The sequence below is a fragment of the Pseudomonas sp. BP6 genome, from assembly GCF_017875935.1.
GTDB classification, from domain to species: Bacteria; Pseudomonadota; Gammaproteobacteria; order Pseudomonadales; family Pseudomonadaceae; genus Aquipseudomonas; species Aquipseudomonas putida_Y.
Genome location: NZ_JAGINI010000001.1, coordinates 626,131 through 681,618 on the forward strand (window position 1 = coordinate 626,131; position 55,488 = coordinate 681,618).

General features: G+C 62.2%; 54 protein-coding genes (2 of these 54 cut by a window edge). 30 read left to right on the top strand and 24 right to left on the bottom strand.

The window, feature by feature from the left end; all coding sequences use genetic code 11:
* A protein-coding gene (locus J3A98_RS02810; protein WP_209963849.1) for a CaiB/BaiF CoA-transferase family protein crosses the window boundary here: on the bottom strand, window positions 1–649 show its 5' portion. The gene continues 551 nt to the left of window position 1, outside the view; only the first 649 of its 1,200 coding nucleotides appear in the window; it begins with the start codon at window positions 647–649; its stop codon lies off the left edge, out of view.
* Between the two features lie 130 nt (window positions 650–779).
* Here J3A98_RS02810 and J3A98_RS02815 point away from each other — a divergent pair, with 130 nt between their 5' ends.
* Together J3A98_RS02815 and recJ are read left to right on the top strand one after the other, a co-directional pair.
* The gene (locus tag J3A98_RS02815) at window positions 780–1,322 is read left to right on the top strand and encodes a YaeQ family protein (RefSeq protein WP_003252169.1); all 543 of its coding nucleotides are present in this window, start codon (window positions 780–782) and stop codon (window positions 1,320–1,322) included.
* Window positions 1,323–1,330: 8 nt separating this feature from the next.
* Window positions 1,331–3,040, top strand: coding sequence for a single-stranded-DNA-specific exonuclease RecJ (gene recJ / locus J3A98_RS02820; protein WP_209963851.1), 1,710 nt, complete (start codon window positions 1,331–1,333; stop codon window positions 3,038–3,040).
* A 92-nt stretch (window positions 3,041–3,132) separates the two neighbouring features.
* On the opposite strand, the gene J3A98_RS02825 is transcribed toward recJ, so the two are convergent.
* The 5 genes from J3A98_RS02825 to J3A98_RS02845 form a co-directional block, all read right to left on the bottom strand.
* Entirely contained in the window at window positions 3,133–3,675 is a 543-nt protein-coding gene (locus J3A98_RS02825; RefSeq protein ID WP_103469423.1) for a hypothetical protein, read from the bottom strand.
* Between the two features lie 259 nt (window positions 3,676–3,934).
* Complete coding sequence (locus J3A98_RS02830; protein ID WP_245354947.1) at window positions 3,935–4,636, bottom strand: hypothetical protein; 702 nt, start codon at window positions 4,634–4,636, stop codon at window positions 3,935–3,937.
* The gene (locus J3A98_RS02835; protein WP_209963854.1) at window positions 4,633–5,226 is read right to left on the bottom strand and encodes a 2OG-Fe(II) oxygenase; all 594 of its coding nucleotides are present in this window, start codon (window positions 5,224–5,226) and stop codon (window positions 4,633–4,635) included. Before J3A98_RS02835 ends, J3A98_RS02830 begins: the two co-directional genes overlap by 4 nt.
* A gap of 296 nt (window positions 5,227–5,522) precedes the next feature.
* Entirely contained in the window at window positions 5,523–5,801 is a 279-nt protein-coding gene (locus J3A98_RS02840; RefSeq protein ID WP_047604476.1) for a DUF3077 domain-containing protein, read from the bottom strand.
* A gap of 173 nt (window positions 5,802–5,974) precedes the next feature.
* Complete coding sequence (locus J3A98_RS02845; protein WP_209963856.1) at window positions 5,975–6,253, bottom strand: hypothetical protein; 279 nt, start codon at window positions 6,251–6,253, stop codon at window positions 5,975–5,977.
* A gap of 785 nt (window positions 6,254–7,038) precedes the next feature.
* Between J3A98_RS02845 and J3A98_RS02850 the strand changes: the two genes are divergently transcribed.
* Window positions 7,039–8,145: an NADH:flavin oxidoreductase/NADH oxidase gene (locus J3A98_RS02850; protein ID WP_209963859.1), complete on the top strand. Its 1,107-nt coding sequence runs from the start codon at window positions 7,039–7,041 to the stop codon at window positions 8,143–8,145.
* 120 nt (window positions 8,146–8,265) lie between these two features.
* On the opposite strand, the gene J3A98_RS02855 is transcribed toward J3A98_RS02850, so the two are convergent.
* The 7 genes from J3A98_RS02855 to ydcS form a co-directional block, all read right to left on the bottom strand.
* Window positions 8,266–8,598: a type II toxin-antitoxin system HicB family antitoxin gene (locus J3A98_RS02855; protein ID WP_209963862.1), complete on the bottom strand. Its 333-nt coding sequence runs from the start codon at window positions 8,596–8,598 to the stop codon at window positions 8,266–8,268.
* Window positions 8,595–8,849, bottom strand: coding sequence for a type II toxin-antitoxin system HicA family toxin (locus J3A98_RS02860; RefSeq protein WP_209963865.1), 255 nt, complete (start codon window positions 8,847–8,849; stop codon window positions 8,595–8,597). Before J3A98_RS02860 ends, J3A98_RS02855 begins: the two co-directional genes overlap by 4 nt.
* A gap of 128 nt (window positions 8,850–8,977) precedes the next feature.
* A complete protein-coding gene (locus J3A98_RS02865; RefSeq protein ID WP_209963867.1) occupies window positions 8,978–10,402 on the bottom strand; it encodes a gamma-aminobutyraldehyde dehydrogenase in 1,425 nt (474 codons plus the stop codon).
* A gap of 17 nt (window positions 10,403–10,419) precedes the next feature.
* Entirely contained in the window at window positions 10,420–11,226 is an 807-nt protein-coding gene (locus J3A98_RS02870) for an ABC transporter permease (RefSeq protein ID WP_021784212.1), read from the bottom strand.
* Window positions 11,216–12,127, bottom strand: coding sequence for an ABC transporter permease (locus J3A98_RS02875; protein WP_209963871.1), 912 nt, complete (start codon window positions 12,125–12,127; stop codon window positions 11,216–11,218). The genes J3A98_RS02870 and J3A98_RS02875 overlap by 11 nt, the downstream gene beginning before the upstream one ends.
* A gap of 1 nt (window position 12,128) precedes the next feature.
* Window positions 12,129–13,160: an ABC transporter ATP-binding protein gene (locus tag J3A98_RS02880; protein ID WP_209963873.1), complete on the bottom strand. Its 1,032-nt coding sequence runs from the start codon at window positions 13,158–13,160 to the stop codon at window positions 12,129–12,131.
* A gap of 149 nt (window positions 13,161–13,309) precedes the next feature.
* The gene (gene ydcS, locus J3A98_RS02885) at window positions 13,310–14,461 is read right to left on the bottom strand and encodes a putative ABC transporter substrate-binding protein YdcS (RefSeq protein WP_209963876.1); all 1,152 of its coding nucleotides are present in this window, start codon (window positions 14,459–14,461) and stop codon (window positions 13,310–13,312) included.
* A 216-nt stretch (window positions 14,462–14,677) separates the two neighbouring features.
* On the opposite strand from ydcS, the gene J3A98_RS02890 reads away from it, so the two are divergent.
* The 16 genes from J3A98_RS02890 (at window position 14,678) to J3A98_RS02965 (ending at window position 32,658) form a co-directional block, all read left to right on the top strand.
* The gene (locus J3A98_RS02890) at window positions 14,678–15,361 is read left to right on the top strand and encodes a tellurite resistance TerB family protein (protein WP_176682721.1); all 684 of its coding nucleotides are present in this window, start codon (window positions 14,678–14,680) and stop codon (window positions 15,359–15,361) included.
* 170 nt (window positions 15,362–15,531) lie between these two features.
* A complete protein-coding gene (locus J3A98_RS02895) occupies window positions 15,532–17,154 on the top strand; it encodes a methyl-accepting chemotaxis protein (RefSeq protein ID WP_209963879.1) in 1,623 nt (540 codons plus the stop codon).
* 5 nt (window positions 17,155–17,159) lie between these two features.
* Entirely contained in the window at window positions 17,160–17,666 is a 507-nt protein-coding gene (locus J3A98_RS02900; protein ID WP_209963883.1) for a chemotaxis protein CheW, read from the top strand.
* The gene (locus tag J3A98_RS02905; RefSeq protein ID WP_176682724.1) at window positions 17,663–18,937 is read left to right on the top strand and encodes a CheR family methyltransferase; all 1,275 of its coding nucleotides are present in this window, start codon (window positions 17,663–17,665) and stop codon (window positions 18,935–18,937) included. Before J3A98_RS02900 ends, J3A98_RS02905 begins: the two co-directional genes overlap by 4 nt.
* Entirely contained in the window at window positions 18,934–19,599 is a 666-nt protein-coding gene (locus J3A98_RS02910; protein ID WP_209963886.1) for a chemotaxis protein CheW, read from the top strand. Before J3A98_RS02905 ends, J3A98_RS02910 begins: the two co-directional genes overlap by 4 nt.
* Window positions 19,596–21,899: a hybrid sensor histidine kinase/response regulator gene (locus J3A98_RS02915; RefSeq protein ID WP_209963890.1), complete on the top strand. Its 2,304-nt coding sequence runs from the start codon at window positions 19,596–19,598 to the stop codon at window positions 21,897–21,899. Before J3A98_RS02910 ends, J3A98_RS02915 begins: the two co-directional genes overlap by 4 nt.
* Window positions 21,896–22,909 (top strand): Wsp signal transduction system protein-glutamate methylesterase WspF, encoded by a 1,014-nt coding sequence (wspF, locus tag J3A98_RS02920; RefSeq protein WP_176682727.1) that lies wholly within the window; start codon window positions 21,896–21,898, stop codon window positions 22,907–22,909. Before J3A98_RS02915 ends, wspF begins: the two co-directional genes overlap by 4 nt.
* A gap of 51 nt (window positions 22,910–22,960) precedes the next feature.
* The gene (wspR, locus tag J3A98_RS02925) at window positions 22,961–23,965 is read left to right on the top strand and encodes a Wsp signal transduction system regulator diguanylate cyclase WspR (RefSeq protein WP_176682728.1); all 1,005 of its coding nucleotides are present in this window, start codon (window positions 22,961–22,963) and stop codon (window positions 23,963–23,965) included.
* 144 nt (window positions 23,966–24,109) lie between these two features.
* A protein-coding gene (gene prfB / locus J3A98_RS02930) for a peptide chain release factor 2 (protein WP_061405587.1) occupies window positions 24,110–25,205 on the top strand; the annotation gives its coding sequence in 2 pieces (ribosomal slippage) (window positions 24,110–24,181 and window positions 24,183–25,205; 1,095 coding nt in all).
* Window positions 25,206–25,298: 93 nt separating this feature from the next.
* Window positions 25,299–26,801 carry a lysine--tRNA ligase gene (gene lysS, locus J3A98_RS02935; protein ID WP_209963893.1) on the top strand — a complete coding sequence of 501 codons (1,503 nt, stop codon included), beginning with the start codon at window positions 25,299–25,301 and terminating at the stop codon, window positions 26,799–26,801.
* 190 nt (window positions 26,802–26,991) lie between these two features.
* A complete protein-coding gene (locus J3A98_RS02940; protein WP_209963896.1) occupies window positions 26,992–27,696 on the top strand; it encodes a TetR family transcriptional regulator in 705 nt (234 codons plus the stop codon).
* A gap of 30 nt (window positions 27,697–27,726) precedes the next feature.
* Window positions 27,727–28,275 (top strand): hypothetical protein, encoded by a 549-nt coding sequence (locus J3A98_RS02945; protein ID WP_014592169.1) that lies wholly within the window; start codon window positions 27,727–27,729, stop codon window positions 28,273–28,275.
* Between the two features lie 135 nt (window positions 28,276–28,410).
* Window positions 28,411–29,688 carry a flavohemoglobin expression-modulating QEGLA motif protein gene (locus J3A98_RS02950; RefSeq protein ID WP_028698370.1) on the top strand — a complete coding sequence of 426 codons (1,278 nt, stop codon included), beginning with the start codon at window positions 28,411–28,413 and terminating at the stop codon, window positions 29,686–29,688.
* Window positions 29,660–30,583 carry an alpha/beta hydrolase gene (locus J3A98_RS02955; RefSeq protein WP_209963899.1) on the top strand — a complete coding sequence of 308 codons (924 nt, stop codon included), beginning with the start codon at window positions 29,660–29,662 and terminating at the stop codon, window positions 30,581–30,583. Before J3A98_RS02950 ends, J3A98_RS02955 begins: the two co-directional genes overlap by 29 nt.
* Window positions 30,580–30,906 (top strand): hypothetical protein, encoded by a 327-nt coding sequence (locus tag J3A98_RS02960; protein WP_003252219.1) that lies wholly within the window; start codon window positions 30,580–30,582, stop codon window positions 30,904–30,906. Before J3A98_RS02955 ends, J3A98_RS02960 begins: the two co-directional genes overlap by 4 nt.
* A gap of 423 nt (window positions 30,907–31,329) precedes the next feature.
* Window positions 31,330–32,658: an IS110-like element ISPpu9 family transposase gene (locus J3A98_RS02965; RefSeq protein WP_209963902.1), complete on the top strand. Its 1,329-nt coding sequence runs from the start codon at window positions 31,330–31,332 to the stop codon at window positions 32,656–32,658.
* 122 nt (window positions 32,659–32,780) lie between these two features.
* On the opposite strand, the gene J3A98_RS02970 is transcribed toward J3A98_RS02965, so the two are convergent.
* The 3 genes from J3A98_RS02970 to J3A98_RS02980 all read right to left on the bottom strand — a co-directional run bounded on the left by J3A98_RS02970 (window position 32,781) and on the right by J3A98_RS02980 (window position 34,657).
* Window positions 32,781–33,572: an OmpA family protein gene (locus J3A98_RS02970; protein WP_176682731.1), complete on the bottom strand. Its 792-nt coding sequence runs from the start codon at window positions 33,570–33,572 to the stop codon at window positions 32,781–32,783.
* A gap of 50 nt (window positions 33,573–33,622) precedes the next feature.
* Window positions 33,623–34,036, bottom strand: coding sequence for a DUF4398 domain-containing protein (locus J3A98_RS02975; RefSeq protein WP_020190164.1), 414 nt, complete (start codon window positions 34,034–34,036; stop codon window positions 33,623–33,625).
* Between the two features lie 276 nt (window positions 34,037–34,312).
* The gene (locus J3A98_RS02980) at window positions 34,313–34,657 is read right to left on the bottom strand and encodes a hypothetical protein (protein ID WP_021785939.1); all 345 of its coding nucleotides are present in this window, start codon (window positions 34,655–34,657) and stop codon (window positions 34,313–34,315) included.
* 261 nt (window positions 34,658–34,918) lie between these two features.
* Between J3A98_RS02980 and ppc the strand changes: the two genes are divergently transcribed.
* From ppc to J3A98_RS03015, 7 genes are all read left to right on the top strand, one after another.
* A complete protein-coding gene (gene ppc, locus J3A98_RS02985) occupies window positions 34,919–37,546 on the top strand; it encodes a phosphoenolpyruvate carboxylase (RefSeq protein ID WP_209963905.1) in 2,628 nt (875 codons plus the stop codon).
* A 257-nt stretch (window positions 37,547–37,803) separates the two neighbouring features.
* Entirely contained in the window at window positions 37,804–38,454 is a 651-nt protein-coding gene (gene adk / locus J3A98_RS02990; RefSeq protein ID WP_004575467.1) for an adenylate kinase, read from the top strand.
* 270 nt (window positions 38,455–38,724) lie between these two features.
* Window positions 38,725–39,399: a tRNA (adenosine(37)-N6)-threonylcarbamoyltransferase complex dimerization subunit type 1 TsaB gene (gene tsaB / locus J3A98_RS02995; RefSeq protein WP_209963907.1), complete on the top strand. Its 675-nt coding sequence runs from the start codon at window positions 38,725–38,727 to the stop codon at window positions 39,397–39,399.
* Between the two features lie 131 nt (window positions 39,400–39,530).
* Window positions 39,531–39,821, top strand: a complete 291-nt coding sequence (locus J3A98_RS03000) for a hypothetical protein (protein ID WP_084850406.1) — start codon at window positions 39,531–39,533, stop codon at window positions 39,819–39,821.
* Window positions 39,822–39,824: 3 nt separating this feature from the next.
* Entirely contained in the window at window positions 39,825–40,694 is an 870-nt protein-coding gene (locus J3A98_RS03005; protein ID WP_209963911.1) for a DUF72 domain-containing protein, read from the top strand.
* A 28-nt stretch (window positions 40,695–40,722) separates the two neighbouring features.
* Window positions 40,723–41,553: an isocitrate lyase/phosphoenolpyruvate mutase family protein gene (locus J3A98_RS03010; RefSeq protein WP_209963914.1), complete on the top strand. Its 831-nt coding sequence runs from the start codon at window positions 40,723–40,725 to the stop codon at window positions 41,551–41,553.
* Window positions 41,553–42,242, top strand: coding sequence for an extensin family protein (locus tag J3A98_RS03015; protein ID WP_176682736.1), 690 nt, complete (start codon window positions 41,553–41,555; stop codon window positions 42,240–42,242). Before J3A98_RS03010 ends, J3A98_RS03015 begins: the two co-directional genes overlap by 1 nt.
* A gap of 2 nt (window positions 42,243–42,244) precedes the next feature.
* Here J3A98_RS03015 and J3A98_RS03020 read toward each other — a convergent pair whose 3' ends face one another.
* Window positions 42,245–42,865 carry an energy transducer TonB gene (locus J3A98_RS03020; protein WP_209963917.1) on the bottom strand — a complete coding sequence of 207 codons (621 nt, stop codon included), beginning with the start codon at window positions 42,863–42,865 and terminating at the stop codon, window positions 42,245–42,247.
* Window positions 42,866–42,969: 104 nt separating this feature from the next.
* Between J3A98_RS03020 and J3A98_RS03025 the strand changes: the two genes are divergently transcribed.
* Window positions 42,970–43,746, top strand: a complete 777-nt coding sequence (locus tag J3A98_RS03025; RefSeq protein ID WP_209963920.1) for a class I SAM-dependent methyltransferase — start codon at window positions 42,970–42,972, stop codon at window positions 43,744–43,746.
* Here the strand turns inward: J3A98_RS03025 and J3A98_RS03030 are convergent.
* Both J3A98_RS03030 and J3A98_RS03035 read right to left on the bottom strand, forming a co-directional pair.
* A complete protein-coding gene (locus tag J3A98_RS03030) occupies window positions 43,743–44,633 on the bottom strand; it encodes an RHS repeat-associated core domain-containing protein (protein WP_209963924.1) in 891 nt (296 codons plus the stop codon). The two genes, J3A98_RS03025 and J3A98_RS03030, sit on opposite strands and share 4 nt — an antisense overlap.
* 288 nt (window positions 44,634–44,921) lie before the next feature.
* Window positions 44,922–45,587 carry a TetR/AcrR family transcriptional regulator gene (locus tag J3A98_RS03035; protein WP_209963928.1) on the bottom strand — a complete coding sequence of 222 codons (666 nt, stop codon included), beginning with the start codon at window positions 45,585–45,587 and terminating at the stop codon, window positions 44,922–44,924.
* A 175-nt stretch (window positions 45,588–45,762) separates the two neighbouring features.
* Between J3A98_RS03035 and J3A98_RS03040 the strand changes: the two genes are divergently transcribed.
* On the top strand, window positions 45,763–46,863 hold the full coding sequence (locus J3A98_RS03040) for an efflux RND transporter periplasmic adaptor subunit (protein ID WP_209963930.1): 1,101 nt from the start codon (window positions 45,763–45,765) through the stop codon (window positions 46,861–46,863).
* A 6-nt stretch (window positions 46,864–46,869) separates the two neighbouring features.
* The gene (locus tag J3A98_RS03045) at window positions 46,870–49,935 is read left to right on the top strand and encodes an efflux RND transporter permease subunit (RefSeq protein WP_209963933.1); all 3,066 of its coding nucleotides are present in this window, start codon (window positions 46,870–46,872) and stop codon (window positions 49,933–49,935) included.
* Window positions 49,936–50,208: 273 nt separating this feature from the next.
* On the opposite strand, the gene J3A98_RS03050 is transcribed toward J3A98_RS03045, so the two are convergent.
* The 3 genes from J3A98_RS03050 to plsB form a co-directional block, all read right to left on the bottom strand.
* Complete coding sequence (locus J3A98_RS03050; RefSeq protein WP_209963937.1) at window positions 50,209–50,895, bottom strand: DUF4197 domain-containing protein; 687 nt, start codon at window positions 50,893–50,895, stop codon at window positions 50,209–50,211.
* A gap of 33 nt (window positions 50,896–50,928) precedes the next feature.
* Entirely contained in the window at window positions 50,929–51,327 is a 399-nt protein-coding gene (locus J3A98_RS03055; protein ID WP_103462968.1) for a YbaY family lipoprotein, read from the bottom strand.
* A gap of 76 nt (window positions 51,328–51,403) precedes the next feature.
* Window positions 51,404–53,890 carry a glycerol-3-phosphate 1-O-acyltransferase PlsB gene (gene plsB, locus J3A98_RS03060; RefSeq protein WP_209963940.1) on the bottom strand — a complete coding sequence of 829 codons (2,487 nt, stop codon included), beginning with the start codon at window positions 53,888–53,890 and terminating at the stop codon, window positions 51,404–51,406.
* A 233-nt stretch (window positions 53,891–54,123) separates the two neighbouring features.
* Between plsB and J3A98_RS03065 the strand changes: the two genes are divergently transcribed.
* Window positions 54,124–54,333, top strand: coding sequence for a cold-shock protein (locus J3A98_RS03065; RefSeq protein ID WP_003252255.1), 210 nt, complete (start codon window positions 54,124–54,126; stop codon window positions 54,331–54,333).
* 122 nt (window positions 54,334–54,455) lie between these two features.
* Here the strand turns inward: J3A98_RS03065 and J3A98_RS03070 are convergent, their stop codons facing one another.
* Entirely contained in the window at window positions 54,456–54,833 is a 378-nt protein-coding gene (locus tag J3A98_RS03070; protein ID WP_176682746.1) for a hypothetical protein, read from the bottom strand.
* Window positions 54,834–54,849: 16 nt separating this feature from the next.
* A protein-coding gene (locus J3A98_RS03075) for a putative RNA methyltransferase (RefSeq protein ID WP_209963944.1) crosses the window boundary here: on the bottom strand, window positions 54,850–55,488 show its 3' portion. The gene runs 174 nt beyond the window's last position; the window shows 639 of its 813 coding nt (coding positions 175–813); its start codon lies beyond the right edge, outside the window — the gene reads right to left on this strand; the stop codon is at window positions 54,850–54,852.

Sequence of the window (55,488 nt, forward strand, 5' to 3'; positions counted from 1 at the left end):
CCGGGACCATGCTCTCCATCATGGCAAAGATCGCTTCGTACAGGGCCACGTCCACCACTTGGCCCTGGCCGCCATTGACCTCCCGGTGGCGCAGCGCCATCAGCGCGCCGATCACCCCCCACAGGGCGGCAATCGAGTCACCGATGGAAATCCCCGTGCGCACCGGCGGGCGGTCATCGAAACCGGTGATGTAGCGCAGGCCGCCCATCGACTCGCCTACGGCACCGAAGCCTGGCTGGTCTTTCATCGGCCCGGTCTGGCCAAAGCCCGACAGGCGCACCATCACCAGGCGCGGGTTCAGCGCATGCAGTACATCCCACCCCAGGCCGAGTTTCTCCAGCACACCCGGGCGGAAGTTTTCGATCAGGATGTCGGCCTCGGCCAGCAGGCGCTTGAGGATATCGCGGCCCTCAGGGTGCTTGAGGTTGAGGGTGAGGGACTGTTTGTTGCGGGCCTGCACGAACCACCACAGCGAGGTGCCCTCGTACAGCTTGCGCCACTTGCGCAGCGGGTCGCCGCCGTCGGGCGATTCGACCTTGACCACTTCGGCACCGAATTCGGCACAGATGCGCGAGGCGAACGGCCCGGCGATCAGGGTACCGAGTTCGACAACTTTAAGGCCGGCGAGGGGTTTGCTGGGCGTCGACATGGGGTATCCGTGGCAGTTGGGCAGAGCCGTGGTTTTATCACACGTCGGTTTCGCCGGGTACTGCTGCGGGGCATGGAAGGTGCGGATGGGTTAGACTGTGCCACTTTCTTTTGCACGAAGCCCGTCGACCATGGCCCAGCCGTCCACCACCTACAAGTTCGAATTGAATCTCACCGACCTTGATCGCAACGTCTACGAAAGCGTCAAACAGACTATCGCTCGGCACCCTTCGGAAACCGAAGAGCGCATGGCCGTTCGTTTGTTGGCGTACGCGCTCTGGTACAACGAGAACTTGTCGTTTGGCCGCGGCCTGTCGGATGTCGATGAACCGGCGCTGTGGGAAAAGAGCCTGGACGATCGCGTGCTGCACTGGATTGAAGTTGGTCAGCCCGATGCCGATCGCCTGACCTGGTGCTCGCGTCGTACCGAACGCACCAGCTTGCTGGCTTACGGCAGCCTGCGAGTGTGGGAGGGTAAAGTGGTGAGCGCGGTAAAGAACCTGAAAAACCTGAGCATTGCCGCTGTGCCGCAGGAGGTGCTGGAAACCCTGGCGACCGACATGCCGCGTAGCATCAAGTGGGACGTGATGATCAGTGAAGGTACGGTATTCGTGACTGACGACCGTGGCCAGCATGAAGTCCAACTGCAGTGGCTGCTCGGCGAGCGTGGTTGAAGCAACCCATGCGTATCGAACCTCGCCCGCTGCCGCCGACCCTGCCATTTCTGGGTAACCTGCCACCCTTGCTGACCCGCCTTTACGCCGCGCGCGGCGTGCAGAGCGAGGCCGAGCTGGACAAAAGCCTGGCACGCCTGCTGCCGTACCAGCAGCTCAAGGGCATCGAGGCCGGTGTGGACCTGCTGGTCGAAGCCATCGACCAGCGCCAGCGCATCCTCATCGTCGGCGACTTCGATGCCGACGGTGCCACCGCCAGCACCGTCGGGGTGCTGGGCCTGCGCCTGCTGGGTGCGACCCATGTCGATTACCTGGTGCCCAACCGCTTCGAGTACGGCTACGGCCTGACCCCGGAAATCGTCGAGGTGGCGCTGCAGCGTCAGCCGCAGTTGCTGATTACCGTGGACAACGGCATTTCCAGTGTCGACGGGGTGGCGGCGGCCAAGGCCGCCGGGCTCAAGGTGCTGGTCACCGACCACCACCTGCCGGGCGAGCAGTTGCCCGACGCCGATGCCATCATCAACCCCAACCAGCCGGGCTGCAGCTTTCCAAGCAAGTCACTGGCCGGAGTAGGGGTGATCTTCTATGTGTTGATGGCCCTGCGCGCTCGCTTGCGCAGCCTTGGGCGCTACGAGGCGCAGCCACAGCCGAACATTGGCGAGCTGCTCGATCTGGTGGCGCTGGGCAGTGTTGCTGACGTGGTGCCGCTGGATGCCAACAACCGCATCCTGGTGCACCAAGGCCTCGAGCGCATCCGCGCCGGCCGCGCCCGGCCCGGCCTCAAGGCCATCCTTGAGGTGGCGCGGCGCGATCACCGGCGCATCACTTCGACTGACCTTGGTTTCATCCTCGGCCCACGGTTGAATGCCGCCGGGCGCCTGGACGACATGAGCCTGGGCATCGAATGCCTGCTGTGCGAGGACGCGGCGCTGGCCCAGGACATGGCCCAGCAGTTGGATGACCTGAACCAGGACCGCAAGTCCATCGAGCAGGGCATGCAGCGCGAAGCCCTGGCCCAACTCAAGGACCTGCCGGTCGAGTCGATGCCGTATGGGTTGTGCCTGTTCGATGCCGACTGGCACCAGGGCGTGATCGGTATTCTGGCTTCGCGCTTGAAGGAGCGTTACCACCGGCCGACCATCGCCTTCGCCGATGCTGGTGATGGCATGCTCAAAGGCTCGGCGCGTTCGGTGCCGGGCTTCCATATTCGCGATGCGCTGGATGCCGTGGCGGCGCGCCATCCGCAGTTGATCAGCAAGTTCGGCGGCCACGCCATGGCGGCAGGGTTATCGTTGCCCGAGGCCAATTTCCCGGCATTTGCCGAGGCGTTCGATGAAGAGGTGCGGCGTCAACTGCGCGAAGAAGACCTGACCGGCCGGCTGTTATCCGACGGTAGCCTGGCGGTCGAGGAATTCCACATCGACCTGGCCAAGGCCCTGCGCCACGCCGGGCCTTGGGGCCAGCACTTCCCGGAGCCGCTGTTCCATGGCGTGTTCCAGTTGGTGGAGCAGCGTGTGGTTGGCGAACGGCACCTGAAAGTGGTGCTCAAGAGCGAATGTGGCTCGGTGCGGCTGGATGGCATTGCCTTCGGCATTGACCGCGAAGTGTGGCCAAACCCGACGGTGCGCTGGGTGGAGTTGGCGTACAAGCTGGATGTGAACGAGTTTCGCGGTAATGAGAGTGTGCAGTTGATGATTGCGCATATGGAGCCGCGCTGAGTTTAGCGTCAGGTGCCTGCCTTGGATCTTGCGCTGGGGCACAAATCGAGCGCAGCCCGCGCGGCGCTCGATCTCCCAGGTGCTGCTCAGGTTCAGTTGCACTCCTTTCTGGGGCGGTAGTAGATCGCCGCTGCCGCAATCAAGATGCTGATGCCGCTAAATGAGAAAATGATAACTGCTAGTGTGGTCTCCCGGTTTCTTACATTGGTGACATGTGCCGCCATTGCAGAATCATAAAGAACCATTCCATTAGGAGCGATTAAGCGCTGAGCCGTTGCAGCGCTTTTAGAGGTTGCTATGTCAACAAAGAGTGGCGTATTTAGGTCCAGGCTCGCTGCATCATAGTATATTTTGTCTGCATAAAGATGAACGTTGTGGTGCTTTCCATTTGAAGTTTTAAACTTGATGCTGAACGTATAAAGAGATTTGTCGCTATCCCAGGTTTCAGGCTTGGAGGTGAGAAAGGCTGGAACTCGCGACCATAACTCTTCATTGGTGTTTTTGTGTTCGCGCCACATGAATGTGAAGCTGGTGCCTAGGGTGAGATTTATAAGTCCGCCTATTAATAGCGCTTTGGCTTGTTTGTGAGGCGGGAGTTCACGTATGAGTTTTAGCGATTGCTGCCAGATATTCATATCGGCTCGTTACGGCGTGGAGGGTTTTACAGGTTGGCTAGAAGTACTGATCCTGCTGCGCGCTGCTACAGCATATGTAGTTATCTTGATTGTCCTGGTTGTCGTCAATAGGTACGGTAATTGATAGTGCTTGGTCGGGTGGCTTTATACCATCTATACTTTCTATGCTTATAGTCAGTGTTGCGTCAGGGGCAGGTATGTCAGGGGTAGATGTCACCGCTACTGAGTTGCTGCTGGAGTTTCCGCTAAGGGGAGGCGGTTACGTTGAATTGAAAGTCTCGCTCCCTGTTGGGGCGGTGTGAGCCTGGCTGCTATCTGGAAAACTTAGTGGTTCGGTGCCTAGGGATATTTCTGAAGAGTCAGGGTTCCAGTTAACGGTTGTGATCATTCCCTGGTGGGTGGAAAGTATCTGGTCAGGTGAAGCGAGTGTGAAGTCAGGCGCAATCCGTGGCGCGGTAAAACCAGTAAGGTCACCTTGACTCAGCAGGCTGGTAAAGAGTGGAGCCATCTTGTCGTAAGCTGCTTTAGCCAGGTCAGAATTGAAGATGCTATAGAGTGTGGCGGTTACGCCCACGACTGTGGCCCCTCCAGCAATTAAAGGTGCTCCGGCCAGAATGGCGAACGAGGCCACGATGCCTGCGACGTTGCTTGCCAAACTTATGACATCTCCGTTCTTAATTTCCGCGCCCTCTTTGAGGTCTGCCGCGACTTTCAGGAAGGTCACGGTGCCAGAAAGGGTATTGGTAACAATGTTAATGAAGGGTACAGCACCTATCGGGAGGTGAGTGACGGAGACTACTGAGGCTATCGCCGTAGTTGTCTGTGCTGTTTGGATGACTAGTGAAAATCCGGTTTTATCTGTGTTGAATTGGTCGTGGATTGCTGCTGCTCCCCCAGTTTGATTGATGGGTTTTGCCGTTTTATCTATTACTGCTACTATCAGTTCGGCGCGTGTGCTCATTGTTTAATATCCTTATTCATGGTCTTAAAAGCGATAGTGGTTCGCAATTTGTCGCAGTCAACGGTGGGCGCTCTGGCTCTGTGCGGTATGTGTCCGTCGAAAATCGCTATGCGTCCCGGCTTTGGTTGTATGGCAGCGATGGTGTCATTCTTCTGCTGATCGAATAGAATCAGTTCGCCGCCCCATGTGGTTTCCCACTGGGCATTGCAGAAGAGGACTGCGGTTTTTCCTGGTTCAATTGATTTGTTATCTCTATGAATAGGACTGTCTTGGCCGAAAGTCTGGCCGTTTGCGTAAACACCCAGCAGCAAACAGTCACGCATGTGAGCAAGCTGCGTGCGCCTCCAAATATCAAGTAGAAAGCCCCAATGGCTGTCGCTGGCCAGTTCATGCTCGCAGCACTCCAGTGAGGTACGTTTGCTACCGGCTATGAAGATGTGCCAGCAAGGACGTGCGAGGGGAATTGTATTAATGGGCCAGCCATATCTCCATATTGCACCCGAAAATGAATTTGTGAGTAAATTTTGCTCGTGTTCAGTAATGAACTTATCTAATACTTTCGGTTTTTCTGTAAAGGGGATATCCGTCATTGACTCAACTCGCGAGCGTGGAGGTCGGGTTTGTGCGAACTGTGTGATTGGCTTCATTGGTCGCCGTGACGTGATGGACAATAGTATTTGAGAGGCAGAACAGCGATAGGAGGAGGGAGATGTTGCTTGAGAAGAATTTCCCAAGAGAACGTAGAACTTTAAGTAATAGGCTGTAGGATTTTTCTAAGATGCCCGGTAGGCCGGGTGGAAAGGGTTGTCGTGGGTGGTACTACCCTAGCGCTTAAAGGGCGGTCGACTTTTGCTGATTACAGTCAGACCGCGGAATGAAGGAGGTTTCAGTCACCCAACGGTTTATGCGTCATGCCCAGCTCGGCATCATCCATCAGTGCCTTGGCCATGGCACTCAGGTAATGGGATGCCCAGATCATCATCGGTTTTTCATCCATCAGACCGATGATGGTCAGCTCTCTTACATAGCCCATCAACTCCGATGCCTGCTCGCGGGCATCCCGGCAGGGAATGCCTGGCTCGATGCGGAACAGGGGATGGGTCTGGTGTTCGCCTTGGAAGAAGGTGGTTTTGCCGACAGTGAATTGGGTGTCGTCTGTGGTCATCGATTCCTCTCCTGAAATTTCCTGATTGCCTGTTCTGGCCTCTTCGCGGAGGTTCGACGCCTCGATGAACCCGCTCCCACAGGTCAGGCGCAAGCCTTGGAGCCTGTGATGACCCTGTGGGAGCGGGTTCATCGAGGCGTCGAACCGCCGCGAAGAGGCCAGCAAATCTAACCTCAATGAAGGCTGGTACTCCGCTCCAAGGCGAGTGACAGCGCATCCGCCTGACCCCAGGCAATCTGCATGGCACGCAGCCCATTCACCAGCGATTCCCGGGTGCGGTCATCTTCGATGGCATCGAGGGTTCGGTGGCAATGGTTATAGGCGAGCATCAGGTAATGGGTGATCTTCACCACATGATCGATGGGCACGATGCCATCGCTGACGGCGTTGGTGAGGGTCTTGTCGGAGGGAAGGTCGAAATGATGGGGTGGGTCGGGGACGATCTTTTTCATAGCAATTCCTTGAAGATTTAAGGAGTTGCCACCGCCGTTTCCACACGAAGGGCGGCAACTGTACACGGGGTGGAAAACCGGTCTTCAAGGAACCCCGGTAGGCCATACGGCCTCCCGTGTACAGCTGCCATTACGACAGGCACTTGAAGATTGACCGGGTTTCCACACCCGCATCGCTGATGCTTTCAGCGACACGAAAAGCCTAAAGGGCGGTGTTTCCAGGAACAATCAGACGCGAGTCGACAGGGTCTGTAGGATATTTTCCTCAGCTAGGCATCGCCAGCTCATATGTGTAGGAAACGTCTGATACATGCGTCGGACCATTCGGAAATCCCGGGGCCGTACTAAGGCCATTAAGTGCCTGCCTTGATTCTTGCAGGAGCGCCGCCCGCGCGGCGCATCGCGGATAAATCCGCTCCTACAGTTTGTTTCGGGCCAGTCACTCCTGTGAGGCCACCGCTGTTCGCCTTGTTTGTTCCCTTCGATATCGAGGTGGGCACCACTGCTTTTCATCGGTCTTCAGCCATGCATCAAGGCGGTCCCTGTTGGCGGCACAGGAGTGATTGGCCCGAAACAGATGTAGGAGCGGATTTATCCGCGATGCGCCGCGCGGGCGGCGCTCGATCTCACAGGCGCTGCAAACCTTTCGGCGAACCCCTCGCCATCCCACAGAACCTTCCCCCCCACCAATCTGGTCTAGTCTCATTAATGACCGGCACCGGGCCAGGGATGTGCACTTGAGTGTCCAGGCCGGATCACCATTGGAGTCCTTGGGAGGTGCCCTCATGAGCCTGCTGCTCGAGCCTTACACCCTGCGTCAGCTGACCTTGCCCAACCGCATCGCCGTGTCACCAATGTGCCAGTATTCCGCCGTCGATGGCTTGGCCAACGACTGGCATCTCGTCCATTTAGGCAGCCGCGCCGTAGGTGGCGCGGGCCTGGTGATTACCGAAGCTGTGGCGGTTACCGCCGATGGCCGCATCACCGCCGAAGACCTTGGCCTGTGGGACGACGCGCAGATCGCCCCGTTACAACGCATCACCCGCTTCATCACCGCCCAGGGCGCCGTGGCTGGCATTCAGCTGGCTCACGCCGGGCGCAAAGCCAGTACCTACCGTCCGTGGCTTGGCAAGCCAGGCAGCGTCAAACTGGAGGAGGGCGGCTGGCAGCCGGTGGGGCCATCGAGGATCGCCTTCGATCCGCAGCACACGCCTCCACGCGAGTTGAGCCAGGACGAGATCCAGGATGTAATCGCCGCTTTCGTCGCCTCGACCGAACGCGCCTTGAAGGCTGGATTCAAGGTGGTGGAAATCCACGCTGCCCATGGCTACCTGCTGCACCAGTTCCTGTCACCGCTGAGCAACCAGCGCCGTGACGAATATGGCGGTAGCTTTGAAAACCGTATCCGCCTGACCCTGCAGGTGGTCGAGGCCGTGCGCAAGGCCTTGCCTGCCGAATTGCCGCTGTTCGTGCGGGTATCGGCTACCGATTGGGTAGAGGATGGCTGGAATCCGGATGAAACCGTCGAACTGGCACGCCGCCTGCGGGAGTTGGGCGTGGATCTGATCGATGTCTCTTCAGGCGGCACCTCGGTCAACGCCGAGATCCCTACCGGCCCCGGCTACCAGACCCGCTTTGCCGAGCGCGTGCGCAAGGAATCGGAAATTGCCACCGGCACCGTGGGCATGATCACCGAACCGGCCCAGGCCGAGCACATCCTGCGCACCGGCCAGGCCGATATCATCTTCCTCGCCCGCGAACTTTTGCGCGATCCGTACTGGCCACTGCATGCCGACGACGACCTGGGCGGCAACAAGGCCACTTGGCCGGCGCAATACCAGCGCGCGACCAGCCGCGCCAACCCGATTCACGAGTCCGATTTGCGCGACTGACCCAAGCCTTGCGCGGCCCTTGCAGGAGCGGCCCTGTGTCCCGGCAACAGTTGCCGGGGCTGCCGCGCAGCCCATCGCGATACAAGGCCGCTCCTGCAACGCCGGCGTTGGTAGCTGGGTTCAGCTATAGGTAGCCTTGCTGAGAATATCGCTCACCCATTGATTGATGCTCTTTTCGGCCAGCTCTGCCTGGGCCGCCACACTGGCGTGAAGGGTAGGCTCAAGGCGTAGGCTGAGCTTGCCGGAGTACGTTTTCTGCGGTTCCCGCCCGAGGCGTTGGCAAGTCTCAAGATAATCGTCAACGGCTTCTTCAAATGCCTGGCGCAACTCACTGATCGATTCGCCATGAAAACCAATCACGTCACGAACACCGGCGACACGGCCGATCAGCAACTGGTCTTCGTCGCTGTATTCGATACGAGCGGCGTAGCCGCGGTAAGTCATTACATTCATGGTAATACTCCTGCCTGCTCAAGGAACTGGCGGGCGTCTCTGAGTTGATAGGGCTTGGCGTGCCTGTCCGGATGAGGGCGGTGGAAGGTTGCCACTGCTCCATTGAGTTCAAAGCGAACCCGCGATCCTCTTCCTTCTATGACCCTGGCACCCAGCGATACCAATAGAGACTCCACTCGCGCCCACTCCAGTGTTCTGGGCACCGGCCTTTCAAGTAATGCTTCAAGTGTGGCTTTCTGATGATTATTCATGGTATCAGATTATGATACCAAGCATGAGGGCTCAATGGATGTGCAGTAGGAGGGAGTGGATCGGGGTTGAAGGAAAATTCTGAGGCGTTGACCGAGGGGCATTCAAGACCCTCGGTCAACGCGAGCACTTAGTGCTTGATCATCACATGGCGCACACAGGTGTAGTCCTCCAGCCCATACATCGACATGTCCTTGCCATACCCCGAATGCTTCTGCCCGCCATGGGGCATTTCGCTGACCAGCATGAAGTGGGTGTTCACCCAGGTGCAGCCGTACTGCAAGCGCGCCGCCAGGCGGTGGGCGCGGCCGGTGTCGCGGGTCCATACCGATGAGGCCAGGCCGTAATCGGAGTCGTTGGCCCATTCCAGCGCCTGCGCTTCATCGGTGAAGCGGGTGACCGAAATCACCGGGCCAAACACTTCGTTGCGCACGATCTCGTCATCCTGAAGGGCATCGGCCAGTACGGTAGGTTCGAAGAAATAGCCATCGCCCTCAATTGCCTTGCCACCGGTAACCAGACGAATGTGCGGCTGGGCGATGGCCCGCTGCACCAACCCGGCAACCTTGTCGCGGTGCTGGGCACTGATAAGCGGCCCCAGTTCGGTTTCTTCAGACTCCTGCAGGCCCGGTTTGAGGCTGGCTACGGCTTTACCCAGGCGCTCGACGAAGCGCTCGTAGATCCCGTCCTGCACATACAGGCGGCAGGCTGCGGTGCAGTCCTGGCCGGCGTTGTAAAAGCCGAAGGTGCGGATGCCGTCGATAGCGGCATCGATGTCAGCGTCATCGAACACCAGCACCGGCGCTTTGCCGCCCAATTCCATGTGCATGCGTTTCACGCTGTCGGCGGTGGCGCTGATGATGTGCGCGCCGGTGGGGATCGAGCCGGTCAGCGATACCATGCGCACCTTGGGGTGGGTAATCAACGGGTTGCCGACCGTCTGGCCGCGGCCGAAGAGAATGTTCAGCACGCCCGGCGGGAGCAGGTCCTGGGCCAGCTCGCCCAGGCGCAGGGCCGTCAGCGGCGTCAGTTCGGACGGCTTTATCACCACCGTGTTGCCGGCAGCCAGGGCCGGGGCGATCTTCCAGGCCAGCATCATCAGCGGGTAGTTCCACGGCGCGATGGAAGCCACCACGCCCAACGGGTCGCGGCGAATCATCGACGTGTGGCCCGGTAGGTACTCGCCTGCCGCCGAGCCGCCCAGGCAGCGCGCCGCACCGGCAAAGTAGCGGAACACGTCGGCAATCGCCGGGATCTCATCGTTCAGTGCAGCGCTCAGGGGCTTGCCGCAATTTTGCGATTCCAGCCGGGCCAGTTCATCGCCATGGGCTTCGATGGCGTCGGCCAGCGCCAGCAATGCTTGCGAACGTTCTTTAGGGCTGGTTTGCGACCAGCTGTCGAAGGCCTGGTCGGCAGCGCGTACGGCGCTGTCCACCTGTGCCTCAGTGGCTTCGTTGATCTGCGCCAGGGCAGTGCCCAGCGCCGGGTTGAGCACGGTCCAGGCCGGGCCTTGGCCAGCGACCAGTTGGCCATTGATCAGCATCTGCGTTTGCATCGGGGGCTCCTCCAGGGTCATTTGCCACCGCCCGCGACGCTATCGCCGCCACGGGTCAGGTAATAGGCGCCAAGAATCGGCAGCATGGTCACCAGCATCACCAGCATGGCGACAACGTTGGTCACGGGTACGTCGCGCGGGCGGCTGAGCTGGTTGAGCAGCCAGATCGGCAGGGTGCGCTCGTGGCCGGCGGTGAACGTGGTGACGATGATTTCATCGAACGACAAGGCAAAGGCCAGCATGCCGCCCGCCAGTAGTGCCGAGCCGAGGTTGGGCAGGACGATGTAGCGGAATGTCTGCCAACCGTCGGCGCCGAGGTCCATCGAGGCTTCGATCAGGCTTTGCGAGGTACGCCGCAGGCGGGCGATCACGTTGTTGTAGACGATCACCACGCAGAACGTGGCGTGGCCGACTACGATGGTGAACACCCCGGGCTCTATCCCTAACGTCTTGAACGCCGAGAGCAGGGCGAGACCGGTGATGATGCCTGGCAGGGCGATGGGCAGGATCAGCACCAGCGAAATGCTCTCCTTGCCGAAAAAACTGCGCCGGTACAGCGCCGCCGAGGCCAGCGTACCGAGCACCAGTGCGATCAATGTGGCCAGGCAAGCCACCTGCAGCGAAAGCTTGATTGCCTCAAGGACATCGGGCCGGGCGAAGGCAACGTCGATCCACTTCAGGGTAAAGCCCTTGGGCGGGAAGCTGAACGCGGCGTCTTCGGTGTTGAAGGCGTACAGAAAGATGATCAGGATCGGGAAGTGCAGGAACAGCAACCCGCCCCAGGCCGCCAGGCGCAGCCCCGCAGACGCTTTTTCAGAGTGCATCGAAAGCCCCCAGGCGTTTGACGATGGCCAGGTACACCGCGATCAGCACGATGGGCACCAAGGTGAACGCGGCGGCCATCGGCATGTTGCCGATCGCCCCTTGCTGGGCATAGACCATGCTGCCGATGAAGTAGCCGGGCGGGCCGACCAGTTGCGGCACGATGAAGTCGCCCAGGGTGAGCGAGAAGGTGAAGATCGAGCCGGCGGCGATACCGGGGATCGACAGCGGCAGGATCACCTGCACGAAGGTTTGCCCTGGCCGGGCGCCCAGGTCCGCCGAAGCCTGCAGCAACGACGGTGGCAAGCGCTCCAGCGAGGCCTGGATTGGCAGGATCATGAACGGCAGCCAGATGTACACGAACACCAGGAAGCGCCCCAGGTGCGAAGTCGACAGCGTGCTGCCGCCCACGCCCGGCACGGCCAGCACCGCTTGTAGCAGGCCATCCAGGTGCAGCTGGTGGACGAACCATTGGGTCACGCCGCCCTTGGCCAATAGCAGGGTCCAGGCATAGGTCTTGACGATATAGCTGGCCCACATCGGCATCATCACCGCGATGTAGAAAAACGCCTTGGTCTTGCCGCTGGTGTAGCGCGCCATGTAATAGGCGATGGGGAAGGCCAGTACCGCGCTGGCCAGCGACACCGCTGCCGCCATGCCCAGGGTGCGCAGGATGATGTCGAAGTTCGACGGGTTGAACAGCGCGGCGAAGTTGCCCAGGGTCAGGTCCGGGGTCACCGCCATGGTGAAATCGTCGAAGGTATAGAAACCCTGCCACAGCAGGTTCAGCAACGAGCCCAGGTAAATCGCGCCGAACCAGGTCAGCGGCGGGATCAACAGCAGTGCCAGGTAGAGGTTGGGGCGCCGGTACAGCAGGCTGGACAGGCTGCGCAGTGTGCTCATCTCAGCAGGCCTCGGTTTCCTGCAGCACCGTCATGGCCTCGCGGGGCCAGTGTACCTGCAGCCGTTGCCCGGGCTGCCAGCTCTGCACCTGCTTCTGCCAGCGGTCATTGGCCTGGCTGACTGCCAGCAGTTGGCCGTTGTCCAGTTGCAGTTCGTAGCGGGTGGCGCTGCCTTGGTACTGGACATCACGCAGCACGCCGCTGACCTGAACCTCATGGCTGGTCACTACCGGGTCACCCAGACGGATATGCTCGGGGCGAATGGAGAAGGGCGCAGGGCTGCCGTTGAGCTGCATGGCCAGCTCGCCACGCACCACGTTGGACGTGCCGACGAATTCAGCGACGAAGGTGGTGGTAGGCTTCATGTACAGGTTGCGCGGGGTGTCGACCTGTTCGATACGCCCGCGGTTGAACACCGCGACCCGGTCTGACATCGACAGCGCTTCGGTCTGGTCGTGGGTGACGAAGATGAAGGTGATGCCCAGTTGGCGTTGCAGCTTTTTCAGCTCGCCTTGCATCTGTTCGCGCAATTTCAGGTCCAGCGCGCCCAGTGGCTCATCCAGCAGCAGCACCCGCGGCCGGTTGATCAGCGCCCGGGCCAGGGCCACGCGCTGACGCTGGCCGCCAGACAGCTGTGCCGGCTTACGCGCGCCATAGCCAGCCAGGGCCACCATGGCCAGGGCTTCTTCGGCACGGCTGTGGCGTTCGGCCTTGCCCACGCCTTTTACCTTCAGGCCATAGGCGATGTTGTCCAGCACGTTCATGTGCGGGAACAGCGCATAGTCCTGGAACACTGTGTTGACGTCACGTTGGTAGGGCGGCATGCCTGCGGCCTCGATCCCTTGGATGCGGATCGACCCGCTGGAGGGTTGCTCGAAGCCTGCGATCAGGCGCAGGCAGGTGGTCTTGCCTGAGCCGGAAGGGCCGAGCATGGAAAAGAACTCGCCATCGATGATGTCGATGCTGACCTGGTCGACGGCCTTGACCTCGCCAAAGGTGCGGGAAACCTGGGTGAACTGGACGGCTAGGGGCATGCTGGGCTCCGGACAACAAGGGTTCTCCTGTGCCGGCCTCTTCGCGGGTGAACCCGCTCCTACGGGAGACGCGCCACCCTTACAGGCGGTGAAGAACCTGTGGGAGCGGGCTTGCCCGCGAAGAGGCCAGCACAGGCATTCAGAAAACCTCAGCGACCACCCATGATCGCAATGTAGTCCTGGGTCCAGCGGCTGTAAGGTACGAACTTGCCCCCTTGGGCCTGCGGTGTTTTCCAGAAGGCAATCTTGTCGAAGTTGTCGAAGCCGTTGGTCTTGCAGCCCTCGGTCCCCAGCAGTTCGCTGCCGGTGCACGCCGCCGGCACAGCCGGCAACGAGCCGAACCAGGCTGCCACATCGCCTTGCACCTTTGGTTGCAACGACCAGTCCATCCATTTGTAGGCGCAGTTGGGGTGCTTGGCCTCGGCGTGCAACATGGTGGTGTCAGCCCAGCCGGTCGCGCCCTCCTTGGGGATGGTGGAGGCCACTGGCTGGTTCTCGGCCTTGAGGCCATTGACCATGTAGCCCCAGGAGCTGGAGGCAACCACGCCTTCATTTTTCACATCGCTCATCTGGACCGTGGCGTCATGCCAATAGCGGTGGATCAGCGGTTGTTGCTGGCGCAGCAGTTCCAGCACGGCCTTGTATTGTGCCTCGTTCAGTTCGTACGGGTCCTTGATGCCCAGTTCGGGCTTGGCCGACTTGAGGTACAGCGCTGCATCGGCGATGTAGATCGGCCCGTCATAGGCTTGCACGCGGCCCTTGTTCGGCTTGCCGTCGGGCAGGTTCTGCGGCTCGAACACCACGCTCCAGCTGGTCGGTGCCTGCTTGAAGGTGTTGGTGTTGTACAGCAGCACGTTTGGCCCCCACTGGTACGGCGTGCCGTACACCTGCTTGTCGACCACATACCAGTCACCGTTCTGCAGGCGCGGGTCGATGGTCTTCCAATTCGAGATCAGGGCGGTGTTGATCGGCTGCACGCGTTTGCCTGCGATCAGCCGCAACGATGCATCGCCCGAGGCGGTGACCAGGTCATAGCCGCCCTTGGCCATCAGGCTGACCATCTCGTCCGAGGTGGCGGCAGTTTTCACACTGACCTTGCAGCCGGTTTCCTTTTCGAAGCCGGTTACCCAGTCGTAGGCCTTGTCGCTTTCACCGCGCTCGATGTAGCCGGGCCAGGCGATGATGTCCAGGCGCCCCTCGCCGGCTCCCAGGGCCTTGGGCGCTTCGGCGGCCTGCAGGCTGGTGCCGGCCAGCAAGGCGCAGGTGGTGGCGCCGAGCAATGCGGTCTTGTGCACTGACATGGTGTTCCCTCTTCTTGGCGATCCTGTTCTGGCAGTCATGAGGCAAGCAGTGAAGCAATCGTTATAAGCGTAGTGCGTGGGTGCGAGGTATTGGCGATATCGAGTCTAGTTGGCTTTTTGCCAGCTAATGCAACATCCGGAAGCAAATCCCTTCATGGCGTGTGCTCCGCCAAGCCTTACTCTGGCGTTTGAATCTTCTTACGTGGAGACGCGCGAATGAATACCCGGGGCTTGCTTGATCAACTCCTCAAATCTGGCCAGCAATTGCTCGAGAAGCAGGGAGGCGCCACCAAGCCTGGCAGCGCGTCAGGCGGGCTTGGCGGGCTATTGTCCGGAGCAGGGGGCGGCCTGTTGGGTGGAGGCGCTCTTGGCCTGTTGCTGGGTAGCAAGAAGGCCCGCAAGTACGGTGGCAAAGCCCTGACATACGGTGGCCTCGCCGCGCTGGGGGTGCTGGCCTATAAAGCTTACGGCAACTGGCAGGCAAACCAGCGGGTGGCCGCCGCCGAGCCTCAAACCATCGACCGCCTGCCGCCAGCCCAGGCCGAGCAGCACAGCCAGGCAGTACTGCGCGCGCTGGTGGCGGCCGCCAAGTCCGATGGGCATATCGACGAGCGCGAACGGGCGCTGATCGAGGGCGAGTTCACGCGCCTGGACAGCGACCGCGAATTGCAGCACTGGCTGCATGCCGAGCTGAACAAGCCGCTGGACCCGGCCGAAGTGGCCCGCGCGGCGCAAACGCCGGAGATGGCTGCCGAGATGTATCTGGCCAGCGTGATGATGGTCGATGAGGATAACTTCATGGAGCGTGCCTACCTGGATGAGCTGGCCCGCCAGCTGCGGCTGGACCCGGGCTTGCGCCAGGCGCTGGAGACCCAGGTGAGGGAGGCCGTTGCGCAGTAGCAGCGTTTGTCACGACATTTTCTGCGTTCGTCAAGCCGAGCGCCGAAAATGTCACGACAAGCACTTGCCAGCTTTTACCCAATCCGCGCATTTCGCCCGATAAACCGTAAGACCTCTGGGCTATACTTCGGCGATTTTTCCCGCTCGTTGTGAATTCCTGAGGGCTGAATGTGAAGAACTGGACCTTGCGCCAACGGATCCTGGCAAGTTTCGCCGTGATCATCGCCATCATGCTGCTGATGATCGTGGCCGCCTACTCGCGGTTGGTGACTATCGAAACCGCCGAAGAGGCGGTGGGGACCGACAGCATTCCCGGCGTCTACTACAGCTCGATGATCCGCAGCGCCTGGGTCGACAGCTACGTCACCAGCCAGCAACTGGTGGGCCTGTCCAACCATCGTGAAATCACTTCGGCCGACCTGGAGCTGTTCAGAAACTTCGATAACCGGCTGAAGCAGTTCATGGCCAGCTACCAGGGCACCATCCGGGACAAGGACGACCAGGCCCGATTTGACAGCTTCGTGCAACTGGAAGAAAACTACCTCAAGATCGTCAACCAGGTGCTGGATACGTACGGCCAGCGCAACTATGACGAGGCCCAACGTTTGATAAACGAGGTCCTCACCCCGGCCTGGATGGAGGGGCGTGAGCACCTGAACGAGGTGATCGAGAACAATCGGGCCTCTGCCGGTGCCGCCACCAATGAGATCGTCGACGCCGTCAGCACGGCCAAGGGCAGCATGGTGGTTTCACTGTTGTTGGCAATCATCGCTGCCGGCATCTGCGGCCTGCTGCTGCTACGTGCTATCACGGCGCCCATGCAGCGTATCGTGCATGCCCTCGACAAACTGCGCTCGGGTGATTTGAGCATGCGCCTGAGCCTGGACCGCAAGGACGAATTCGGCGCCATCGAAAGCGGCTTCAACGAAATGGCCGAGGCACTGGCCAACCTGGTGGCCCAGGCCCAACGTTCGTCGGTGCAGGTGACCACTTCGGTCACCGAGATTGCCGCCACGTCCAAGCAGCAGCAGGCCACCGCCACCGAAACGGCCGCCACCACCACCGAAATCGGCGCCACCTCGCGGGAAATCGCCGCCACTTCGCGGGACCTGGTGCGCACCATGACCGAAGTGACTACGGCTGCTGATCAGGCATCCAGTCTGGCAGGCTCCGGGCAGCAGGGCCTGGCACGCATGGAAGAGACCATGCATCAGGTGATGGGCGCTGCCGACCTGGTCAATGCCAAGCTCGGTATCCTCAACGAGAAAGCCAGCAACATCACTCAGATGGTGGTAACCATCGTCAAGGTTGCCGACCAGACCAATCTGCTGTCGCTCAACGCCGCCATCGAAGCGGAAAAGGCCGGCGAATATGGCCGCGGCTTTGCCGTGGTTGCTACCGAAGTGCGCCGCCTGGCCGACCAGACCGCCGTGGCCACCTACGACATCGAGCAGATGGTGCGCGAGATCCAGTCGGCAGTGTCGGCCGGTGTCATGGGGATGGACAAGTTCTCCGAAGAAGTGCGCCGCGGCATGTTCGAGGTGCAGCAGGTGGGCGAGCAACTCAGCCAGATCATTCACCAGGTGCAGGCCTTGGCGCCGCGCGTATTGATGGTCAACGAAGGCATGCAGGCCCAGGCCACCGGTGCCGAGCAGATCAACCAGGCGCTGGCCCAGCTCAGCGATGCCAGCACCCAGACTGTCGAGTCGTTGCGCCAGGCCAGCTATGCCATCGATGAGCTGAGCCAGGTGGCCGCGGGCCTGCGTGGCGGCGTGTCGCGCTTCAAAGTCTGACCGCGATGAACGACTTGCAACTGCGCAGCGCGGGGGCGGAGAACACCAAAGGGGTGTTGTACCTGCAGTTTCGCATCAGAGAGCAGCGGTTTGCCCTGAGCGTGCACGAGGTGGTCGAAGTGCTGCCCCGTCAGCCACTCAAGCCGATCGCCCAGGCTCCCGCCTGGGTCGCGGGTATCCTCGCCCATCGTGGCCAGTTGGTACCGGTGATCGACCTTGCCGCACTGAGCTTCGGCCAGCCGGCGGTGCAACGCACCAGCACCCGCTTGGTGCTGGTGCGCTACCGAGGCAGCCTGCAGCTGGGCCTGATCCTGGAGCAGGCCACCGAAACCCTGCGTTGCCAACCCGACGAGTTCCAGCCCTATGGGGTGGACACAGGCGAAGCGCCTTATCTGGGCCCAGTGCGCGAGGATGCCCAGGGCCTGCTGCAGCGCATCGAAGTCAATGACCTGCTGCCCGACACCGTGCACGCATTGCTGTACACGCAATACCCGACAGGGATGCCCACATGAACGAACAGCGTTTCTTCCGCTTCTTGCGCGAGCGTATTGGCCTGGATGTGGAGTCGGTGGGTGCGCCCATGGTCGAACGCGCGCTGCGTCAACGTTGCGTGGCTGCGGGCGCGATGGACCTGGACGATTACTGGCTGCGCCTGCAGCAGTCGGCAGATGAGCAACAGGCGCTGATCGAAGCGGTGATCGTCCCGGAAACCTGGTTTTTCCGTTACCCCGAATCCTTCACTGCGCTGGCCAGCCTGGCCCATAAACGGCTTGCTCAACTGGCTGGCGCGCGCCCGCTGCGATTACTCAGCCTGCCATGTTCTACCGGCGAGGAGCCCTATTCGCTGGCCATGGCCTTGTTTGACGCCGGGATGGGGCCAGGGGCATTCCTTGTCGATGGAATGGACATCAGCCCCAGCTCGGTAGCCAAGGCCGGGCAGGCGGTATATGGGCGCAATGCGTTCCGGGGTAGCGAACTGGGCTTTCGCGAGCGCTACTTCGATGCTCAGGGCGAAGGCCACCGCCTGCATGAACGGGTACGCCAGCAAGTCAGCCTGCGGGTGGGCAATGTGCTTGATCCGGCGCTGGCCAGCCGCGATGGCCTGTATGACTTCGTGTTCTGTCGCAATCTGTTGATCTATTTCGACGTCCCGACTCAACAGCGTGTGTTCGAAGTGCTCAAGCGCTTGCTGCATCCGCAGGGTGTGCTGTTCATCGGCCCGGCTGAAGGCAGTTTGTTGGCGCGCATGGGCATGCGTCCATTGGGGATCGCCCAGTCGTTTGCCTATGTGCGTCACGAAGGCGACAGCCCCCCCTTGGCGGCGGCACCTGCCCAACCCGCCAAGCGTACGTTCACCAGCTTGCCGGCACCGGGTTTTTCGCAGCCCAGTGTGCCGTTGTCTCGTCCTCTGCGTGTGCTGCCGGTGGCGGCCAGGCCAGCGCCAGTCCGCGAGCACAGGCACGAGGGGGCCAGCGAGTTGCTGGCCGACATTGCCCGGCTGGCCAATGCCGGCGCCAGCGAGCAGGCCCGTAGCGCATGCCAGCGCTACCTGAGCCAGTACCCGCCGTCGGCACAGGTGTACTACTGGCTGGGTTTGCTCAGTGATACCGAAGGCGATGCGCAGCAGGCGCTGAACCACTATCGCAAGGCCCTGTACCTGGATCCACAGCACCCCGAGGCGCTGGTGCACCTGGCCGCCTTGCTGGCGGCCCAGGGTGACATGGCCGGCGCTCGGCGCCTTCAGGCGCGCGCGGCGCGGGCTGGCCGGGAGTCTGAACGATGAACAGTGAATCCGCGATGCAGTTGCTCGCCGAGGATGACGCGCACATCGACGACTGTTGGAACCGCATTGGTGTGCGCGGCGACAAGCAGTGCCCACTGCTGGAGCGGCATGTTCATTGCCGCAATTGCGAGGTGTATGCCGCTGCGGCCACGCGTTTGCTCGACCGTTATGCGCTGACGCAGGACCACCAGGCTGCAGCGGTGCAGCCGGACGAGGAAAACACCGGCCATTCCATGCTGCTGTTCCGTCTGGGCGAAGAATGGCTGGCGCTGGCTACCGCTTGCCTGGTCGAGATCGCCCCCTTGCAGGCGGTGCATTCTTTGCCGCACCAGCGCTCGCGGCTGCTGCATGGGGTTGCCAATGTGCGCGGCGCGTTGGTGCCGTGCCTGTCACTGGCTGACTTGCTGGGGGTGCAGGGCGGCGCCCCCGAGCAACGCAGCGTACGGGCGATGCCACGTATGCTGATTCTGGCCGCCGAAGGTGGGCCGGTGGTGATGGCTGTCGAGGAAATCGACGGTATTCACCGGCTCGACCCGCAGTTGCTGGGCAGTGGCCGGGACGCCACACGCTTTACCGCCGCAGTCCTGCAGTGGCGCGGCCGCAGCGTACGGGTTCTGGACGATCAACACTTACTGTCTGCCCTGCAGCGGAGCCTGTCATGACCCCAGAGCAAATGCGCGACGCATCGTTGCTCGAACTGTTCAGCCTGGAGGCCGAGGCGCAGACCCAAGTGCTCAGCGCTGGCCTGATGGCACTGGAACGCAACCCCACCCAAGCCGACCAGCTCGAGGCGTGCATGCGCGCAGCGCACTCGCTCAAGGGGGCAGCGCGCATTGTCGGGGTGGATGCTGGCGTCAGTGTCGCCCACGTCATGGAGGATTGCCTGGTAGCGGCTCAGGAAGGCCGACTGCGGCTGACCGCCGAGCATATTGACGCGTTGTTGCAAGGTACCGACCTGCTGATGCGTATTGCCACACCCGGCGATGCCGGGGCGCAGGCGACCTTGCCGGTGTTTCTTGCGCAAATGGCCAGCCTGCTCGACGCGGGCGCTTCCGCCATGCCTGCAGTGCCGCTGGCTGCACCCGTGCTGCCGGAGCCGCCGCCGGCAACCCTGCCGCCTGCACCCTTGCCATTGCCATTGCCAGCCCAGGTGCCGGAACCAGAGCCCGAACCAGCCCTGCGGCGCAAGGCTGGCAAGCGCGCTGGCGAAGGTGCCGAGCGGGTTCTGCGTGTCACCGCCGACCGCCTCAATAGCCTGCTTGACCTGTCCAGCAAGTCGCTGGTGGAAACCCAGCGGCTCAAACCGTACCTGGCTACCCTGCAGCGCCTCAAACGCATGCACGGCCAAGGCATGCAGGCACTTGACGGCTTGCGCATGCAACTGGAAGACAGTGGTCAGGGCAGCGAGGTGCTCGAAGCCTTGGCACAGACCCAGCGCCTGCTGGCAGAGACCCAGCAGATTCTGCAGCAGCAGGCGGCCGATCTGGATGAGTTCGGCTGGCAGGCCAGTCAGCGTGCACAGTTGTTGTATGACACTGCCCTGGCCTGCCGGATGCGGCCGTTTGCCGACGTGCTGACCGGGCAAAGCCGCATGGTCCGCGACCTGGGCCGTTCGCTGGGCAAACCGGTGCGGCTGGTGGTGGAAGGAGAGAAGACTCAGGTCGACCGCGATGTGCTGGAAAAGCTCGAAGCCCCGCTGACCCACTTGTTGCGCAATGCCGTCGACCACGGTATCGAATTGCCCGAGCGGCGCTTGCTGGCGGGCAAGCCGGACGAGGGGGTGATCCGACTGCGGGCTTCGCACCAGGCGGGCATGCTCAGCCTGGAACTGATCGACGATGGCGCCGGTATCGACCTGGAGCGCCTGCGCAGCAGCATCGTCGAGCGCGCCCTGTCGCCTGCTGATACGGTGGCGCGGATGAGTGAGGCGGAACTGTTGACGTTCCTGTTCCTGCCTGGTTTCAGCTTGCGTGACAAGGTTACCGAAGTGTCCGGGCGCGGTGTGGGGCTGGATGCGGTGCAGCACTTGATCCGCGAGCTGCGCGGCTCGATCGAGTTGACCCAGGTGGCAGGGCAGGGCTGCCGCTTCCATCTGCAGGTGCCGCTGACCCTCTCGGTCGTTCGCAGTCTGGTGGTCGAGGTGGGTGGTGAGGCTTACGCCTTCCCGCTGGCCCATATCGAACGCACGCTGGAAGTGACCGCCGAGCAGATCGTGCAGATCGAAGGGCGGCAGCATTTCTGGCACGAAGGCCGGCATATTGGCCTGGTGGCGGCCAGCCAGTTGCTCAATCGACCGGCCGGGCAAAGCGACGAAACCAGCCTGCGGGTAGTGGTGATTCGTGAGCGCGAGCAACTGTACGGCGTGGCCGTGGAGCGGTTGGTGGGGGAGCGGGTGCTGGTCGTGATGCCACTCGACCCGCGCCTGGGGAAAGTGCAGGACATTTCCTCCGGTGCCTTGCTCGATGATGGCTCGGTGGTCCTGATTGTCGATGTCGAAGACTTGCTTCGCTCGGTGGAAAAACTGCTCAGCACCGGCAGCCTGGAGCGTATCGAACGCGGCAGCAGCGGAGCCCGTGGTGTGGTTCGCAAACGCATCCTGGTGGTCGACGACTCGCTGACCGTGCGTGAACTGCAGCGCAAGCTGCTGGGCAATCGTGGCTACGACGTGGCGGTGGCGGTGGATGGCATGGATGGCTGGAACGCCCTGCGCAGCGAGGACTTCGACCTGCTGATCACCGACATCGACATGCCGCGCATGGACGGTATCGAGCTGGTTACCTTGGTGCGCCGCGACCAGCGCCTGCAGTCGTTGCCGGTGATGGTGGTGTCCTATAAAGACCGTGAGGAAGACCGACGGCGAGGCCTGGATGCCGGCGCCGACTACTATTTGGCAAAGGCCAGTTTCCACGACGATGCGTTGCTGGATGCTGTGGTGGAGCTGATCGGAGGTGCTCAGGGATGAAGATCGCCATCGTCAATGACATGCCCCTGGCCGTCGAAGCGTTGCGCCGTGCGGTCGCCCTGGAGCCCGCGCACCAGGTCGTGTGGGTAGCCAGCAACGGTGCCGAGGCGGTGCAGCGTTGCACCGAGTTGTTGCCGGACCTGATACTCATGGACCTGATCATGCCGGTGATGGACGGTGTCGAGGCGACCCGACGGATCATGGCCGAAACCCCGTGCGCCATTGTCATCGTCACGGTCGACCGTAAGCAGAACGTACACCGGGTATTCGAGGCCATGGGCCATGGCGCCCTCGATGTGGTCGACACCCCTGCGCTGGGGGCTGGCGATGCCCGCGAAGCGGCGGCGCCATTGCTGCGCAAGATCCTCAATATCGGCTGGCTGGTCGGCCAGCAGCGTACACCTGCCGCAAGGTCGGTGGCGGCACCACTGCGCGAGGCTTCCCAGCGCCGCGGGTTGGTGGCAATCGGGTCTTCGGCGGGGGGGCCAGCAGCACTGGAAGTGTTGCTCAAGGGCTTGCCGGTCGCGTTTCCGGCGGCCATCGTGCTGGTTCAGCATGTGGACCAGGTGTTTGCCGCAGGCATGGCCGAATGGCTCAGCAGCGCAGCAGGCCTGCCGGTGCGACTGGCCCGTGAAGGCGAACCGCCGCGGCCAGGGCAGGTACTCCTGGCCGGTACCAACCACCACATTCGCCTGCTACAGAGCGGCCAACTGGCCTACACTGCCGAACCTGTGAATGAAATCTACCGGCCCTCGATCGATGTGTTCTTCGAGAGCGTGGCACGTTACTGGAATGGTGAAGCCGTGGGCGTGTTGCTCACCGGCATGGGCCGCGACGGTGCCCAGGGCCTGAAGCTGATGCGTCAGCAGGGCTTTCTGACCATTGCCCAGGACCAAGCCAGCAGCGCGGTGTATGGCATGCCCAAGGCTGCTGCGGCTATTGATGCCGCCGTGGAAATCCGCCCGCTGGAACGCATTGCCGGGCGCCTGACTGAATTTTTCGCAAAATGACGAAATGTATTGAATCACGCCGCCAGGCCGGTAGTGATCGGGTGAACAATGATGAATGATTTACCGATCGAAGGTTTCGCGACCACCAACGAGAACTCGGCGATGGTGCTGTTGGTTGACGATCAGGCAATGATCGGCGAAGCGGTGCGGCGTGGCTTGGCCGATGAAGACAACATCGACTTCCACTTCTGTGCCGACCCGCACCAGGCGGTGGCCCAGGCCATGCGCATCAAGCCCACGGTCATTCTTCAAGACCTGATCATGCCAGGCCTGGACGGCTTGACCCTGGTGCGCGAGTACCGCAACAACCCGGTGACCCAGGACATCCCGATCATCGTCCTGTCGACCAAGGAAGACCCGTTGGTCAAGAGTGCGGCATTTGCTGCCGGGGCCAACGATTACCTGGTCAAGCTGCCTGACACTATCGAGCTTGTGGCGCGCATTCGCTACCACTCGCGCTCCTACCTGACACTGTTGCAGCGCGACGAGGCCTACCGTGCCTTGCGCGTCAGCCAGCAGCAGTTGCTGGATTCCAACCTGATGCTGCAGCGGCTGATGAACTCCGATGGCCTGACTGGGCTGTCCAACCGCCGCCACTTCGATGAATACCTGGAGCTGGAGTGGCGGCGGGCGATGCGTGAACAGCAGCAGTTGTCTTTGCTGATGATCGACGTGGACTTCTTCAAAGTCTACAACGACAGCTTTGGCCACCTGGCCGGCGACGAGGCCTTGCGCCAGGTGGCCGAAGCCATTCGCGGCTCGTGTTCGCGGCCGACCGACCTTCCGGCGCGCTATGGCGGTGAAGAGTTCGCCCTGGTGCTGCCCAACACCTCGCCAGGCGGGGCGCGGCTGGTGGCCGAGAAGCTGCGCCAGACCGTGCTGGGCCTGGGTATCCCGCATACTGCGCCAACGGCTGATGCATTTTTGACCGTAAGCATCGGCCTGGCCACCCAGACGCCTGCTATCGGCAGCCACTGCCGGCAGCTGATTTCGGCGGCCGACAAAGGTCTTTACCTGGCCAAGAACGGTGGGCGTAACCAAGTCGGCATCGCCTAAGCACTTGGAGAGGGCGCGGCCGCTCTCACATGAGACCGCGCAGGTTGCCCTAAATACATACGACCGCCCGGCGGGTCTGCCGCCATGCTGCGGACTCGGTTATACTCGCGGGCTTTTCACCGAATTCGCACGAGTAGCCCGCCCATGGAAATCCAACCGATCCTGAACACCATCAAGGACCTCACCGAGCGTTCCCAGTCAATTCGGGGGTATCTTTGACTACGATCACAAGCATGACCGCCTGATCGAAGTCAACCGCGAGCTGGAAGACCCCAACGTCTGGAACAAGCCTGAGTACGCCCAGGCACTGGGCCGCGAGCGTGCCATGCTGGCCCAGGTCGTCGAGACCCTGGACAAACTGTCCAACGGCCTGGGTGACTGCCAGGACCTGCTCGACATGGCCGTCGAAGAAAATGACGAAGGCGCCGTCGGCGACGTCGTGACCGAGCTGGAAAGCCTGGAAGAAAACCTGGCCCAGCTTGAGTTCCGTCGCATGTTCAGCGGCGAGATGGACATGAACAACGCCTACCTGGACATCCAGGCCGGTTCCGGTGGTACCGAAGCGCAGGACTGGGCCAACATCCTGCTGCGCATGTACCTGCGCTGGGCCGACAAGCGTGGTTTCGACGCCACCATCATCGAGCTTTCCGAAGGTGAAGTGGCCGGTATCAAAGGTGCAACCGTGCACATCAAGGGCGAGTACGCCTTCGGCTGGCTGCGCACCGAAATCGGTGTGCACCGCTTGGTGCGCAAGAGCCCGTTCGACTCCGGTGCCCGTCGCCACACTTCGTTCTCGGCGGTGTTCGTATCGCCCGAGATCGACGACAAGGTCGAAATCGAGATCAACCCGTCCGACCTGCGCATCGACACCTACCGCTCCTCCGGTGCCGGTGGTCAGCACGTGAACACCACCGACTCGGCGGTCCGTATCACCCACGTGCCGACCAACACCGTGGTGGCTTGCCAGAACGAACGTTCCCAGCACGCCAACAAGGACACCGCCATGAAAATGTTGCGGGCCAAGTTGTACGAGCTGGAAATGCAGAAGCGCAATGCCGCCTCGCAGGCGCTGGAAGACAGCAAGTCGGACATCGGCTGGGGTCACCAGATTCGCTCCTACGTACTGGATGACTCGCGCATCAAGGACTTGCGTACCGGTGTCGAGCGTAGCGATTGCCAGAAAGTCCTGGACGGCGACCTCGACCAGTATCTGGAAGCGAGCCTCAAGCAGGGCCTGTAATTCGCACCCCCATGCCGCGCTACCTGGCCAGCCGCCGGTAGCGCGTGCCCTGCCCGGAACGGGCAACGAATACCTGATGGAAAGAATGACGACATGAGCGACCTCAAGACCGAATCGCAAGACCTGCAACAGGAAGAAAACGCCCTGATCGCCCTGCGCAAGGAAAAACTTGCCGCCGAGCGTGCCAAGGGCAATGCCTTCCCCAACGACTTCCGTCGCGACAGCTACTGCAACGACCTGCAGAAGCAGTATGCGGACAAGACCAAGGAAGAGCTGGAAGCAGCCGCGATCCCGGTCAAGGTCGCCGGCCGCATCATGCTCAACCGTGGTTCGTTCATGGTTATCCAGGACATGACTGGCCGTATTCAGGTCTACGTCAACCGCAAGACCCTGCCGGAAGAAACCCTGGCCGCGGTCAAGACCTGGGACCTGGGCGACATCATCAGCGCCGAAGGCACCCTGGCCCGTTCCGGCAAGGGCGACCTGTACGTCGAGATGACCAACGTACGCCTGCTGACCAAGTCGCTGCGCCCGCTGCCCGACAAGCACCACGGCCTGACCGACACCGAGCAGCGCTACCGCCAGCGCTACGTCGACCTGATGGTCAACGAAGAAACCCGCCACACCTTCCGTGTGCGTTCGCAAGTGATCTCGCACATCCGCAAGTTCCTCATCGAGCGTGACTTCCTCGAAGTCGAGACGCCGATGCTGCAGACCATTCCGGGCGGCGCCGCTGCCAAGCCGTTCGAAACCCACCACAATGCCCTGGACATGGCCATGTTCCTGCGTATCGCGCCGGAGCTGTACCTCAAGCGTCTGGTGGTTGGTGGTTTTGAGAAAGTGTTCGAGATCAACCGCAACTTCCGTAACGAAGGCGTTTCGACTCGTCACAACCCTGAATTCACCATGCTCGAGTTCTACCAGGCCTATGCCGACTACCGTGACAACATGGACCTCACCGAGGAACTGTTCCGCGAGCTGGCGCAACTGGTATTGGGTTCTACGGACGTGCCGTACGGCGACAAGGTATTCCACTTCGGCGAGCCGTTCGCACGCCTGTCGGTGTTCGACTCGATCCTCAAGTACAACCCGGAGCTGACCGCTGCCGACCTGCAGGACGTCGACCGCGCCCGCGAGATTGCCAGGAAGGCCGGCGCCAAGGTGCTGGGCCATGAAGGCCTGGGCAAGCTGCAGGTGATGATTTTCGAAGAGCTGGTCGAGCACAAGCTGGAACAGCCGCACTTCATTACCGAGTACCCGTTCGAAGTGTCGCCGCTGGCCCGTCGCAACGACGACAACCCGGCCGTTACCGACCGTTTCGAGCTGTTCATCGGTGGCCGCGAAATCGCCAACGCCTACTCCGAGCTCAACGATGCCGAAGATCAGGCCGAGCGCTTCCTGGCCCAGGTGGCCGAGAAGGACGCAGGTGACGATGAAGCCATGCACTATGACGCCGACTTCGTTCGTGCGCTGGAGTACGGCATGCCGCCGACCGCCGGTGAAGGCATCGGCATCGACCGCCTGGTGATGCTGCTGACCAACTCGCCGTCGATCCGCGACGTCATCCTGTTCCCGCACATGCGTCCGCAGGCCTGAGTGAGCTGAACGAGCCGCCTTTCGAGGCGGCTTTTTCTTGCCTGAAGCTTTATGTTGTCAGGGCTGGCCCCTTCGCGGGTGAACCCGCTCCTACAAAGGCCTCAGCAGGCCCTTGCAGGAGCGGTTTTACCCGCGAAGAGGCCGGTACTGACGAAACACTGTCCATGAGGTATCCCCCGTGACACCCGCCATGCCTGACCAAGGCGCCGCCGGCATCGCCACCGCCGTCGCCGAAAGCGTGCAATACCAAGGCCGCAAGACTGCCCGCCAAGGCAGCGAACAGCGTCGCCAGTTGATTCTCGATGCCGCCATGCGCATTGTCGTGCGCGATGGCGTGCGCGGTGTGCGCCACCGGGCAGTGGCCGCCGAGGCTGGCGTGCCATTGTCGGCCACCACCTACTACTTCAAGGATATCGAGGACCTGCTCACCGATACCTTTGCCCAGTATGTCGAGCGCAGTGCGGCCTACATGGCCAAGCTGTGGGCCAATACCGAGGTGGTGTTGCGCCAGTTGCTGGCACAGGGCGATGGCAGCCCGCAGTCACGTGCGCGGCTGGCTGACGACGTGGCGCGCATGACCGCCGACTACGTTCAGCGGCAACTGCTGAACCGCCGTGACTTCCTGATGGCCGAGCAGGCCTTCCGCCAGGAGGCGTTGTTGTGCCCACGGCTGGCAGAGCTGGTGTGCGCCCATGAACAGATCCTGCTGCACGGCACCCGGCAATTGCTGCAGGTAGTAGGCTCGCGGCAGCCGGAGCAGGACGCACAGATGTTGACGGCGATTATCGAGCAGTTGGAATATCAAGGCCTGCTCAAGGATGCGAATGCGCAAGCCGATGGGCAGATGCTCGCTATGCTTACCCGATACCTGCAGCTGGTGCTGGCATCGGCCTGAGGCGAGAACGACCTTTTCAAGGAGAACCTGATGAAAGCCTGGCGTGTGGTGTTGTTGACTTTGTCATTCCTGCTGCTGGGCGGTTGTCTGGTGACCTTCCATGAGCCCTTGCCCAGCAACCAGGCAGCGCCCAAGGCCCTGCTCGGCAAGTGGAGCAGCAAGGACGCCTGGGGGGAGCCGCTGAAACTGGTGATCAGCCGTAGCGGCGGCGATGCCTACAAGGCGGTGGCCACGGCCAAGGGCAAGGCCCCTGAAGAATACGTGTTCACCGTGTCGCGTCACGGCAACCGCTGGTACTTGTCGGCCGGCGTGCCCAAGCGCCTGGGCGGCAATTTCCTGATTGGCGGCTTCGATATCGTCGATGGCAAGGAACTGGTGGTCTACAACCTGGATGTCGAGCAGGTGCAGCAGGCGGTGGACAAGAAGGAACTGAGCGGTCGTAGTACCGAAGTGCCGGAGGACAACGGCGACGGCGTGCTGATCGACAGCCCGGCGGCGCGGGTGCTGGCCTACCTGGACGACCCGGCCAACTCCGACCTGTTCGTCGAAGTGGCGCGGTTCCAGCGCTCGGGCAAATGACCGTGTTGGCGTCTTCGCGGGCTTGCCCGCTCCCACAGGTATTTCACAGGTATCTGATCCTGTGGTGTCCCTGTGGGAGCGGGCAAGCCCGCGAAGAGGCCGGTACAGGTTTCGTGTACTAGAAAGGAGTCCCCGTTGGACGAATACCAGCAAACCATCCGCGCCCTGTCCGACCGCATCGTCGCGGCCCAGACGCCGATCCGGGTCCTTGACGCGGTGAAGTGGGACGACAACATCCGCCAGGGCTTTCTCAAGGCCAAGGGCAAGGAGCCGCCGGCGGTTGATCGCGCCTACTACCAATCGCGCCCGCTGTCGTTCGACTCCAGCGCGGTCAAGGCCGAGTTCCAGGGCATCGAGCGCGACATCATTCGCCAGTTGGGCCAGTTCAACCCGGTCGGGCAGATCATGAAGCGCATGTGCCGCGAATACCGCATGGTGGTGCGCATGCTCGAAGCGCGCGGTACCGAGGACTTCGGCCTGATCTCCCAGGAGCTGTACGGCGCCGCCTCGGATGCCTTCCACGCCGGTGACCCGACCCTGGCCGACCTTGGCCTGATGCTGTCGGACTACCTGAACAACATCGATGGCCGTGGTGACCTCAAGGATGAGCCAAAGAACCTCACTGCCAAGGAGGCCGTGGAGATCCTCCAGCACCGGCTGAACAAAGTGTTCGGCGAGGCCGAAGGGACCATTCGCGTGTTCGAGTCCGACGGTATCGTCGCCGACGCCGCGGCTGGTGCCGACTACATCAAGGTGCGTGCCGATGCCATGTTCAACACCCGCGATGTGCGCGCCCTGGAGGTGCACGAAGGGTTGGTGCACGTCGGGACCACGCTCAATGGCCTGAACCAGCCGATCTGCACCTTCCTGGCCAAGGGCCCGCCCTCGTCGACGGTAACCCAGGAGGGCCTGGCCATCCTCATGGAGGTGATCGCCTTTGCCTCCTACCCCAGCCGCCTGCGCAAGCTCACCAACCGCACCCGAGCCATCCATATGGTCGAGGAGGGCGCAGACTTCATGCAGGTCTACGGTTTCTTCCGCGAGCAGGGCTTCGAGATGGCGCAGAGCTACAGCAACGCCAGCCGGGTGTTCCGCGGGTCGGTGCCCAACGGCTTGCCATTCACCAAGGACTTGTCCTACCTCAAGGGCTTCATCATGGTTTACAACTACATTCAGTTGGCCGTGAAGAAGGGCAAACTGGAACAGATCCCGTTGCTGTTCTGTGGCAAAACCACCCTGGAAGACATGCGCACCCTGCGCCAACTTGTCGAGGAAGGGCTGGTCGAGCCGCCCAAGTACCTGCCCGAACAGTTCCGTGACCTTAATGCGCTGTCGGCCTGGATGTGTTTCTCCAACTTCCTCAACCACCTGAGCCTGGACCGTATTGAAGCCGACTACGCGAACATTCTCTGAGCACTGCCGTCTGCTGGTCCTGGGCCTGGTCCTGCTGAGCCTTGGGGGCTGCAGCAGCCTGCTGTTCTACCCCGAGCGTGGTCAGGCCTTCACCCCTGAGCGGGCCAAGCTGGAATACCGCGACGTCACGCTGACCACTGCTGATGGCGTCCGCCTTCACGGTTGGTGGCTGCCGGCCAAGGCCGGGGTGGAGGTCAAGGGCACGGTGCTGCACCTGCACGGCAACGGCGGTAACCTGCCTGGGCACCTGGGGGGTAGCTACTGGCTGCCGGAGCAGGGCTACCAGGTGTTGATGATCGATTACCGCGGCTATGGCTTGTCTCAGGGCCAGCCGAGACTGCCGGAAGTGTACGAGGACATTGCCGCAGCCATGGCCTGGCTGGAGCAGGCGCCCGAGGTCAGGGGCAAGCCGTTGGTACTGCTGGGGCAGAGCCTGGGCGGTGCGATGGCCATTCATTACCTGGCGGCGCACCCCGAGCAGCGCCAGCGTTTCAGCGCCCTGGTGTTCGATGGTGTGCCGGCCAGTTACCGCGCGGTAGGGCGCTTTGCGCTCAGCACCTCCTGGATGACCTGGCCATTACAGGTTCCGCTGTCGTGGCTGGTGCCGGACGGCGACAGCGCGATCCACTCGATCGAGCAATTGAGCAATCCGCCCAAGTTGTTTTTCCACAGCATCGACGACAACCTGGTGCCGATGGACAACGCCATCCGCCTGTATCAGCACGCGCCACCACCGCGGGTACTGCAACTGACCCGAGGGGGGCACGTGCAGACGTTCGCCGACCCTACCTGGCGCCAGGTCATGCTGCGATTCCTCGATGACCCCAGCCATTTCAATGGCCTGCGGCGGCTTGCCGAAGTGCCCAATTACCCTGACGAGAAGAACAAGCAATGAGTGAAGAACGCAACGCCATCCCGCTGATCCTGACCGGCGTCGGCAGCATCATCGTGACGGTGGGGGCCTTGTGGTACTACGGTTACCTGCATTTCGCCAAGCCCGAAGATGCCCTGCTGCTGCAGGATTTCACCATGCTCAAGACCATCCCCGGCGAGGACTACAAGGTATCGCTGGACCCGGCGCCGCAAGTGGCCCAGTGCGTCGACGGCGTGCTGGTGCTGTTCGACACCCAGCAGAAAGGCCTGACCGGCGTGCTGGTGGACAACCGCAAGCGTGCGGTGCGCTGCATGGGCGAAGAAACACCACAGCAGGTGCAGTGAGCCATTATCCCTGCTGCCTGTTCTGGCCTCTTCGCGGGCACGCCCGCTCCCACAGGGTCGCGCAAAACTCGAGACTGGCGCCGTACCTGTGGGAGATCACCCAGCCCTTCCGGGCTGCGCTGTCGCGCAGCAAACATGAGGTGTACGGCTTTAGATCCGCAGCGACGCTGACATGTTGAAAAAGAAAAGGCGGTTGGCCCGGTAGGGCCAGCCGCCTTTTGCTTTGTTAGGGTTCGTGTGCGCGGGACAGAGATCGTAGCCAGCACTGGTGTGTGTGCGCACACCCGCGTGGGAGAGTGATCCGCACGGTATCGGCGTGAAGTCCCTGTAGGCATCAGCTGATTCAGCTGTGACCACGTATGAGAGAGTGAACCCTTTCGCCACCGTGTGCCCCGCGCGCCCTTTATCCTGCGAGGATTCATCATGGCGCGCAAGCCTTCCAAGCAACGCTTTACCGTCGTCCATCCCGATTGCGCGGCGATCGATGTCGGTGGTCGAGAGCATTTCGTGGCGGTCGATCCCCGGCACGAAAATCCCGTCCAGTCGTTCACGTCCTTTACTGACGACCTGCTCAAGATGGCTAACTGGCTTGAAAGCCTGGGGATCAAGGTCGTTGCCATGGAATCTACGGGAGTTTATTGGATTCCAATTTACGAGATTCTCAGCGAGCGCGGTTTTGAGGTTTATCTCGTCAATGCCAGAGCAACTCGACAAATCACGGGCCGTAAATCAGATGTGCTGGATTGCCAGTGGATTTGGCAACTGATGACTCATGGACTGCTCAGAGGCGCATTCCGCCCCGATGATCTGACCTGCTGCGTCCGGTCATTGGTCAGGCAGCGTGCTTCCAAAGTGAAAGACCAGGCGCAGACGCTGAACCGGATGCAAAAGGCCATGAGCCAAATGAACATCCAGCTGGCCAATGTCATCAGTGATATTTCCGGCGTAACTGGCATGAAGATTTTGCGAGCCATCTGCGCAGGTGAACGGGACCCAGTGCAACTGGCTGAACTGACCGACCGCCGCATCAAGGCAGGCAAGGAGGCTGTCGCTCGGAGTCTTCATGGCAATTGGCGGCGCGAGCATTTGCATGCGCTAACTCAGGAATTGGCTGCCTATGACTTCCTGGAGCAGCAAATTGCTGATTGTGACGACGCCATAAAAGCCGCGTTAGAGCAGTTGCCGGTGCTGCAAAACAAGCCAGAGCCATCCAATAAGCCTTTACGGAGCCCGCACCGAAACGGTGCCCGACAGACTGAATTGCATCAGACATTGTGGAAGGTTCTTGGCGTGGACCTAACCGCAATTCCAACCATTGGGGTGGACACTGCATTAGTGCTGGCAGGGGAGATCGGTACAGATCTATCACGCTTCCCGTCCTCACAGCACTTCTGCTCTTGGTTGGGACTGTCTCCCCCTACCCGAATTTCCGGCGGTCATCGACTGGCAGGTGGCGGGCCAAAAATAGTCAATCGAGCAGCTCAAGCACTCAAGCAGGCTGCATCCAATGCCCGTAACGACAAGGGTTTCATTGGTGCATCGCACCGAGCCAGGCTGACTCGAATGGATACCAGCTGCGCCATCAAGGCCACTGCGCATCAGTTGGCACGTCTGGTGTACAACCTTTTAACCAAGAAGCAGGCTTATGTTGAAAAAGGTCTTGAGGAGTTCGAAACCAGAAGCCAAGACCGGCAGGTCCGGGCTTTGCTCCGCAAAGCCCGGAAACTGGGGTATCAGCTGGTGGCCGCTTGAGTGCTTAGAAAACAGTGGGTTGCATTTTGTTTGATGAGAGCGGGCGTGCCCGCGAAGAGGCCAGAACAGGCAAAAGAAAGCCCCGCGTCGATCGCGGGGCTTGTCATTTCAGCTAACCAGCCTTACTGCTGAGCCTGGCTCACCGAGCGCGGTGCCACCGGCTGGTTGTCGTTGGAGATGGTCACCTCCACCCGACGGTTCTGCGCACGGCCCGAGTTGCTCGAGTTGTCCGCTACCGGGTACGCCTTGCCATAGCCCTGGGAAACGATTCGCGCCGGATCTACCCCGGCACGTACCAGTGCCATGCGCACGCTGTTGGCGCGGCGCTCGGACAGTGTCTGGTTGTAGTTGGCCGAGCCGACGCTGTCGGTGTAGCCCTCGACGATCACCTTGCGTTCCGGGTTTTCCTGTAGGAACCGCGCCAGCTTGGTGATGTTCGGGTAAGCGCTGCTCTTGAGTTCGGCCTTGTTGAAGTCGAACAGTACATCGCCGAAGGTCACCAGCGTTCCGCGGTCGGTCTGCTTGGCGTTGAGGCTGTCCTGCAGCTTGGCGATCTGCGCGTCGCGGGCATCCAGTTTGGCCTGGGCGCGCTGGGCCGAGGCGTTCTTCAGCTCGGCTTCGGCGGTGCGCAGGGCAATGGTCTGCTTGGCCACTTCGACGCGCTGGTTGGTCAGGTAGGCCAGTTGGTCGACTTTCTTCTCGTCTTCACGGTCCATGTACGCCTTGTCGGCCTTGTTCAGCCAGTCCTGGGCGTCCTTGGTCTCCAGTGCCGCGACCTTGCTCGCTTGCGGGTTGCTCTGCAGCGAAGAGAAGTTGGTGCGGGCCGCTTCCAGATTGGCATTCGGATCGTGCGAGCAGGCAGCAAGACCGACGCTCAGGGCCAGCAGGGCGGGAATCATGACGTGTTTGCGCATAGTGTTCATCCTTTGATCGTGTGCGAAGGCTAAGGTTGGCGGGGCAGGGCTCACTGAACGCTGCGCAGGCCTTCCTCACGTACGTCCTGAACGCCCTGGCGGGCATCCTGCACGGCCTTCTGGGCTTTGGCTGCCTGGGCCTTGCGTTCGGCGAGGCGTGCATCCCACTCGGCCTGTTGGGCCAGGCGCTTGGCCTCGTCGTACTTCTTGTCGTGCATGGCGATTTCGGCTTGCTTGAACTTGTCCTGAGCCGCTTTCATTTCCACGGCGGCGAACTCTGTACCGCCGGCGCTGACGGCGGAGTTCACGGCGGACTGGGTAACGGCATACTGCTCGGTGGGCGGATTGCCCGCACAGCCGGCCAGGACCAGGCTACTGCCCAGTGCCAGCGCGGCCAGCTTGAACCCGCGCACATGAGTGGATGACAGTTTGCTAGTGCGGGTCTTCATGGTGGTCAGCTCCATTGGATCACTCCTGATAACGACGATGTCCGTAGCAGTCCATCGCTCAATCCCTGACAAAACCGCGCGCTTCAGCTCAACGGTGCACGAGGGCAGTGTGCAGGGTTTTAGCGTGATGGCTATTGGCTCCGACTCGGACGTTTTTCGAATAGTTCAGAAAAAAGCGCCGGAATCGGATAACTATTTCTGACTGATCGGTCAGTGCGAATTGCCTGGAACTTTCCCAGGCTGGAGCTGTATTCCGGGCCTTCAGCAGGCCCGGAACGCAGGAGCGCAGGATTATTTGTCGCTGTCGACTGTAGCGTTGCTCAAGTTGTGCAGGTGCTGGCGGGACAGGGAGAGAAAGCGCGGCGTAGGACCGACGTCCTCGTACAGGGGGTCGCCCTCTTCGTCGGTGGCGATGACCTGGCGGCCCTGTACATAGGGGAAGCTGGCCTCCAATTCTTCAAGGGCGGCTGCGACCAGTTCGCCGAGCAGTTCTTCGGCCGTGCGCTTGGGGTACATGTCGATCAGCGCGGCCAGGCGCGCCTCGGACTCCAGGTCCAGGTGCAGGACATGGCCCGTACGGCTGAGGGTGCCGGCGGCATTCTGTTCCCAATGCTGGGCGAGTTCACGGATTTTCATGATGACCTCTGTTGACGCCTGGAAAGGCTGCACTGCATGGGAGTGCTGTGCTTTCACTTTAGTTTGGTTTGGCCGATCACGGCTTGCCATCGTTGCCCGGCTGTGGGCACTCTTGGGGGATACCGCCCCCCCTGTAGGAGCGGGTTTACCCGCGAACACCGGCAACGCCGGTGCCAGGCACCGCCTTGGGTTGTTCACGGGTTAACCCGCGCTTGCACAGGGCGCGCTGAGGCTGATAGGGATGCAACGGAGAGAGCGCCAATGACCGATATCGATGTGCGTTTGCGTGAAGATGTCCATGTGTTGGGTGAACTGCTTGGCGAAACCATTCGCCAGCAGCATGGCGATGCGTTCCTGCAGAAAATCGAGGACATCCGCCACAGTGCCAAGGCCGACCGCCGCGGCCCTGGTGAGCAACTGAGTTCAACCCTGGCGGACCTTGCCGAAGAAGACCTGCTGCCTGTAGCGAGGGCCTTCAACCAGTTCCTCAACCTGGCCAACATGGCCGAGCAGTACCAGTTGATCCGCCGCCGCGACGCTGACCAACCCGAACCTTTCGAAGCGCGGGTACTGCCCGAGCTGCTGGGGCGTCTGAAGCAGGCCGGCCACAGCAACGACGCCCTGGCCCGGCAACTGGCCAAGCTCGATATCCAGTTGGTGCTCACCGCACACCCCACCGAAGTGGCCCGCCGCACACTGATCCAGAAGTACGACGCGATCGCCGGCCAACTGGCCGCACAGGACCATCGTGACCTGACCCCGGCAGAACGCCAGCAAGTGCGCGAACGCCTGCGCCGGCTGATCGCCGAGGCCTGGCATACCGAAGAAATCCGCCGCACCCGGCCTACGCCGGTAGACGAAGCCAAGTGGGGTTTCGCAGTGATCGAGCATTCGCTGTGGCACGCCATCCCCAGCCACCTGCGCAAGGTCGACAAGGCCCTGCTGGAGGCCACTGGCCTGCGCCTGCCGCTGGAGGCCGCGCCGATCCGCTTTGCCTCGTGGATGGGGGGGGACCGGGATGGCAACCCCAATGTGACCGCTGCCGTCACCCGCGAAGTGCTGCTGCTGGCGCGCTGGATGGCCGCCGACCTGTTCCTGCGCGACATCGATGCACTGGCCGCCGAGTTGTCCATGCAGCAGGCCAGCGACGCCCTGCACAAACAGGTCGGCGACAGTGCCGAACCCTACCGCGCAGTGCTCAAGCGACTGCGCGACCGCCTGCGTGCGACACGCGCATGGGCGCATTCGGCCTTGACCAGCAACCAACCAGCCGGTGCCGACGTGCTGGTGGACAACCGCGACCTGATCGCGCCACTGGAGCTGTGCTACCAGTCGCTGCACGAATGCGGCATGGGCGTGATCGCCGAAGGCCCGCTGCTTGACTGCTTGCGTCGCGCGGTTACCTTCGGCCTGTTTCTGGGCCGCCTGGACGTGCGCCAGGACGCTGCCCGTCACCGTGATGCGCTGACCGAGATTACCGACTACCTGGGCCTGGGGCGTTACGCTGACTGGGATGAGGAGCAACGCATCGCGTTCCTCCAGGCCGAGCTGAAAAACCGCCGGCCCCTGCTACCTGCGCATTTCAAGCCGCAAGCGGACACCGCCGAAGTGCTGGCGACCTGCAGGGAAGTGGCCGCTGCACCGGCCGCCTCGCTGGGGTCTTACGTCATCTCCATGGCGGGGGCCGCCTCGGATGTACTGGCGGTACAACTGTTGCTCAAAGAAGCCGGCCTGACCCGCCCCATGCGTGTGGTGCCACTGTTCGAGACCCTGGCCGACCTCGACAACGCCGGCCCGGTCATGCAGCGCCTGCTTGGCCTGCCGGGCTACCGTGCGGGCCTGCGCGGCCCGCAGGAAGTGATGATTGGTTACTCCGATTCGGCCAAGGACGCCGGCACCACGGCTGCTGCCTGGGCGCAGTACCGGGCTCAGGAAAACCTGGTGCGTATCTGTGCCGAGCATCAGGTCGAGCTGCTGCTGTTCCACGGCCGTGGCGGTACGGTCGGGCGAGGCGGTGGCCCGGCCCATGCCGCGATCCTGTCGCAGCCACCGGGTTCGGTGGCGGGGCGTTTCCGCACCACCGAGCAGGGTGAAATGATTCGCTTCAAGTTCGGCTTGCCGGGCATCGCCGAGCAAAACCTCAACCTGTACCTGGCTGCCGTGCTTGAAGCCACGCTGTTGCCACCGCCGCCCCCGCAGCCGGCCTGGCGTGAGGTGATGGACCAGTTGGCTGCCGATGGTGTCCAGGCCTACCGCGGCGTGGTGCGGGATAATCCCGATTTCGTCGAGTACTTCCGCCAGTCGACGCCAGAACAGGAGCTGGGGCGCCTGCCGCTGGGCAGCCGCCCGGCCAAGCGTCGCGCCGGGGGCATCGAAAGCCTGCGCGCCATCCCGTGGATCTTCGGCTGGACCCAGACCCGGCTGATGCTGCCGGCCTGGCTGGGCTGGGAAACCGCGCTGACGAATGCCTTGGCCCGGGGACAGGGTGAGTTGCTGGCGCAGATGCGAGAGCAATGGCCGTTCTTCCGCACCCGCATCGACATGCTGGAAATGGTGCTGGCCAAGGCCGATGCGCAAATTGCCGAGGCCTACGACGAACGTCTGGTGCAACCGCACTTGCTCCCTTTAGGTGCGCACCTGCGCGACCTATTGTCGCAGTCATGCCAGGTGGTGTTGGGCCTGACCGGGCAGCCGGTGCTACTGGCGCACAGCCCCGAGACACTGGAATTCATTAGCCTGCGCAATACCTATCTGGACCCGTTGCACCGCCTGCAGGCAGAGCTGCTGGCTCGCTCGCGCAGCCGCGAAGCCGCTCTGGACAGCCCGTTGGAGCAGGCCTTGCTGGTGACCGTGGCGGGTATTGCCGCTGGGCTGCGCAACACCGGCTAAGGGCAAGCCCGGGTCGTGTCTGGCGAGTGCCATACAGGCCCGGCACAATGACGGGGAGGGTGGTTGCGCCGGGCGCAACCGCCTGCCCGGTCAGCCGCAAGTGGCGCATTCCTGCAACTTTGGGACGCTTGTCTGGCTGCCGGGCGCTGTGTATCTTGAGCAGCCTTCTGACCGATTTATGGTCATACCCGATTTTCCGGACTTGGCCCTGGTCGCCGAATCCATTGAATTTCATAAAAAAATTTGAGGAGCACAAGATGCGCGTAATTCTGCTGGGAGCTCCCGGGGCCGGTAAAGGTACTCAGGCAAAGTTCATCACCGAAAAGTTCGGTATTCCACAGATCTCCACCGGTGACATGCTGCGTGCCGCCGTCAAGGCCGGCACCCCGCTGGGCCTGGAGCTGAAGAAAGTCATGGATGCAGGCCAGCTGGTCTCCGACGAGTTGATCATCAGCCTGGTGAAGGAGCGCATCGCTCAGCCTGATTGCGCCAACGGTTGCCTGTTCGACGGCTTCCCACGCACCATCCCGCAAGCCGAAGCCATGGTCGCTGCCGGTGTCGACATTGATGCCGTGGTTGAAATTGCCGTGGACGACGAAGAAATCGTCGGCCGCATGGCGGGCCGCCGCGTGCACCTGGCCTCGGGCCGTACCTACCACATTCAGTACAACCCGCCGAAAGTGGAAGGCAAGGACGACGAGACCGGTGAAGACCTGATCCAGCGTGACGACGACAAAGAAGAAACCGTTCGCCATCGCCTGTCGGTCTACCACAGCCAGACCAAACCGCTGGTGGATTTCTACCAGAAGCTGTCGGCTGCCAATGGCGGCAAGCCGAAGTACAGCCACATCGAAGGTGTCGGCTCGGTTGAAGCCATCACCGCCAAGGTCCTGGCAGCCCTGAGCTGAACCGGCGCCTGACGCACCTCGAAACGGCCCGCTTTTGTGGGAGCGGCCTTGTGTCGCGAAAGGGCTGCAGAGCAGCCCCAGATAATGGTGTGATACCGCTGAAACCCTGGGGCCGCTTTGCGGCCCTTTTCGCGACGCAAGGTCGCTCCTCCAGGGCCAGTGCAGGCTTTGAAATCAGTGCGATGGGCCGCACAGCGGCCCCCTCGGGACACAACGCCGCTGCTGCTCTATACTGCCGCTCTTTTTCATTCGCACCTGGATACCCGTTCGATGACCACCCTGCTGGCCCTGGATACCGCCACCGAAGCCTGTTCCGTCGCGCTGCTGCATGACGGCAAGGTAACCAGCCACTACGAGGTGATCCCGCGCATGCATGCCCAGAAGCTGCTGCCGATGATCAAGCACCTGCTGGCTGACGCTGGCGTGGCACTGAATGCGCTGGATGCCATTGCCTTTGGCCGTGGCCCGGGCGCGTTCACTGGCGTGCGTATTGCCATCGGTGTGGTGCAAGGCCTGGCCTTTGCCCTCGAACGCCCGGTGCTGCCGGTGTCCAACCTGGCCGCACTGGCCCAGGGTGCATTGCGCGAGCATGGCGTGCAGCAGGTGGCAGCGGCCATTGATGCACGCATGGATGAAGTGTACTGGGGTTGCTACCAGGCCACGGCGGGCGAAATGCGCCTGGTCGGCCGTGAAGCCGTGTTGCCGCCCGAGCAGGTGGCGCTGCCGGCAGGCAGCAATGGCGAGTGGTTCGGTGCCGGTACCGGATGGGGCTATGCCGAGCGCCTGGCGGTTCAGGTGGCCGCGAGCAACCCTGGCGCCTTGCCCAATGCCCTGGACGTCCTCAGCCTGGCCACCTTCGCCTGGGCGCGTGGCGAGGCAATCGTCGCCGAGCAGGCGCAGCCGGTTTATCTGCGCGATAATGTAGCCACGCCCAAGAAGCACTGAGTGCTGTTCGTCGGTTATCGCCGAACACACTAAAACCTTTTGCGCGATCTGTGGTCCAGTTATCACTCAAGCATTAGCGACGGAACCCTGATGCTGCTAAATTGCCATCATTGGTCCTGAGTGCTCATGCCATGCGTATCGACGGTTTCTCATCGCAGTCCTACCCGCTCAAGCGCACCTCGCGCAAAGCAGCGGTGCGTGACCAGGCCATCGACGATGCCGAGGTAATCGAGGAGGCAGAAGCCGCCCCGCAGGAAACCACCGCCCGCCGCCCTGGCGGTGGCCTGCCAGCCCGCCAGCAGGACATGGTTTTCCCTCGTGCCCGTGACCGCCGCACCGCCACCGCACTGGCCAGCTACCTGAGCACTGCCGGTTTTACCGACTGGGACATGGAAGTACTGGGGCTCGACCTGTACATTTGATGGATGAATCCGTCACCACTGCCTTACTTTCTCGGTTGCCCGTCGTGGAGCGAAAACGCCTGGCGCGACTACCTGTACCCCGCCGACGCCAGCAGTAATCAAATGCTTGGCTTCTACAGCCAGGTCTTCAACGCCGTCGAAGGCAACACCACTTTCTATGCACGTCCCGCGCCCGGTACCATTGCCCGCTGGGCGCAAGTCATGCCCGAGCACTTTCGCTTCACTGCCAAGTTTCCGCGGGATGTCAGCCATGAGGGCGACCTGCGTGACCAGCTTGAGCCTGCCTTCGACTTCACCCGGCTGATGGCCCCGCTGGGCCAGCGCGTGTCACCCTACTGGCTGCAGTTGCCGGCCCAGTTTGGCCCGGCGCGCCTGGGTGAGCTTTGTCACTTCCTCGATCAGATCGCCGTGCCCGTGGCCGTGGAAGTGCGCAACCAGGCCTTTTTTGCCAAGGGTGAGGAAGAACGCCTGCTCAATCGCCTGCTGCACGAACGCGGCGTGGAGCGCATCTGCCTCGACCCGCGCGCGCTGTTCAGTTGCACCTCGCGCGACCCTGCCGTGCTGCATGCGCAGTCGAAGAAGCCCAGGGTGCCACCGCGTCCGGCAGCCTTCAGCCAGCACCCTCAGGTTCGCTTCATCGGCCATCCGGAACTGGAGGCCAACCACACCTTCCTCGGCCCTTGGGTAGAAAAAGTCGCCGCCTGGATCGAAGAAGGCCGCAATCCCTATATCTTCCTGCACACCTCGGACAATCGCCTGGCTGCGGCGCTGGCCCAGTGTTTCCATCAGCGGCTGATGGCACGGCTGCCGGGCCTGGCACCTTTGCCGGAATTGCCGCGCGCCCCTGAGGTCGAACAATTAGGGCTACTCTGACCTTTCCCTGACTGCCGGAGGTTGAACCATGGATGTGCAAACCCTGCGAGCTGAGGCCTTCAAGGCTTTACACGAGCGCGACGGCGCGTTCGTCATCCCCAACCCGTGGGATGCCGGCTCCGCCAAGTTGCTCGCCAGCCTGGGTTTCGAGGCACTGGCCACTACCAGTGCAGGCCTGGCCTTCAGCCTGGGCCGGCCAGACGCCGAAGGCGCCTTGAGCCTGGACGATACGCTGGACAATGCCGGCGAGATCGTCGATGCCACCGCGCTGCCGGTGGCCGCCGATCTGGAAAACGGCTTTGGCGATTTGCCCGAAGACTGTGCCCAGACCATTCTGCGTGCCGCCGAAGTCGGCCTGGTAGGCGGCTCCATCGAAGATGCCAGTGGCCGCAGTGATGCGCCCATCTATGACTTCGGGCTGGCCGTGGAGCGCGTGCGCGCCGCTGTGCAGGCGGCGCGTGGCCTGCCATTCCCGTTCACCTTGTGCGCCCGTGCAGAAAACCTGCTGCACGGGCGCATGGACCTCGATGACACGATCTTGCGCCTGCAAGCCTATGCCGAAGCCGGTGCCGACGTGCTCTACGCCCCCGGGCTGCGCACTGTGGAGGAAGTCCGTGCCGTGGTTCAGGCAGTCGCACCGCGCCCTGTGAATGTGCTGATGGGCATGGTGGGCGTGCCGCTCAACGTCAACCAGTTGCAGGACCTGGGCGTGCGTCGCATCAGTGTGGGCTCCTCGCTGGCCCGTGCTGCACTCGGGGCCTTTCACCGAGCCGCGCTGGAAATTCGCGATGAGGGCACGTTCGGCTACGGTGAGCAGGCCATGCCGTTTGCCCAACTGAACGACCTGTTCCGCCGCTGATGCGGGCATTGCTGGCGATACTGGCCGGCCTGCTGACGGTGGCCGGCCTGGCCTGGCACTTCGGCTGGCGCCTGCCTGCCATGTGGAACCCCTGGGCACCGCTGGACGTAAGCCAGCCGCCCAACCTGCTGACCCCCTACAAACTGTCGCGCCTGCGCAATGACCCGGCGCTGTGCCGGCAGGCGCTGGAAACCAGCCACCTGCGTTACCGGGCACAAGCCGACAGCCCGGCGTCGGCCAACTGCCCGCTGCAGAACGTCTGGCGCATCGAGGGCGGCCAGGCGCGGCTGAGCAGCAGCTTTCTGGCCAGTTGCCCGCTGGCGGTGGCCTATGCACTGTTCGAGAACCATGGCTTGCAGCCGGCGGCGCAGGAAGTGTTTGGGCAATCGGTGACGCAGGTCGATCACCTGGGCAGCTTTGCCTGCCGCAATGTCTACCATCGCAAGCAGGGCCGATTGAGCCAGCACGCCACGGCCAATGCGCTGGACATCAGCGGATTTCGCCTGAAGGACGGCCGGCGCATTATTCTGGCGCGTGACTGGCAGGCAGGTGGACAGAAGGCGGAATTCCTGCACCGGGTGCAGCGGGCAGCTTGCGAGAGCTTCAGCACGGTACTGGGGCCGGACTACAACGCTGCGCACCGCAACCACTTCCATCTGGACATGGGGCGCTGGCAGATCTGTCGTTAGCTTCAGGCGTACGCGCGCACGTTGTTCAGCACCACTGGGCGCGCCCAGTGGATGTCGAACTCCAGGTCATTCTGCTGCTTGGCCAGGGTGGCTTCGTCGAACGGCTCGGGCGCCGGGTCCAGCAGGTTGGTCTCGAGCTCGGCAATGGGCAGGAACAATGACCGTGGTGTGGGGGCCGGGCCAGGCTCGGCAATGGGCTGGCCCTGGCTCATTACCACCGGACGCAGCCAGCTGTTGTTGATGTCGAGCTGACGCTGCTGCTCGATCAGTTCAATGGCGCTGAACGGCTCGGGCGCGGGTGGCAGCAGCTTGGCCTCGAGCTCGGCCTTGGGCAGGAAAAGCGGCTCGGGCGGTGCCACCACGGTGTCTTGCACCGGGCAGGCGCGCTGAGCGTCGATCAGGGCCAGGGCACGGGCCCCGCCGATGGGTTCGCCGCTGTCCTGATCGTACTGCACGAACGACTGGCTGACGCCGTCTACGGGCTCTTCCTGCTGCTCGGCCATGGCCCGGGCAAAGAAATCCTGCCACAGGTGGCTGACGCCCCCGAGTGCCTGGGTGTTGTGCTGACTGTAGTTGCCGACAGGCGACAAATAGGTCAAGCCGATGGGAAGAGTATCTGACATGGCAGTCGTGCGCGCTGTGCTCTGGCAGAATAGCGGGATATTGCCTGTATCGGCCGTGGTTGCCGATTCATTAAGGGCTTGGTTTGATTTTTCGGGTGTGAACGATGGAAGAGCAAGGCACGGGTATCAGGGTCGAGGCAATGACAGCTGAGTATGCGCAACAGGCCAGGGCGTGGGCTGAACGCCTGGGCCTGCCGCTGCAGGACGATACCGCCGGCTTCGCTGTGCAGGTGGGCGCCGACGGCTTGCAGATTCAGCAACTGGGCCCGCAGGCGCCCGGGCCGGTGCGCGTGGACTTCGTCGAAGGCCAGGCTGCGCATCGCCGCCAGTTTGGCGGTGGCAACGGGCAGATGATCGCCAAGGCCGTGGGCATTGCCCAAGGTATCCGGCCGCAGGTGCTGGATGCCACGGCGGGGCTGGGCAAGGACGCGTTCGTGCTGGCCAGCCTTGGCTGCCAGATGACCCTGATCGAGCGCCAGCCGCTGATTGCCGCGCTGCTGGAGGACGGCCTGGCGCGGGCGCGAGCGGACGAAGAAGTGGGCCCGATTGTCGGGCGCATGCGCCTGCTGACCGGCAACGCCATCGAGCGCATGCGCGCCTGGGAAGGGGAGGCGCCGCAGGTGATCTACCTCGACCCGATGTTCCCGCACCGCGACAAGAGCGCCCTGGTGAAAAAGGAAATGCGCGTGTTCCGGCCTTTGGTGGGCGATGACCTGGATGCCCCGGCGCTGCTCGAAGCCGCCCTGGCGCTGGCCAGCCACCGAGTGGTGGTGAAGCGGCCGCGCAAGGCGCCGATCATCGACGGGCCGAAGCCGAGCCATAGCCTTGAGGGTAAGTCGAGCCGCTATGACATTTATCCGAAGAAGGCGTTGAAGGCCTAGTCTCCACGCAGGCGCCTCAGGCGTTCTTTCAACTCTTGGTCTACAAAGTCTTCCGGGATTGAAGGGTCAATGGTTGAAGGGCCGCCAAGTATATCTTCAGCGGTTTTACGGCTAGGGCCGGAGTAGACTGGAATTTCACCATGTAGCTCTTGAGTAAGTGTAAAGTTAAAACGACCGTTCTGGTCAGCTGACAACTTTTTCAATGTTGCGTGTTGCTGATCAAGCGTGCTTAATTCTTGGAGCACATTTTCCGTTGTATGAGGAGCGTCATATTTAAGTCCAAGTTCTAGTTTTTTTTCAGATCTGAGTTGGCGCTTGCTGATGGATTTTGAGAGCTTATTGTATTCATTTCTAGATAGGTTAGGTCTGCGCTCATCCAGACGTGGAGCCAGCTTCTTGTATGAGTAGCCACCATTTAACTTTTTGTACAGCCTTCCGAAAAATCTGCCGCTAGGGTCCACTCTGTTGATGGGGTCGTTACCGCAATAGGCATAGGCATTGAGACCACCTTTTCCGAACGGGGAAAAGCTGTCCGCACTGTGAAAGCGCATCAGTCTTGAATTGAACAGACGGTGACCATTACCTAGCAAGTAACCTATGGCAGAGGGTAACCAACTCTGGCCTGTGAATCGAGATAGTAAGGGGTTGGTAGGCGGGCAATTGTCATTGCCGTAAGGGCTGTAGTTAATGTTCCTCTGGCTTTTCGAGCCAATGCTGACTGTTGACTCTTGTGCGTCGGTGGCCAATAGACGTACTTGTGGAGGGGTATTTGTCGTTTCGCTTAGATTCCGGTTATTGGCGCTGAGCAATGTCTGGTGAGTACTCCCTGTATGCCAGGTTGAAAGCTTATTATCCTTATAGAAAAAAATCAGTGTGTGCGCTGGCATGGTGATGCGTTCATGTTAATGAGTTAGATATGAACCTACCGGGAGTTTTTCTGTTTGGCTACTGGCAGAAATGCTAGGTAGGCGCATTGGTTAAACAGGTTCGGCTGATTGGCGAATATGGCCCGTTGTGCGCCTCTATCGCGACACAAGGCCCCCTACAATGGCCTGTGTCCAACATCGATCAGTGTGTAGGAGCGGGTTTACCCGCGAATATGGTGGCGGCAGCAACGGTGAACGGCTGGTAGAAATTGGCCGGCAGACCCGGCCCTTTCGCGGGTAAACCCGCTCCTACAGGGAGACGTGATAGGTGTTTTCAGGGTGGAAAGCCCGCAAGAATACTTCTACCACCTCTCGCACATGCGCCTCGGCCTCATCTCCCTCCAGCGGCCCCGCACAACCCAGCAGCAAGCGGTAATCTGGCGCCCCCTTGACCAGGCAGAAGAAGTGCTCCGCCGCCCTCAATGGGTTGTCGATGCGCAGCAGCCCGCGCTCGTGGGCCCCGCGCAGCAGGGCTTCCATCCCGGCCAGCACGCGCTTGGGCCCGGCCTCGTAGAAGTACTCGCCAAAACTCGGGTCCAGGCTGCCCTGGGCCATGATCAGGCGGCTGAGCTTGATCGCTTCGTCACTGCTGATAAGCGCCTGGAAGTTGCGGGCAATGGTCAGCAGCACTTCTTCCACCGGTACCCCCTCGGGATACTCGAACAGCAGGTCAGGCAACTGGATCTGGCAGGTGGCCATGACCGCCGAGCAGAACAGGGTCTGCTTGTCGGTGAAGTGGCTGTACACGGTGAGCTTTGAAACACCTGCCGCCGCAGCGACCGCATCCATGCTGGTGTTGGCGTAGCCAAGGCTGAGGAACAGCGTCTTGGCCGCTTCGAGGATCGCCTCGCGCTTGGCCAGGTCCTTGGGCCGACCCGGGCCGATGGGTGCGTCGTTGGACATTGTGGTCTGCATCTGGTTGAAGGATCACCATCTTAACGGGTCAGGCGCCATCCGGCGAAAGCCAGGCTGCATTACCTGCTGACCGCACGCTTGAAAAACCAGCGCACACCCTTCCCGCCATCCTTTCGCTGACTTAATATACCCGTCAGTACAAATATTAAATGTGCACTCCGCGAAAGGATTCATCATGTTGCGCCATGCCTTGTCCATCGCTCTGCCCGCCGCTGCTGCCCTGCTTCTGGCGGCGTGTGGCCAGGAAGCCGCCCCACCCGCAGCACCGCGCCCGGCACTGGTGGTTCAGCCACAGCCGGCCGAAGCCGCTGCCGACAGTTACCCCGGTGAGGTGCGTGCGCGTTTCGAACCGGAGCTTGCCTTCCGCATTGGCGGCAAGGTCAGCAACCGTTTGGTCGAGGAAGGGCAGCGGGTCAAGGCCGACCAGCCGCTGGCCGAACTGGACCCGCAGGACGTGCATCTGCAGCTGGAAGCCAACCGCGCCCGGGTGGCCGCTGCGCAGGCCAATCTGTCGCTGGTGCGCGCCGAGCGCGACCGCTACCAGAAGCTGCTGGAGCGGCAGATGGTCAGCCATTCCCTGTACGACAATGCCGAAAACCTCTACCGCGCAGGCCTTGCCCGTCTGAAGCAGGCCAAAGCCGAGTTCGATGTGGCTGGCAACCAGGCCGAATATGCCGTATTGCGTGCGCCGCAGGCCGGGGTGATCGCCAAGCGCCAGGTTGAAGTGGGCCAGGTGGTCGCCGCCGGGCAGACCGTGTTTACCCTCGCCGCCGATGGCGAGCGAGAAGTGGTCATCGGCCTGCCGGAACAGCAGTTCGCTCGCTTCGCTGTGGGTCAGCCGGTGAGCGTGGAGCTGTGGTCGCACCCGCAGGCACGTTTCCAGGGGCGCATTCGCGAGCTGTCACCGGCTGCCGACCCGCGCTCGCGCACGTTCGCGGCGCGCGTCGCCTTTACCACGGCCGCCGTTCCGGCTGAGTTGGGCCAGAGCGCCCGGGTGTTCATCGCCAAGGATGGGCTGATCCCGCTGTCGGTACCGCTGTCGGCAGTGACTGCGGAAAACGGTCAGGCCTATGTCTGGCGGGTGAACAAGGAAAGCCGCCTGGAGCGGGCGACCGTGCGGCTGGGGGCATATGGCAGCGACAGTGTGCCGGTGCTCGAAGGCCTGGACCCGGGTGACTGGGTGGTTGCCGCTGGTGGCCATGTACTGCGCGAGGGCCAGGAGGTACGCCCCGTGGACCGCAGCAACCGTGTAGTGAACCTGGCGGCCAAGGAGTAAGTCCCGATGGGTTTCAACCTTTCTGCCTGGGCGCTGCGCAACCGCCAGATCGTCCTGTTCCTGATGATCCTGCTGGCCGCCATTGGCGCCATGTCGTACACCAAGCTTGGCCAGAGCGAGGACCCGCCATTCACCTTCAAGGCTATGGTCATCCGCACCCTGTGGCCAGGCGCCAGCGCCGAAGAAGTGTCGCGCCAGGTGACCGAGCGCATCGAGAAGAAGCTGATGGAAACCGGCGAGTACGAAAAGATTGTCTCGTTCTCTCGCCCCGGTGAATCGCAGGTCACTTTCATGGCCCGCGACTCGCTGCATTCCCAAGACATCCCTGAGCTGTGGTACCAGATTCGCAAGAAGGTTGCGGACATTCGTCATACCTTGCCACCGGAGATCCAGGGCCCGTTCTTCAATGACGAGTTCGGCACTACCTTCGGCAATATCTATGCGCTGACTGGTGAGGGTTTCGATTATGCGCTGCTCAAGGACTACGCCGACCGTATCCAGATCCAGCTGCAGCGGGTCAAGGATGTGGGCAAGGTCGAGCTGATCGGCCTGCAGGACGAGAAAGTCTGGATCGAGCTGTCCAACCTCAAGCTGGCGACCCTCGGGGTGCCCCTGGAAGCTGTGCAGAAGGCGTTGCAAGAGCAGAACGCGGTGAGCACCGCCGGTTTCTTCGAGACGCCCAGCGAGCGCCTGCATCTGCGGGTGAGCGGGCGTTTCGACAGCGTCGAGCAGATCCGCCAGTTCCCCATTCGCGTGGGTGATCGCACCTTCCGGATTGGCGATGTCGCCGAGGTGCACCGTGGCTTCAACGACCCACCCGCACCACGCATGCGCTTCATGGGCGAGGATGCCATTGGCCTGGCAGTGTCGATGAAAGACGGTGGTGACATCCTGGTGCTGGGCAAGGCCCTGGAAGGCGAGTTCGAGCGCCTGGCGCACAGCCTGCCGGCCGGCATGGAGCTGCGCAAGGTCTCGGATCAACCGGCGGCGGTGAAGGCTGGCGTGGGGGAGTTCGTCCAGGTGCTGGTCGAGGCGCTGGTCATTGTGCTGCTGGTGAGCTTCTTCTCGCTGGGCCTGCGCACCGGCCTGGTGGTGGCGCTGGCCATTCCGCTGGTGTTGGCCATGACCTTTGCCGCCATGCATTACTTCGGCATCGGCCTGCACAAGATTTCCCTCGGTGCACTGGTGCTGGCCCTGGGCTTGCTGGTGGATGACGCGATCATTGCCGTGGAGATGATGGCGATCAAGATGGAGCAGGGCTACGACCGGCTCAAGGCGGCCAGCTATGCCTGGACTAGTACGGCCTTCCCGATGCTTACCGGCACGCTGATCACGGCAGCAGGTTTTCTGCCGATTGCCACCGCGGCCTCCAGCACGGGCGAATACACCCGGTCGATCTTCCAGGTGGTAACCATCGCTCTGCTGACCTCGTGGGTGGTGGCCGTGGTGTTCGTGCCTTACCTGGGCGAGCGCCTGTTACCCGACCTGGCCAAGCTGCATGCCGCGCGGCATGGCAAGGACGGCCATGCGCCAGACCCATACGCCACCCCGTTCTACCAGCGCGTGCGACGGCTGGTGGAGTGGTGCGTACGGCGGCGCAAGACGGTAATCCTGCTGACCATCGCTGCCTTTGTCGGCAGCATCCTGCTGTTCCGCTTCGTGCCCCAGCAGTTCTTCCCGGCTTCCGGGCGCCCGGAGCTGATGGTTGACCTGAAGCTGGCCGAAGGCGCCTCGCTGGCCAATACCGCCGAGCGGGTCAAGCAGCTGGAGGCGCTGCTCAAGCAGCAGGACGGTATCGACAACTACGTGGCCTATGTGGGCACCGGTTCGCCGCGCTTCTACCTGCCGTTGGACCAGCAACTGCCGGCAGCCAGCTTTGCCCAGTTCGTGGTGCTGGCCAAGTCGATGGAAGACCGCGAGCGCCTGCGCAGTTGGCTGATCAGCACTGTGGACCAGCAGTTCCCCGACCTGCGTGCCCGGGTCACGCGCCTGGAAAACGGCCCGCCCGTGGGCTACCCGGTGCAGTTCCGGGTCACTGGCGAGCATATCGAGAAGGCCCGTGCACTGGCCCGTGAAGTGGCTGACAAAGTACGCGAGAACCCGCATGTGGTGAACGTGCATCTGGACTGGGAGGAACCCAGCAAGGCGGTGTTCCTCGAAATCGACCAGGACCGCGCCCGGGCGCTGGGTGTGAGCACCGCGCACCTGGCGAGCTTCCTGCAAAGCTCGCTGATCGGCACCACGGTCAGCCAGTACCGCGAGGACAACGAGCTGATCGAGATCCTGCTGCGCGGTACCCCCCAGGAACGCAGTGAGCTGGGCAACCTGGGTAGCCTGGCGTTGCCCACCGACAATGGCCGGAGCGTGGCGCTGTCGCAGGTGGCGACCCTGGAGTACGGCTTTGAAGAAGGCATCATCTGGCACCGCAACCGCTTGCCGACGGTGACCGTGCGTGCCGATATCTACGACCAGGAGCAGCCGGCGACGCTGGTGAAACAGATTCTGCCGACCCTGCAGGACATCCGCGCCAAGCTGCCCGATGGCTATCTGCTGGAGGTGGGCGGCACAGTGGAGGACTCCGAACGGGGGCAGAAATCGGTGAATGCCGGCATGCCACTGTTCGTCGTGGTAGTCCTGAGTTTGCTGATGATCCAGCTGCGCAGTTTTTCGCGCACGGTGATGGTGTTCCTCACCGCGCCGCTGGGGCTGATTGGTGTGACCCTGTTCCTGCTGGTGTTCCGTCAGCCGTTCGGCTTTGTCGCCATGCTTGGCACCATTGCCTTGGCGGGGATGATCATGCGCAACTCGGTGATCCTGGTGGACCAGATCGAGCAGGACATCGCAGCGGGGATGGAGCGCTGGCAGGCGATCATCGAGGCTACGGTGCGGCGCTTCCGGCCGATCGTGCTGACCGCGCTGGCGGCGGTGCTGGCCATGATCCCGTTGTCACGTAGTGTGTTCTATGGACCGATGGCGGTGGCGATCATGGGTGGGCTGATCGTGGCCACGGTGCTTACACTGCTGTTCCTGCCGGCGTTGTATGCGGCGTGGTTCAGGGTGAAGAAGGGCTGAAGGCCGCTCCTACAACGGCCTGTGTCCAACCCCGCCGCCGTGTAGGAGCGGGTTTACCCGCGAATACGGTGGCGGCAGCAACGGTGAGCGGCTGGTGAAAATTGGCCAGCAGGCCCGGCCCTTTCGCGGGTGAACCCGCTCCTACAGAGGACCTCGCAGGCTTTTCGATCATTGTAGGAGCGGGTTTACCCGCGAATACGGTGGCGGCAGCAACGGTGAGCGGCTGGTGAAAATTGGCCAGCAGGCCCGGCCCTTTCGCGGGTGAACCCGCTCCTACAGCGCGCCGAAGACCTTCTTGGCCAGGCTGGTAGCCGCAGCTGTCGGGTTCTGGCGAATGCTCTGTTCCTGCTTGCCGATCATCTCGAACAGGCCGTCCAGCGCCTTCTCGGTCACGTAGTTCTCGATATTGGCGTCATCCTTGACCAGCCCCAGGCCTTTGGCCTGGGCAGCGAAGGCATTGTACTGCTGGGCCACGCCGACCTTGTCGGTGGCCTGCTTGACGATTGGCAGGAACTTGGCGCGGATCTGCTCGCGGCTGCTCTTGTTCAGGTACTGGGTGGCCGAGTCGTCACCGCCGCTGAGAATGCCCTTGGCATCGGTCACGCTCATGTTCTTCACGGCCTCCACCAGAATTGCCTGGGCCTGCGGCACGGCAGCCTCGGCGGCCTTGTTCATGCTGGTTTCCAGGGCTTCGACCTGTTCACCCTTGCCGAACATTTTCATCGCCTTGGCAGCTTTGCCCAGGTTGCCTGGCAGCTCGATGCGCACGTCCGGGTTGTTGCTGAAGCCGCCTGGGGTGCTCAGTTGCTTGACGGCCAGTTGCGCACCTTGGGTCAGGGCGTCCTTCAGGCCGCCGGTGGCGTCTTTCTGGCTGAGGTCGCCGAGCGACAGGGCCAGGGCACTGGCCGACAGCAGCAGGCCGGCGCACAGGGTGGTGAAGCGCAGGGAAGTGCGGATCATGAAGCTTTCCTTGTAAACGGATGAGTACGGGTATCAGCGAACCTGGTCTACCTTGATACGTACAGATTGCGGGTCACTGCCATCGAGCGCGACAGCGTGGTGTTCGGTATTGATGAACAGCAACTTGCCATTCAGCTCGATGCGCGCGCTCACCGCATAGCGGTGGCCAGGCTTGACCTGCGCGGGGTCATAGGTGAGATGGAACGGCAGTGGTACGTTGCCTTTGACCGGGCCGGCCTGGCGCGCCAGGGTTACGGCAGGGGCGTCCATCAGCGACACATCCTGCAGTTCCACGCTCAGGGTGGCGGCAGGCGGCAGGGCAATGCGCTGCAGGTAGAAGACTTCACCGTCCAGGCTGGCCTGGCTGTGTGGGGTTTGGCTGGAACAGGCTGCAAGCAGGGATGCGCAACACAGCATAAAGAGTTTTTTCATGGAATCTCCGGTGTCCTTGGAGCTGGCTTGTGGCCAACCCCAGGGACTTTAGCGGATTTTACCGACCGATGAACCGTTAGAGGGTCGAAGTTTCCAGCCCGTCCTCCCGGTGCAGGGCCACCTGGCGGATCGACAGACGCAGCTCGGCCGACAGCACACGCTTGGCCACGCCCTCGGCCAGCTCGCCGAGCTTGTCGTGATAACCCAGCTTGCCTTGCGCGTCGGCGTGCAGCACGCCTTGCTGAAGCAGGGTCTGGATGAAGTGGCGGAACAGCGTCTTGTCGAAGAACTCCGGCGCGTTCAGGCCATGCAGGATCGACAGGCGCTGGGCCATCATCACGCACAAGTCTTCCAGCGCTTCGGCGCTCAGGCTGTTCTGCCCGCTGTTGATCAGCAGCGAGGTGGCCATGTAGAAGCGCTGCAGGGTCTGGGTGATGGTGCGGGCAAGCAGGGTCAGCAACACGAACTGCCGCGAGCTGGGCGCCGGGCGCACGTACAGGTCGTTGTCCTGGCGCAGCAGGCCCTGTTCCACCAACGCGACCAGCCATTGGTCGATGACCTCGTCCAGCTGTTCTGGTGTCCAGCGCAGGAACAGTTCGGCCTGCAGGTAGGGGTAAAGCGCGTGCACATACTGGCCCAGCAGTTGGCGGCTCATGCGTGAACTGCTGAGGAAGAAGCTGGCCAGCAGCGCCGGCAGGGCGAAGATGTGCAGCACGTTGTTGCGGTAATAGGTCATCAGTACCGCATTGCCTTCATCCAGATAGAGGATGCGGCCCAGGGCGTCCTTCTGCTCGGCCACCAGGTTCATGCTGCGTACATGTTCGATCAATGCCTGGCCGTCGCCCTCGGGCAGGGTGGTGTGCGGCGAGTAGGGCACTTGGCGCAGGAGCGCCAGGTACAGGTCGAGTACGCGGGTCAGGGCGCGTTCGTCCAGGGCAAGGCGGCTGGTGGACAGCAGTGCCAGGGCCACCAGGTTGACCGGGTTGATGGCGGCTGCCTCGTTGAGGTGACGGGCCACGGTTTCTCCCAGGCGAGCGGTGGTAGCGTTGAGCCAGTCCGGACGGTACTGCGGACCGTGATCCTGGTCACGCCAGCCGGGCTGCTGCTGGTCGAGGAAACCAGCCAGGCGGATGGGTTCGCCGAAGTTGACGTAGACCTGGCCAAAGCGCTGCTTGAGTGCGCCGAACACCTTGAAGATGTCGAACACCGACTCCTTCTTCTTGCTGGCGCCGCGCAGTTCGCCCAGGTAGGTACGGCCTTCGAGCACGCGCTCGTAGCCGATGTACACCGGCACGAACACGATTGGTGTACGCGACGAACGCAGGAAGCTGCGCAGGGTAATGGCCAGCATCCCGGTGCGCGGCTGCAACATGCGCCCGGTGCGCGAGCGGCCGCCTTCGACGAAGTACTCGACCGGGAAACCCTTGGTGTACAGCGTGTGCAGATACTCGTTGAACACTGCCGTGTAAAGCGGGTTGCCCTTGAACGTGCGGCGCATGAAGAAGGCGCCGCCACGGCGTAGCAGGTTACCCACCACCGGCATGTTGAGGTTGATGCCCGCCGCCACGTGCGGCGGGGTGAGGCCGTTGCGGAACAGCAGGTACGACAGCAGCAGGTAGTCGATGTGGCTGCGGTGGCACGGCACGTAGATCACTTCATGGCCAGGGGCGATACCCTGTACCTGTTCGATGTGGTTGACCTTGATGCCGTCGTAGATCTTGTTCCAGAACCAGCTGAGCACCACTTCGAGGAAGCGGATGGCGGTGTAAGTGTAGTCCGAGGCTATCTCGTTGCCGTAGCGCAGTGCCTGGGCCTCGGCTTTGGCCAGCGGCAGGTTCTCGCGCTGCGCTTCGTCGGCAATCGCCTGGCGCACTTGCGGAGCATGGACCAGGCCTTTGACCAGGGTGCGCCGGTGCGAGATGTCCGGGCCGATGACAGCAGTCTTGAGGTTGCGAAAGTGCACGCGCATCAGGCGCTGGGCCATGCGCACGGTGCGCTCGTGGCCTTTGTTGTGCTGCACCAGTTCGCGCAGGTGGATTGGCGCGGAGAATTGTACCCGGGTCTTGCGCCCCAGGATCAGTACGGTCAGCAGCCGGCGCAGGCGCCCGGTTACCGCCCAGCTGTCGGCGAACAGCAGCTTCCAGGGGCTGGACTCGCTGGCCGGGGTCTGGCCCCAGAACACGCTGACAGGAATGATCTGCGCATCTTCTTCGGCATGCTGTCTGACGGCAGCCACCAGGCGCTCGAGCGTGGGCGGGGCGCCACTTTTGTCCTGCCGGCCGAGCCAGTCCGGGTCGGGGGTCAGGTAGAAGAACGCGGCGGGTTCCTGCAGTGGGCCGACGGCTACCGGCAGCACCGGGCGCGGCAGCCCCGCCTTGGTGCACTCGTGGTCGAGCACGGCCAGGTCGGTGAGCGCGGGCGAGGGCAGCGCATAGAACACCGGCCGACTGCGGTCCAGGTTGAGGGTCATGGAAGACTGGTTGATGGTCTCGGAGCGCACCCACAGGTACAACAGGCGACGCAGGCCGCCGAAGATCAGGCGGCGCAGGGGGGAACGGGTCATGGGGTGTGTGCCCTGGGTGTGATTATCAGGTGAGTATCCTGCTATTTAGTCTGCCGTATCGGCGTAAGTTCAGCAAAATTCGGCCAACAGCGGGGCCGTCATCAATTTTTTTTGTTCTGTGTCATATACTCGGCCTGCCACTTGCAGGATATTTCGGCAAGCGGCGTTGGCATGGGGCAGGTGACCTCATGCCTGCAAGGCGATCTTCACAATAAAAATCCGGAGTAGTTCAGATGTCGTCTCGTGAGACTGGGAATGTAAAGTGGTTCAACGATGCCAAGGGTTACGGCTTCATTCAGCGCGAAGGTGGTGCAGATGTGTTCGTCCACTATCGGGCGATTCGCGGTGAGGGGCATCGTACCCTGGTCGAAGGGCAGCGGGTGGAGTACGCCTGCGTGCAGGGCCAGAAAGGCCTGCAAGCCGAAGACGTAGTGGGCCTCTGAGCCTCTGGTTTCAAGCCGTAGGAGCGGGCTTGCCCGCGAAGCAGCCACCACGGTGGCTGCCACGGGCATGGCCCGTGTTCGCGGGTAAACCCGCTCCTACAGAAACGAGCAAGGCTGCCGTTTCATGATGTACGCCAGGTGATTTCCTCCTCACCGTCGGCGCTGATGCGGACCCAGCGGTCGGCATCTTCTTCCCCGTCTTCCTCAACCCAGCCACCCGGCGCACAGCGCACTTCCACACCCAGCGCGGCAAATGCAGCCCTGGCGCAGGCAACGTCATCGGCCCACGGCGTCTGGTCGCTTTCCAGGTACAGGCTGTTCCATTTCCCTACAGCCTTGGGTAACCAAGTGACCGGAATGTTACCGGCATGGCATTTGAAGGTCTGGCCTTTCTGCTTCCATTCAGTGCACGGGCCGATTGCCTGGGCAAGCCACTCGGCAATCTGCTTGTGGTCGACGTCGGCGTCCTTCAGGTAGATCTCGATATCAGGTTGACGCATAAGGGCTCCGGTGTGCTCAGTCTTGGCGCACGAAATAGTCATAACGCATGGAAACCGTGACCTCGAACGGCTCGGGCTGGTCGATCACCCGGGCACGTTTTTCGGCGCTGGCGCGCCAGCCGTGTGGGGTCATGGCCAGCAGGTCGGCGCGGGCCTTGGGCGCGGCCAGGCTCAGGCGGAACTCGAGGGTTTCGCTGTGGGCATGGGCCATGCCTTCAGGGACCAGGGCCAGGTGCTTGTCGTCGGCGTAAGGGCGTACTTCATCGTAGAGCACTTCACGCAGTTCCATCAGATGGCCGCTGGTCGGGCCGACCCGCATCAGGCCGCCGCCGGGGCTGAGCAAACGCTTGGCCTCGGCCCAGTCCAGCGGGCTGAAAACGCTGGCGATGAACTGGCAGCTGGCGTCGGTCAGCGGTACGCGGGCCATGCTGGCGACCATCCAGGTGACCGCCGGTGCTCGGCGGCAGGCACGCTTGACCGCTTCGCGGGAGATGTCCAGCGCATAGCCGTCGGCGGCCGGCAAGGCCTGGGCGACCTGTGCGGTGTAGTAACCCTCGCCGCAGCCGATGTCCAGCCAGGCGCCAGGCTGGCGCTCGGCGGCCAGCTCGGCCAGGCGGCGGGCGACTGGCGCGTAATGGCCGGCGTCGAGAAAGTC

What these genes read in the sequence shown, in the direction of transcription:
- recJ (WP_209963851.1), top strand. Translation starts at nt 1,331, where the DNA reads ATGCGTATCGAACCTCGCCCGCTGCCGCCGACCCTGCCATTTCTGGGT.
- wspR (WP_176682728.1), top strand. Translation starts at nt 22,961, where the DNA reads ATGAATGATTTACCGATCGAAGGTTTCGCGACCACCAACGAGAACTCG.
- J3A98_RS02915 (WP_209963890.1), top strand. Translation starts at nt 19,596, where the DNA reads ATGACCCCAGAGCAAATGCGCGACGCATCGTTGCTCGAACTGTTCAGC.
- J3A98_RS02835 (WP_209963854.1), bottom strand. Translation starts at nt 5,226, where the DNA reads ATGACGGATATCCCCTTTACAGAAAAACCGAAAGTATTAGATAAGTTC.
- plsB (WP_209963940.1), bottom strand. Translation starts at nt 53,890, where the DNA reads ATGACCCGTTCCCCCCTGCGCCGCCTGATCTTCGGCGGCCTGCGTCGC.
- ydcS (WP_209963876.1), bottom strand. Translation starts at nt 14,461, where the DNA reads ATGTCAGTGCACAAGACCGCATTGCTCGGCGCCACCACCTGCGCCTTG.
- J3A98_RS02900 (WP_209963883.1), top strand. Translation starts at nt 17,160, where the DNA reads ATGAACGACTTGCAACTGCGCAGCGCGGGGGCGGAGAACACCAAAGGG.
- J3A98_RS02975 (WP_020190164.1), bottom strand. Translation starts at nt 34,036, where the DNA reads ATGGAGCTGACCACCATGAAGACCCGCACTAGCAAACTGTCATCCACT.
- J3A98_RS03025 (WP_209963920.1), top strand. Translation starts at nt 42,970, where the DNA reads ATGGAAGAGCAAGGCACGGGTATCAGGGTCGAGGCAATGACAGCTGAG.
- J3A98_RS02980 (WP_021785939.1), bottom strand. Translation starts at nt 34,657, where the DNA reads ATGAAAATCCGTGAACTCGCCCAGCATTGGGAACAGAATGCCGCCGGC.
- J3A98_RS03065 (WP_003252255.1), top strand. Translation starts at nt 54,124, where the DNA reads ATGTCGTCTCGTGAGACTGGGAATGTAAAGTGGTTCAACGATGCCAAG.
- J3A98_RS02865 (WP_209963867.1), bottom strand. Translation starts at nt 10,402, where the DNA reads ATGCAAACGCAGATGCTGATCAATGGCCAACTGGTCGCTGGCCAAGGC.
- J3A98_RS02845 (WP_209963856.1), bottom strand. Translation starts at nt 6,253, where the DNA reads ATGAAAAAGATCGTCCCCGACCCACCCCATCATTTCGACCTTCCCTCC.
- J3A98_RS03040 (WP_209963930.1), top strand. Translation starts at nt 45,763, where the DNA reads ATGTTGCGCCATGCCTTGTCCATCGCTCTGCCCGCCGCTGCTGCCCTG.
- wspF (WP_176682727.1), top strand. Translation starts at nt 21,896, where the DNA reads ATGAAGATCGCCATCGTCAATGACATGCCCCTGGCCGTCGAAGCGTTG.
- J3A98_RS02965 (WP_209963902.1), top strand. Translation starts at nt 31,330, where the DNA reads ATGGCGCGCAAGCCTTCCAAGCAACGCTTTACCGTCGTCCATCCCGAT.
- J3A98_RS02960 (WP_003252219.1), top strand. Translation starts at nt 30,580, where the DNA reads ATGAGTGAAGAACGCAACGCCATCCCGCTGATCCTGACCGGCGTCGGC.
- J3A98_RS02840 (WP_047604476.1), bottom strand. Translation starts at nt 5,801, where the DNA reads ATGACCACAGACGACACCCAATTCACTGTCGGCAAAACCACCTTCTTC.
- J3A98_RS03030 (WP_209963924.1), bottom strand. Translation starts at nt 44,633, where the DNA reads ATGCCAGCGCACACACTGATTTTTTTCTATAAGGATAATAAGCTTTCA.
- J3A98_RS03000 (WP_084850406.1), top strand. Translation starts at nt 39,531, where the DNA reads ATGCGTATCGACGGTTTCTCATCGCAGTCCTACCCGCTCAAGCGCACC.
- J3A98_RS02880 (WP_209963873.1), bottom strand. Translation starts at nt 13,160, where the DNA reads ATGCCCCTAGCCGTCCAGTTCACCCAGGTTTCCCGCACCTTTGGCGAG.
- J3A98_RS03070 (WP_176682746.1), bottom strand. Translation starts at nt 54,833, where the DNA reads ATGCGTCAACCTGATATCGAGATCTACCTGAAGGACGCCGACGTCGAC.
- J3A98_RS03020 (WP_209963917.1), bottom strand. Translation starts at nt 42,865, where the DNA reads ATGTCAGATACTCTTCCCATCGGCTTGACCTATTTGTCGCCTGTCGGC.
- tsaB (WP_209963907.1), top strand. Translation starts at nt 38,725, where the DNA reads ATGACCACCCTGCTGGCCCTGGATACCGCCACCGAAGCCTGTTCCGTC.
- J3A98_RS02905 (WP_176682724.1), top strand. Translation starts at nt 17,663, where the DNA reads ATGAACGAACAGCGTTTCTTCCGCTTCTTGCGCGAGCGTATTGGCCTG.
- J3A98_RS02825 (WP_103469423.1), bottom strand. Translation starts at nt 3,675, where the DNA reads ATGAATATCTGGCAGCAATCGCTAAAACTCATACGTGAACTCCCGCCT.
- J3A98_RS02945 (WP_014592169.1), top strand. Translation starts at nt 27,727, where the DNA reads ATGAAAGCCTGGCGTGTGGTGTTGTTGACTTTGTCATTCCTGCTGCTG.
- J3A98_RS02870 (WP_021784212.1), bottom strand. Translation starts at nt 11,226, where the DNA reads ATGCACTCTGAAAAAGCGTCTGCGGGGCTGCGCCTGGCGGCCTGGGGC.
- J3A98_RS03045 (WP_209963933.1), top strand. Translation starts at nt 46,870, where the DNA reads ATGGGTTTCAACCTTTCTGCCTGGGCGCTGCGCAACCGCCAGATCGTC.
- J3A98_RS03005 (WP_209963911.1), top strand. Translation starts at nt 39,825, where the DNA reads ATGAATCCGTCACCACTGCCTTACTTTCTCGGTTGCCCGTCGTGGAGC.
- J3A98_RS03015 (WP_176682736.1), top strand. Translation starts at nt 41,553, where the DNA reads ATGCGGGCATTGCTGGCGATACTGGCCGGCCTGCTGACGGTGGCCGGC.
- J3A98_RS02890 (WP_176682721.1), top strand. Translation starts at nt 14,678, where the DNA reads ATGAATACCCGGGGCTTGCTTGATCAACTCCTCAAATCTGGCCAGCAA.
- J3A98_RS02940 (WP_209963896.1), top strand. Translation starts at nt 26,992, where the DNA reads ATGCCTGACCAAGGCGCCGCCGGCATCGCCACCGCCGTCGCCGAAAGC.
- J3A98_RS03055 (WP_103462968.1), bottom strand. Translation starts at nt 51,327, where the DNA reads ATGAAAAAACTCTTTATGCTGTGTTGCGCATCCCTGCTTGCAGCCTGT.
- J3A98_RS02910 (WP_209963886.1), top strand. Translation starts at nt 18,934, where the DNA reads ATGAACAGTGAATCCGCGATGCAGTTGCTCGCCGAGGATGACGCGCAC.
- J3A98_RS02815 (WP_003252169.1), top strand. Translation starts at nt 780, where the DNA reads ATGGCCCAGCCGTCCACCACCTACAAGTTCGAATTGAATCTCACCGAC.
- lysS (WP_209963893.1), top strand. Translation starts at nt 25,299, where the DNA reads ATGAGCGACCTCAAGACCGAATCGCAAGACCTGCAACAGGAAGAAAAC.
- adk (WP_004575467.1), top strand. Translation starts at nt 37,804, where the DNA reads ATGCGCGTAATTCTGCTGGGAGCTCCCGGGGCCGGTAAAGGTACTCAG.
- ppc (WP_209963905.1), top strand. Translation starts at nt 34,919, where the DNA reads ATGACCGATATCGATGTGCGTTTGCGTGAAGATGTCCATGTGTTGGGT.
- J3A98_RS02855 (WP_209963862.1), bottom strand. Translation starts at nt 8,598, where the DNA reads ATGAATGTAATGACTTACCGCGGCTACGCCGCTCGTATCGAATACAGC.
- J3A98_RS03035 (WP_209963928.1), bottom strand. Translation starts at nt 45,587, where the DNA reads ATGCAGACCACAATGTCCAACGACGCACCCATCGGCCCGGGTCGGCCC.
- J3A98_RS02830 (WP_245354947.1), bottom strand. Translation starts at nt 4,636, where the DNA reads ATGAGCACACGCGCCGAACTGATAGTAGCAGTAATAGATAAAACGGCA.
- J3A98_RS02850 (WP_209963859.1), top strand. Translation starts at nt 7,039, where the DNA reads ATGAGCCTGCTGCTCGAGCCTTACACCCTGCGTCAGCTGACCTTGCCC.
- J3A98_RS02875 (WP_209963871.1), bottom strand. Translation starts at nt 12,127, where the DNA reads ATGAGCACACTGCGCAGCCTGTCCAGCCTGCTGTACCGGCGCCCCAAC.
- J3A98_RS03010 (WP_209963914.1), top strand. Translation starts at nt 40,723, where the DNA reads ATGGATGTGCAAACCCTGCGAGCTGAGGCCTTCAAGGCTTTACACGAG.
- J3A98_RS02970 (WP_176682731.1), bottom strand. Translation starts at nt 33,572, where the DNA reads ATGCGCAAACACGTCATGATTCCCGCCCTGCTGGCCCTGAGCGTCGGT.
- J3A98_RS02860 (WP_209963865.1), bottom strand. Translation starts at nt 8,849, where the DNA reads ATGAATAATCATCAGAAAGCCACACTTGAAGCATTACTTGAAAGGCCG.
- J3A98_RS03050 (WP_209963937.1), bottom strand. Translation starts at nt 50,895, where the DNA reads ATGATCCGCACTTCCCTGCGCTTCACCACCCTGTGCGCCGGCCTGCTG.